This window comes from Prevotella scopos JCM 17725 (genome assembly GCF_018127785.1).
Lineage (GTDB): Bacteria > Bacteroidota > Bacteroidia > Bacteroidales > Bacteroidaceae > Prevotella > Prevotella scopos.
The window spans coordinates 173,015-230,685 of record NZ_CP072390.1 but is presented as its reverse complement, the minus strand read 5'-3'; the positions used below and the strand labels follow the sequence as shown (position 1 = coordinate 230,685).

Genomic DNA, 57,671 nt, shown 5'->3' with positions numbered 1-57,671 from the left:
CACGCTCATCATCAGTCTTAAAGCTGGTGTTAAATCCACCCGGCTTATAGCCACGAGTGAAACTTGCATAATAGAGATTGTCTTTGTTTGTAAGGTATTGAATCGTGAACTTAGGGGTAAACTGACGGAAGCTCGCTGTACTAACGAAGTTATTTACAGGTGTTATTGCCCCTGTCGTCAATGTCAACTTATGCTGTTCATAATCTATCTTTGCGTGTTCGTAATCAAAACGCAGACCAACTGTTGCGGACAGCCCTCTCCATATATTATAAGAACTCTGATGATAGATGGCAAAGCCTGCAGTAGGGTTCTTATAGGATGTAGGGGTTGAGAAGTCCTTCGTAAAATAGCTTGTTCCGATGAATGGGTTCGAATGGAGCAGCATACCAAACACACCCACAATCCATTGGTAACGTCCCTTGTCATTCGACTTCAAGGTCAGCTCTTGAGAAAACATATTTTGATGATAGTCATTATCAGTAAAGAACAAGTCCTTTGGGGTAAAGTCTTGATCTATACCTTGGTGTGACTTGATAAATTGGTAAGATGTCTGACTATTGAAACTAACGTTATTATTCTCATATCGGGCATTAAGGCCTGTTGTGAAGATAAGACGTTTGAAAACACTCAGGCGATTATAGCTGATTGGAGATAGTTCCTGTTTTTGAATATCATAAGGTGCATAAGGATAACCATTCTGCTTACTATGACTGAGCGTATTGTTAAGATGGATGAGCCAATTCGTGGTGGGTCGCCAGTAAAGTCCGATACGTCCTTCAATCTCATTCAACTTATCTGCCTTCTTATTTAAGAATTCATTCGTAAACATACCATCGTTGTGATGATAGGAAAGAGCACTTGAAACACCGAACTGATCATTTATCTTAGCATAGTTTGAAGCCTGCGCTACAAAGTCGTTGTACCTTCCATAGCCGACCTTTATCCGCATCTTTTGATAATCAAGCGGATTATGCGTGTAAACGTTTATGATACCAGCGATGGTATTACGTCCATACAACGTTCCTTGTGGCCCTCGAAGTACATCCACACCAGCTATATCACTGAGATCTATATTAAATGCTGACGACTCAAAATGAGGCACGCCATCGACATAGAAACCCACTGCAGAACCCTTACTCTTGGCTCCGATACCACGAATATAGACGGGCGTATTTGCATATGAACCATAGTCAGGCATATAGAAGTTAGGCATCACAGCCGTCAGCTCCTTCAGGTTGACAATCTGCTGGTTCTGCAGTTGTTGTAGGTTAATGGTTGATACAGCAACAGAAGTAAGGTTTCTCTTATTCTGCTTGAAGTCTGATACAACGACTTCATTCAATGGGACATTTTTACTCACTATTGAATCGGGAGCATCTTTGGCGATTCCTCCGATAGCAAGGGAGGCCAATAACAATGTGTTTAGCATAAAGACGACTTATTTAAATGTTTTTGTGCCGCAAAGGTACGGAGAATGACTTTTTTGAACAATCCTCATTTATAAGGAAATTATGCCTTACACACTGTTATACAAGCGATTCAGCTATTCTTATTGTCAAGTTTTACGAAACAATCCACTAACTTGCGGAACCTTGTTATAGAACAATAAAACCTTCATTTGATAGTAAGCAGAACCCTGCCCATGATTATCTGAAATGGTGTGGAGCCTATGTCAAAAGGTTAATAACATTAGAGCAGATTCTTGTTAGTAAAAGAACACATGACAAGACATACTGAACACATAGATTGGGAAAGGTTTATCATTTTTTTAACAACGATTTGTTATGCTATGAGGCGAAGAATAGAATCAATAAAAGATATCACTTCAAACACACGATTTGATATGCCCCTTTTGTGTTTTTTTGCAGGTTTTTATTTCCTCATGTAAAGGAAAAAGTGTATCTTTGCATACTATAAGTAGAATCAAAGAAAAATGGCAGAAAATCCAGAAAACGAGAATAATTACTCCGCCAGTAACATTCAGGTCTTAGAAGGCTTGGAGGCAGTACGTAAACGTCCTGCTATGTACATTGGTGACATCAGTGAAAAGGGACTTCACCACTTGATTAACGAGACCGTTGATAACTCTATTGACGAAGCAATGGCTGGCTACTGTCAGAACATTGAGGTCACAATCAACGAGGACAACTCCATCACCGTTGAGGATGATGGTCGTGGTATCCCTGTTGACATGCACGAGAAGCTCCACAAGAGCGCCCTTGAGGTCGTTATGACTGTACTCCACGCAGGTGGTAAGTTTGACAAGGGCTCGTATAAAGTCAGCGGTGGTCTGCATGGTGTGGGTGTAAGTTGTGTAAATGCACTTTCAACACACATGAAGTCACAGGTGTTCCGTGATGGTAAAATCTACCAGCAGGAGTATGAGAAGGGGAAGCCTCTCTACCCTGTAAAGGTTGTTGGCGAGACCGATAAAACTGGTACACGTCAGCAATTCTGGCCAGACCCAGAGATTTTTAGTACTACCGTTTTCCAATGGGCTATCGTAGCACGTCGTATGCGCGAATTGGCTTATCTGAATGCAGGTATTAAGATTACGCTTACTGACCTTCGCCCAGATTCTGAAACAGGCAAGACACGCACTGAGGTCTTCCATGCTAAGGATGGTTTGAAGGAGTTTGTTCGTTACGTTGATCGCCATCGTCAGCATCTCTTCGATGATGTTATCTATCTCAAGACTGAGAAGCAGAACATCCCTATCGAAGTGGCTGTGATGTACAATACTGATTATACAGAGAATATCCATTCATACGTTAACAATATCAACACCATCGAGGGTGGTACGCACCTGCAGGGATTCCGTGCAGCATTGACACGTACATTGAAGACATACGCTGACAATGACCCACAGATTTCTAAGCAGTTGGAGAAGGCTAAGATTGAGATTGCTGGTGAAGACTTCCGTGAAGGCTTGACAGCGGTTATCTCTATCAAGGTAGCAGAGCCACAATTTGAAGGTCAGACAAAGACGAAACTTGGTAATAGTGAGGTGTCTGGCGCTGTTCAGCAGGCTGTTGGTGAAGCACTGACCGATTACCTGGAGGAGCATCCTAACGAGGCAAAGATGATTTGTAACAAGGTTATCCTTGCCGCTACAGCTCGTGTTGCTGCACGCAAAGCACGTGAAAGTGTACAGCGTAAGAACGTGATGAGCGGTGGCGGCTTGCCTGGTAAGTTAGCTGACTGCTCTAACAAAGACCCTAAGGATTGCGAAATCTTCCTCGTCGAGGGTGATTCTGCGGGTGGTTCAGCTAAGCAGGGACGCGACCGCTACACACAGGCCATCCTTCCTCTCCGTGGTAAGATTCTGAACGTAGAGAAGGTGCAACGCCATCGTGTCTTCGAGGCTGAGTCTGTAATGAACATTATTCAGTCTATTGGTGTACGCTTCGGTGTTGAAGATGAGGGCGACTTTGAGGCAAACACAGATAAACTTCGCTATGACAAGATTATCATCATGACCGATGCCGATGTCGATGGTTCTCACATCGACACACTGATCATGACGCTCTTCTATCGCTATATGCCAAAGGTTATCGAGCAAGGACACTTGTATATTGCTACACCACCACTCTATAAGTGCACATATAAGAAGGTTAGCGAATACTGCTACACTGAACAGCAGCGTCAGGCTTTCATCGACAAGTATGCGAATGGCAATGAGGATGGTAAGACTATCCACACTCAGCGCTACAAAGGTCTTGGTGAAATGAATCCAGAGCAGCTTTGGGAAACAACTATGGACCCAAAGACACGACTCTTGAAGCAGGTAACAATTGAGAATGCTGCTGACGCAGATGAAATCTTCTCTATGCTGATGGGCGACGATGTTGAGCCACGTCGTGAGTTCATCGAGAAGAATGCTACCTACGCTAATATTGATGCATAAAGCTTATCAAAGCAAATTAAAATAGCTTCTTAAGCTAATGAGATAAAAACTCCCTTTCTCACCATTTGTGTGAAAAGGGAGTTTTCTTATACGCTAATTTTCAACTATTATAAACAATTATAAATTAGAAGCCCACTAATGTTATTCTTTTTCACACATAAGCTTTTCAAAAGAAGAAATAAATGAGTATATTTGCATCTTCTAAACAAATGGAAAATGAACAGAAAGATAAGACTTCTAGAAGTTAATGTACCTCAAGCGAAAATAGTATGTCCAGAAGGAAAATCTATAGATAATGATCTTATTCTCTTTGAGGATATCACGAAAGTACCATTACCTAACAGTCCTTCTCGCATGAAAGCACTCTTCTTAGCCCTCTGTACGAGTGGTCATGCACAATATACCGTTGACACAAAGATGCATGAAGTAAGTGCAGGAGACGTCATTATTATCAGCGAAGAACAGGTTGTTGCCGATTACAAGCTATCTGATAATTGCAAGGGTATTGCACTCATTATGTCATATAATTTCTTCCAAAATATTGTTAGCGGTATTCACGAACTATCTCCTCTCTTCCTTTTCGCAAGAACTCACCCTGTTTTCCACCTTGACGACAATCAGACCAAGGCATTAGAAAACGACATAGAACATATCAAAGAAAAAATTGCTGATGTTGGTCACCGCTTCCGTCGTGAGTTGGTGGTGACGATGCTAAAAGCATTAATCATCGACATGAGTAACATCATCTATCAATTCCAACAAGTAGGTGACGAAATGCAGACACGTGCTGAGGTTATCTTCCGCGATTTCATACAAGCAGTGGAAAAGAACTATCGCACAGAAAGACGTGTCAGCTGGTATGCTCAACAGTTGTGTATCACATCGAAATATCTCTCTGAAACCGTACGCACTGTCAGCAGACGTACACCAAGCGACTGGATTGACTCCTACGTAACACGTGAGTTGCGAGTGATGCTTAGAAACAGTACGATGAGCATTAAGCAGATTGCTGATGAGCTAAACTTCGCTAATCAGAGCTTTTTGGGTAAATACTTTAAGGAACATGTGGGCATGAGTCCCTCGAAGTTTAGGAAGAGTTGACAAGTTGACGAGTAAACGAGTAAACAAGTTAATACCGATATACAGCAAAGAGAATTATCCCTTGACCAAGCAACTGGTTAACTCCTCAACTTGTCTACTCGTCAACTTGTTCACTTGTTAACTGAAGAGCTACCTCACACAATTCATCATACCACTCCTTACCAAATCTACGCGTAAGGGGTTCCTTCAAAAACTTATAAAGGGGAAGATTTAGTTCTTCTCCTTTTTTTCTTGCATCAGCACAGATGCGCCAGTGATGGTAATTAATACCACAAGTACCATTACCAAAGTCTTTCACTCTAATGGGATACAACGAACAAGAAATGGGCTTTACAAAGCCTGTCTTACCATTACGATAAGAACGTTCCAGCGCACAAAGACAACATCCGTTCTCATAACAAGTGAAGACGCAGTCCTTACCGCCAACGATACTCGTCACCAATTCGCCTTCTTCATCGGTGTAAGCGACACCCTGTTTATCTATAACAGCTTGCCCAGAGGCTGACAAATCACCCCAAACTGTATCAAGGACATTCTCTATCTCCATTGTCTCGTCCAAGGTCACAGGTGCGCCAGCATCTCCTTCAATACAGCATTGACCATGACACTTATCGAGGTCACAGCAAAACTTCACATTGATTATATCTGGTGAAACAAGCACATCGCCCACCATAAAAATATGATCATACGTACTACCCATCTTTATTAACGCTAAATTATTTCATTTTCAACTATGTTTTGCTGTTCACCCAACAGCATCTCCTCACTAAAACGGAACTCCTTTCCAAATTATTTTCATGAAGAAAAATATTTATTATCATGAAAAGAAATATTTTTTATCGTGAAAATAATTATTTCTCTACACGTAAATAATTCCCTCCTGACATGATTTTAAAGCTTTAATTAGGCAATCAAACTATCTTAGTCCTATAAGCCTTATATGGTAATTACACCTTATACTCTTTTAAGTAAGCAACTCGAAAACTCATAAACTTATTCACTCGTCAACTTTTCACTCACGATCATCCAGTCAACACGCGCAATTTTATGCTCAATTAAATAATTGTTGCAGCACGTGAAATGTTCTTTTCCATCCCATCCTCCATAACGTCGAGCTACCGGATGCACTGCCTTTAGTACCATATGCCTGCCATTATCCGTACGTATAAAACGTTCCTTTCGTTGCGCTATGCGTCCCCATAACATAAAGACAATATGCTCACGCTCTTTATTCAATGCCCTTACAACAGCATCCGTAAAAAGCTGCCACTTGTATTTATGATGACTTTTAGCTTGCTTCTCACGCACAGTCAATACCGTATTCAACAACAACACACCTTGTTCAGCCCAGCGTGTAAGGTCTCCCGAAGGCTGATTAATCCCATTGAGATTAATCCCAAGTGCCCTATATAGAGTCTTCAATGATGGCGGAAGCTTTACACCGTCAGGCACGGAAAAACTCAGCCCCATAGCCTGACCAGGATTGAAATAAGGATCCTGCCCCATAATGACAACCTTTACCTTATCAAAAGGACAAAGATTAAAGGCATTGAAAATCTTATCTTCTGGCGGATAGCAAGTCTCATTCTCATACTTCTCATACTCCTCTTGCACCTTATCAACCAATTCCCTGTAGTAGGGTTCATCCATTTCGTCTTTCAGCTTTTCACGCCACGATTCTTCTAAAATCCATTCCATTGCTATTGATTAAAACTACCACTCAATAGGCAGAAGCCCACAAGAGGTTAAGTAGGTATTACAACGAGAGAATTGATGCTGCCCAAACCATCCGCCACGATTAGCAGAGAGTGGCGAAGGGTGTACACTTTCTATGACACAATGTCGCTGCTGGTCAATAAGACTCTTCTTACTACGCGCAAAACCGCCCCAAAGCATAAAGACTAAGTTCTCTCGTCCATCACTTAGTGCCTTAATAGCTGCATCTGTAAAGGTTCCCCACCCTAATCGCTGGTGACTATTAGCGACGTGTGCACGAACGGTAAGTGTAGCATTCAGCAGGAGAACTCCTTGCTCTGCCCATCGTGTTAAGTCGCCAGACTGATGAATCGCTGTACCCAAGTCAGCTGCAATCTCCTTATAGATATTCTGCAATGAAGGTGGAAGCTGTACCCCATCAGGCACGGAGAAGCTTAATCCCATCGCCTGTCCAGGCTCATGATAAGGGTCTTGCCCAATAATCACAACCCTCACCTTGTCAAAAGGACAAAGATTAAAGGCATTGAAAATCAACTTCCCCGGAGGATAACAAGGCTGCTGTGCATACTCTTGTCTCACCTGCTCAACCAACTGCTGGAAGTAAGGTTTCTCAAACTCTCCTCTCAGTTGTTGTTCCCACGAAGCTTCTATCTTTACGTTCATAGCTATGACTTTTATCCACAAGCGCAATAAGAAAAAGAGTGAAGATTTCCTTATCTCATCTTATCGCACGTAGTTTTGTTACTACAAAAGTACGATAAAGTTCTGATAACAACAAAAAAGTCGTGCCTTTCGACACGACTTTCTTATTTTTAAAGCTAAACTATTACTTCTTCTTTGGCTGAGCCTGCTTCTTGCAGCAGCTACCTGCCTGTGCCTTCTTGCAATCCTTCTTTGCCTTATCACAAGCCTTAGCAGACTTATCGCAAGCCTTTTCCTGCTTCTTGCAGCAGCTACCTGCCTGCTTATCACAAGCCTTTTCAGCCTTCTCATCACAAGCCTTACCTGCCTTCTCATCACAAGCCTTACCTGCCTTATCGCACTGCTTGCCCTTCTCAACCTGCTCATTTGGAGCCTTGTCACATTTCTTTGAGCACTGGCTCTGTGCCTGTGCGCTGAGTGAACATACACTAAATGCTACTACAAGTGACAATGCTATTTTCTTAAAATCCATAATCTTTTACTGTTTTTAAATTATACATTAATACCTATTAAACTCAGAAAGGATATAAATCCTTATGGGCGCAAAGGTAATGAAAAAAGAAGTTTCAACTGCAAAAAAGATTCATTCTGTTTATAAATTTTAGATTTATTAAAACCTGCTTATTTATTTAGTAAATTTATGTAAACTACAATCTTAATCGTTCTTTTTCCTTACCAACAAACAAAAAGAGGTTCTTCCATTAAATGCGTAGACGCTTTTTGTATTGCTTTAAAGGAAAAAATGAAGTTACTCATTAAACAAAAACATAACTAAGACAGTCAAGTATCTATCCTATTATCGTCCTTTGATATTAAAAACCATTTCAATTTAAGACTTCGAAAATCTACAGACAAGTGTTAAAAAAATCATTACATAATTTTGAATAATACATCAATAAATAACGGCAAAATCACATACAAAAAGCAGGTTTATAGTTAACAGGAAATCAATTAGTTATAAAGTAGTAAAATAAAAGGTGCTTAGTTGGTCTTCAAAAGGGCGTTAGTAAGAGGCTTAAAGGGCATCTTTTGCAAGGCTATTAAGCGTCTTTTAGAAGCTAAAAGAGCATGTATTGGTTTTGAACTGCATGAAAATAAATTACAAAACCCAACTAATGAGGGAGTAAGTTGTTTGTAGAAAGCAGATAGACATCGCACCTAATTATATTTGTCATGCAGTTTATCCCCCGTTCTTAAACCATCCAATAGGGGGTAATCATACCATGTATGTAGATTAATCTTACTCTATTAACGATCTACGCTTTTAACGGAAGAACACAAAAAGAGCCGTGAATGAACACGACTCTTTTATCTACAATTAAATAATTGTTTCTATTTAAGCAAATTATTTCTCCTTCTTAAAGAACGCTTTAACCTTCGCCTTGTCCTTGTTATAAGTGTTCTTGATTTTCTGTCCGTCCTTAGCAAGAACTTGCTTAACCTTTGCCTTGTCCTTACGATATGCGTTTCTTACTTTCTGCTTATCCTTAGCAATACCCTGCTTTACCTTTGCCTTGTCCTTACGATAAGTATTCTTTACTTTCTGCTCATCTTTAGCAAGACCCTGCTTTACCTTTGCCTTGTCCTTACGATAAGTATTCTTTACTTTCTGCTCATCTTTAGCAAGACCCTGCTTTACCTTTGCCTCATCCTTACGATAAGTATTCTTTACTTTCTGCTCATCTTTAGCAAGACCGTTCTCAACCTTCTTTACATCAGCATTGAACTTTGCCTTATCATCCTGATAAACCTTATTTACCTTCTCCTTGTCGTTAGCAAGGTCTGCCTTAACTCTCTGCTTGTCTGCGTTGAGTTTTGATTTCTCAGTAGTTTCAGCCTTCTTAACGGCAGCACCTACCTTCTTTGCCAACGTGTCAACACGCTGCATGATAGTCTCATGAGGCTTTTTTGTATTGTTGGTCTGTGCTTGTGCGCTAAGAGAAGAGAGTCCTGCAAGGGCTACTAATGATAATACTAACTTACGATTCTTCATTGTCTTTAATCTTAAAAATAAATACTTATACCTATATAATATTAGAGTCGAAATACGACTCACGGCAACAAAGATACTAAAAACAAATCCCAAAAGCCATAAAAGACCTTTGGGATTTTATAGATTTGTAATAATTAACAATTTACTTGTCTGAGATAAGATTCTCACCTGTCATATCTGCAGGCTGCTCTAAGCCCATAATATGAAGGATAGAAGGTGCAACGTCAGCCAAACGACCATTCTTCACTGTTGCAGAATTGTTGTTTGTAACATAGATGAATGGTACTGGGTTGAGTGAGTGAGCAGTGTTTGGACTGCCATCCTCATTGATTGCGTTGTCTGCATTACCATGGTCAGCGATGATGATTGTCTCATAATCGTTAGCCTTCGCAGCCTCAACAACCTCCTTAACACACTGGTCAACAGCCCATACAGCCTTTGCAATCGCATTGTAAACACCTGTATGACCCACCATATCACCATTAGCAAAGTTCACAACGATGAAGTCATACTCCTGTGTATTAATAGCACCAACAAGCTTATCCTTCACCTCAAAGGCACTCATCTCTGGCTTCAAGTCGTATGTCGCTACCTTTGGAGAAGGAACCAAGATACGGTCCTCACCCTCGTAAGGCTGCTCACGACCACCATTAAAGAAGAAGGTTACGTGTGCGTACTTCTCTGTCTCTGCTGTATGAAGCTGCTTCTTACCAAGCTTGCTGAGGTATTCGCCTAATGTATCCATTACGTTCTCCTTAGGGAAGAGGATATTCACGTTCTTAAAGTTTGCATCGTATGGAGTCATACAATAGAACTGCAAATCCTTAATTGTGTGCATACCTTCCTCTGGGAGGTCCTGCTGTGTGAGCACAGATGTCAACTCCTTAGCACGGTCGTTACGGAAGTTAATGAAGATAACTACGTCACCCTCCTCAATCTTACCATTCACAGAAGAGTTTGTGATAGGCTTGATGAACTCGTCTGTCACACCTTCTGCATAGCTTGCCTCAATCGCCTTAACCATGTCAGTAGCAGGGGTACCCTTACCCTCAACGAGCAAGTCGTACGCTTCTTTCACACGGTCCCAACGCTTATCACGGTCCATTGCATAGAAACGACCAACGACTGAAGCGATATGTGCGTCATTTGTATCACATACCTTCTGAATGTCAGCAACGAAACCAGCACCACTCTTTGGGTCTGTATCACGTCCGTCCATAAAACAATGAACGTAAACGTCCTTAAGGTTGTACTCCTTACCAATCTCGATGAGCTTGAAGAGGTGATCAAGTGAAGAGTGAACACCACCCGTAGAGGTCAGACCCATCAAGTGAAGTTTCTTACCATTCTTTTGTGCATAGCTATATGCAGCAATAATATCTTGGTTCTTCAAAATGTCACCGCTCTGACAAGCTTTGTTAATCTTAACGAGGTCCTGATAAACAATACGACCTGCACCTATATTCAAGTGACCAACCTCAGAGTTACCCATCTGACCATCTGGCAGACCGACATCTTCACCTGATGCCTGCAACTCAGAGTGTGCACTAACTGCGTTCAAATAATCTAAGTATGGAGTTGGTGTGTTATAGATTACATCACCCTTACCATGCTTACCGTTACCCCATCCATCAAGGATCATCAATAAAGCTTTTTTTGCCATAATTATTCCTTTATTTTTGTTATTATCTTCGTTTATTACCTATTATTATTTTTGTTACTGCAAAGGTACGATAAAAGAATAAGATGGGGGCAAAAAGCCATTGGAAATTTGAAAATGAAAGCTATAGAATTAGAAGTATAGGATTATTCAGCCCTCTGATTCACTGTTTGAAAGCATAACGCAGCAACATCAAAGAACATAGTTACATTTTTCTTCCTTCGTGCTAATACTCCGCACGGTTGGTGATCATGACTAACACCAACCATGTTAAGAGTAAACACTAATCTTAATAATGACTAAATACTTTAAGTTAAGTGGCTATATTATGAGTAACTTTGCCTTATTGCAATCTGAAAATGACTGGTACAAGCTGCCAAACTCCCTGCTTCGGTCTTCTTTCCCACTTCCATGCAGGCATAAGTTTGAGTACTCTGAGTGCCTCTCGGTCAAGGTATGGGTATACAGAACGCATAATTCTAAACAGACAACAATGACCAGAAGGGGTTACAAAGAACTTTATTATGACTTTTCCCGAGATTGAGCTTTCTGCCAATTCAGGCGGATATTGAAGATGTGCCGCTATAAATTTGAAGAGATCACCTGGGAATGAAGGTTTCAATCCCTCAACAGTTTCAAACATCTTTGCCCCTAAGGTGTCCACATTCAATGTATCATAACAAAGATCATAGGATGGTTCAGCACAACAAGGCTGCTCGGTTTGCTCCTTTTTCTTCGGTTTCATCGTTCTTTTATGCTTCTGTGCATCGATATTACCAACGACTACAAAACTTAAAAATAGAAATAAAAACAGTTTCTTTATCATAACCATATACTCTTATTGTTGAACATTTTGTTTCTTAAAAAAAACTGGCAAGACATACCAAGCACCACCTCTTTCCATAGAACTCATATTCCATTTTGGCATTAACTTCAACACTCTTAATGCCTCAGCATCAAATGATGAATTCAACGAACGAAGTACCTTAAATTGAGAACAGCTGCCGTTGCGGTCTATATAAAACTTGACAACCACCCGCCCTTCAACATTCTTGTTCTTACGACCGGCTGGCCATACAAGGTGAGCACGAAGGAATTGTTGGATATTACCTGGGAAAGATGGCATTGGAGGAAACCAACAATCAAATATTTTATGCCTTTCGTTTTTTACTTCTAAGGTATCGATTGTATCTTTCCGAACCTCATTTTCATAAGATTTCATCGACATATTCTTCTGTTGGGCAGTAACAGTTCCTTCCATACAGATACTAAGTGACATTAAAAATAATACTCGTTTCACCATATAAACCTTTTGTTTTATTCTCCTTTACAGCTACTAAACGCAGCCTTTCGAGAGATTATTATAAACAAACTCTTTGCTTTGAAGAGTCTTTCAAACATTCTTAATTTAAAACCTGCGCCAACGCTTAAACGCAATCACGCCGCCGCAGGTTTATGAAATGCAGATGACATATATTGGAACTTATTGTCGATGCAAAGGTAAAGAAGAATATAATGCAATGCAATAGCCCCATTAGAGTTGACACATGTAAAACAAGTTAACATTTGACTATCAATAATTTACGACTAACAACTTCACTTCTTTGACACAATAAAGCTTATAAAAGTTCCCTCGTTTTCGCACTTTACCAACCTTTAAGATAGCTTTTCGTCCCCTTTCCTCCCACCCTAATTTGGCAATACGCAGTAGAATGTGTATCTTTGCAAATATGAAGAGAAAGCCGATTTTACTACTGCTTAGCATCTTGGCATTGCTTTCATGCAGCCAAAGAAAACTGCCTAACTATCCCGCAACAGACGATGGTATTACTCGAATGAGGCTCGATAGTGCCGCTTTTTTCGTGGCTAAGCATGACACAAGGAATGCGATGTATCAGCTAAAATCGGCAGAGAAGCACCTTTTCAACGTAACAGAAGACTCTTTGAAGTTTGCTACATACTATCGTATTGCTCTCTTGAATGCCCAGAACGGTGCTTATAAATTAGCACTAGATTACTTCGAGCATACTGCTCGATATGCAAATGATAGCAAGAAGAGCCACAGACTGACCGACATTTACCTCGGTAAGGCCTCTGTTTTTAACCAAATGGGCCAACACGACTCTGCTCTGTGGTACGTAAAGAAGGCTGAATCCTTCAAGCCTCGTATTCGTAAAGACCAAGAGCAGAGTATTACTCAACTAAGAACCCGTATTGAAAAACACCAGATTTTATCGGTTTCACCAGAGAAAGATATTGAGATTATACAGATACAAGACCGCTATGAAGTGGCTATCGCACAGCGTAAAGCCCTGCAACTACAACTCTATATTGCTTATCTCGTTATCATCTTGATACTCCTAACAACGGGTATCGTAGTATGGTTCCGCCGTCGTATGCGCCTGCAACTACATGCCTATCGCAGGCAACAAGAGGTGACAGAACAGAATATTCAGCAGTTGATCCGACGGAAAGATGCAACTATTGATGAGATGAAGGCAGAAGTTGACAGTAAAATCAATGAGTTAGAACAGCTAAAACAGAAGATACCTACACATAACGGAGATACAAAAACAGCCGATTCCATCGAACAAATAAAGTTGGGAATAGACACCCTCTACACCATTCTAAAAGGTGGTAATATCTCACAAATGGGTAAACGTGAACAGCAGGCACTCAACGCTATTATGCCAAACTTTGATTACGACCTTGCCTATATCCTCAATAATCCCCGCTATGCGTTCACTCCTAAGGAGACATTTTACTATTTAATGGATCACAACGGAATGACTGATGAGCAAAAAGCCAACGCCTTCTGCTGTACATCACAAGCTTTAAGGTCGATTAAGAGTAGAATGAAAAAGAAGATGGAACTATCACAGGAGACACTTTCAGACTCGATATAGACATCGAGAACTTCCCTTACTTTCGCCAAGCTTTAACTCCCCTCCTCTAAAGAAAGGAAAGGCAGGAAGTCATATCTTCTTTGCCGCATATTCTCCCATCTGCTTATAGCCTGCAGGATTAGGATGCAACCAATCACCAATCTGCCATTCTTTACGCAACTGATCTGGAGCTGAAGGGTCACGCATAAGGGCATCAAAATCGATAAAACCATCGATTTCTTTATTAGCCCTAATCCATTCATTTACCTGCTTACGAGCTACATCGCGAGCAGGAGTATAATAATTCTTACAGCCCTTAAACGGAGTTATCGTACCCATATAAACTTTCAAACTTCGTTGATGTGCTTTCTTTATCATGACCTGATAGGCTTCTATCAGCTGACGTGCTGTTTCCGCAGGATTAGTTGATGTACCTATATCATTGATTGCTTCAAAGATGACAACTGCTCGTAAACCTCTTTGGCCGAGTATATCACGATCGAAACGCTCCTTTCCTGGAGCTCCTAAGCCCACTGACAGAATGCGATTATCACCAATTCCTAGGTTTAAGACTCCCGTCTTTTGCACATCAGTACTCTTCTCTCCGTTCAATACAGCAGACATAAAATCGGGCCAACGATCTTGCGCATTGGTTACACATCCTTTACCGTCAGTAATACTATTCCCTAAAATGGCAACACTGGAAATACTGGCATCAAGAACGTCTATGGCAGAAATATTAAACCAATGGTCTTCTTTAAAGGCTTTAGAGAAGTCAGTATTCGCATTCGTTACACCTCGCAATATATAAGACGTTGTACGTGATCCCATGTGAACAGTAGGTTCCTTCGGTGCTTTAAGGTAATTAATGGTAATTGACAGACGCTCCAAAGGCTGCAAATTAAACTTTAACGCATCAGAGAAAACTGCTTTTCCTGCGGGAATCGTGACGCGACGCTTATTACTAAACTGAAGGTATTTTGCAGTATTCTTCTCTATCTCTGGACCCTCCAGAGCCTTAGCAATATAGACACTTGTAATCTCAACAGGGTCGGAAGATAGTTCATTACTTAATTGAAGACGGAGCGTATTACCCCCAATACTTACCTTCACGACTTGTCGAACAGAACGATTCGTCATTTGATTGTTATAAGGCATAAATCCCTTATCAACAGTTTGTGGCGCACATGCCCATGTTCCTACCCAACGTTCCTGCTGTGCATACGCATTAAAAACGATGAAAAGCGATAAAACGAATAAAAACTTACGTATTGTCATGATCCTGAATTAAAAACTTCTTTATACTTTTTAGAAAAGAATACTTTTACAAAAGTTAGATTAATAAAATGTTCTACTTGATATTTTTATCATCTATTGAAGATTTAATGAAGCAGCAAGTCCCTTTATTTCTTCTTTCATATAGGCCTTGAAGCCATCACCCTCAATGATTTCAATATCCTTATAAAGTCCAAGAACAAAGCGGCCTAACCCCCGATAGTCACATACTTCTAAGTCTAAAAGCCATGACCCATCTTCGTTCTTCGTAATAAAATATGTTCCTTGTGGATATTCCTCTTTAAAGAGATTATGCGATAGCTGCCCTAATCGAAGCTTCACACGATGTCGCTCCTCACTACTAAACATAAAGATATCAGTAAAAACTTGTCGATGCAAATCTTCATGTAACCATGGAGTATCCAATATCTCCACACTCGTCATACGCGAAATTTTGAAGGTCTTATTTTGCTTAGAGACCAACTCATAGCAACGAATATCCTCATTATTATGCAGAAAAAGGAAAGGTTCCACCAGACGGTCCTTCATGGAGTGACTATGTGGACTTGAATAGCCAACCAAGCAAACCGTTTTCTTCTCAGCCATTGCCATCTGCAATTGCTTCATATTGTTATCCATCTGGCGACGAACAGGAGAGTCAGCTGATATTGAGAAATTATACGCATTATCTAATTTCTTCCTTAATTGGTTTACCATCTCGCTATCATTACCAGCCATGGTAAGTACACTATATATCGTCTTCACATCCTTATCAGTAAACTGAATAGCTTGGAGCAACTGAGTAAAGAAAGGAGAACGCCGATCAATATGATAACAACCTTGATTTTTGAACACAATAAAACCAGCATGCTTAATGAAATCGAGCAGGTAATAAAAATTCCTATGCGACAATCCTATCCTTTCACACAGTTCTTCAACAGTGTAGTTACGTCCATCAGACAAAATAATTAACAGCTCTAACTGCTTTTTTAGTTTATCAAACCTCATTTCTCCAACAAATCTATATGAAGATAACGCAAAGGTAACACTTTTCTTAATCATTGCAATTCTTTTTACTCCAAATATGTTGAGCAAACAATGAAATAATCGTCCTGCATGACTATAGGATGCAATGCTTACAAACTTGGAAGAGCTACTGAATTTATCACAAAATACTTTTAATTCCTTTTGCTGTCATTTTAACATTTCACAATAATACTTTGTTTTATAACCAGTTATCCTCCAGATACAAATGACAGAAATGACAGGAAACAACATAAAAGGCGGAAAGAGACCTGCTCTTTCCGCCTTGATATTTATAAAAACTTACGACTTACTCGTTCCTCACAAGATCATTATAATCGATCTCATTCTGTGGAACTACCCAAGTCCACTTATTACCGAAATCTACAGCAATTGTTTTTGCAACAGCTGGGTGTGCATTACCGCCTTCAGCAAATGAATGACGAACAACAGGAATGTTCCAACGTTTGTAATCACTCCATGCAGAACCCTCACCCCAAAGTTCAACTTCACGATAATCCTTGATTTCATTAAAGAGGTCAGTACCCGTCTTCGTACAAGTATAGCTTGCGTTACGACCTGTAGTAGCATTCAGTTTGACCAATGCAGCCTGTGCATCGGCAGTATTACCCAAGAAGTAATTAGCCTCAGCCTCTATGAGAACCATCTCACTTGAACGGATGAAAGGAACATAACTAACACCCGGCTGTGCTGTCACCCAGAACTTCATCTGACCATCCAAATAGATATATCCAGAAGCGTAAGCTGCAGAGAGTCCAGAAAGCTGATGTTTCTTAACGATAGAGTCAGCCTGTGTCAACACACTTTCATTACCCATACCCAAGATGCCAAAGGTCTGGTCAACCTGCGCATTGTCAGTAATATTAATACTGCGGAACTTATCAGCAGTGATAAAAAGTTGCTTACGAGCATCATTATTAGGAATACGAGTAATCAACTCGTGACCGATAGTACCAGCACCAGTACTCTGACCACTTGCATAGTAACCATTACAAGCACCCTGTACACCATAAGCCCAATACCAGTTCTGCTCACTTGCATCACCATAGCTACCGAGAATCCACTCATCATTTGGCTTATAGAAACCTGCTGCGTATGCTTCACCAGTCATCAACGGACGATTATTCTCTGCCAACTTAGCTTGTGCCAAAGCTGTAGCATAGTCCTGACGTGTCAATGCTGCACGTGCATAAACGGCATGAGCGGTATTTAAGTCAGGAATCCAACTCTCGGCAGTAGAACGCGTCACACCACTCTCTGTGAAGAGTGTGATCGCATCCTGACAGTCCTTATAAATCTGAGCAAAAGTCTCAGCAAGTGTTGAAGCCTTTAATTCTCCCTTAGAAGTATCGATACGCAATGGTAATCCCTGAGAAGCACCATTATTACTATCCTGCCAACGATAACAATAGTAATGTACTAACTTCTCATAAGCATATGCTCGGAAAGTCAATGCCGAAGCCTTGATAAACTTCCTATCTGCATCATTACCAGCGGCATTATCAATGTTTGCAAGGAGTGCATTTGCATTGTTAATAATCTGATAATAGTATGCCCACGCATAAGAATCATACTTAGCTGTAGACCTATAGTGAAAATCTTGGTTATGGATAGGTGCCCAACCAGAAGCATAACGGTTATAGTTATAATTCTGACTTGGAAGGTTCTCATAGATACGCATTATCGCATTTTCACCTGCGAACCCTTGACCATAGTAGTACTGCTGTACGGTCATCGACTTTGCAATACCATTCAAGGTGTTACGCGCATTGCTTGTATTAGCATATGCTGCAGAAGGCTCAGCCGACTCTGCTGGTGATACATTGAGATAATCACTGGAGCAAGATGCTGTCATTGCAGCTACAGCAAGTAAAGTCCCTGCGGTGAATTTATTTATTGAATATTTCATATTATTCCTTTTTTAAATTCTACAATATTAGAGATCGACTGTCAAACCGAAGTTGAACACACGTGCAGAAACATAAGTATCATCACTTCCACCAGCAAAACTATACTGTGGGTTCAAACCCTTACGGCTTGTGAGTGTGAAGAGGTTCTCAACACCAGCCTTTACTGAAACGCCACCAAGACCCCACTTTGTTACCAATGCCTTTGGTAAACGATAAGTGAGCATGATATTCTTCATGATGAAATAAGAAGAACTTGTCAACCAACGGTCACTAACCGCATTGTTATCAACACTTCCGTTGAAGTCAAGGATTGGTGTACCATTAGGGTCGATACGATTAGTAGATGTAGCTGTCATACCTGCAGGAACACCATTCCAAGAGTTAAGTGCATCCTTATGAAGTGCAGCTGCAGAAGAAGCTGAACCTGTAGACATCAAACCTCTGTAAGAACCGTCCATTGTCTTACCACCAAGACTGTAAGTCATCAACATAGACAAGCTCAAGTCCTTCCAACGAAGGTTAGAACCAAATGAGCCATAAACAGAAGGGAGAGCTGTACCCGCCCACTTACGGATTGCCTGAGAAGTTGATGTAGTATACTTTGTTCCATTGATCTCAACAAGGTTGCCTGCAGCAGATGCAGTAGCTTCCTGCTTTGGATCAAGATCATAGAGAGACTTACCAGTCATCTGATCAACACCTACGAAGTGATAAGTATACCACTCATAAGCAGAGTGTCCCTCAGAATAGTTCTGCTGACCATGCAAGATATCTTTACCCTTAGGCAACTTGAGTACCTTGTTCTTCAATGTGGTAGCGTCAAAAGAGAGGTTCCATGTCCAATCCTTAGAACGTACAACGTCACCATTCAACATAATTTCGAATCCACGGTTAGAGATGGTTCCAATATTTTGATATTGTGTAAGGTTCTCTATTAAATCATTACCATAGTAAGAACCTGCTGACAATGGGAAGCGAACCTCGAAGAGTAAGTCCTTAGAACGCTTATCGAAATATCCTAAGCTAAAGTTCAAGCGATCGAAGAGCGTACCCTCAACGCCAAAGTCGAAAGTCTGAGTTGTCTCCCACTTCAAATCAAGAGCAGCCAGCTTCTGACGTACCAAAGCAGGGTTACCACCATTCTTTGTGATGTAATAAAGTGCCTGATAGCCATAGAGGTTAACAGCAGCATCGTTACCAACCTCACCGTATGATGCACGAGCGCGCAAAGCATCAACCCACTTTACTTTCTCCATGAACTTCTCCTTCTTGATATTCCAGTTTACACCAGCTGAGAAGAAGTTACCCCAACGCTTATCTTTATGGAACTTAGAAGAACCATCGCGGCGGAGAGAGAAGTCTAAGAAGTACTTCTCATCATAGTTGTAGCGAAGACGACCAAGATAAGACTCAGTTCTATAATCCTCAAAATAGCCTTCTGTATCAGAGTTTAGGACGAAGTTACTCAACGCACGCAAACCTTCGATAGCTGCATTCGTGTTCATGACACGTGCATACTTACGATTCCAGCTATAATTCTCATGACCGAGAAGAACATCAACATGGTGGAGATCAAAGTTATGATCCCAGTTCAAAAGTTCCTGTCCTGTATAAGAGATATACTGGTTAGCATATTCTGACAAACGACCATTGTTAGATGCACCATCACCAATAACAGGGTTATTATATTTCTGACGGTTTGTTGTCGCATGGTTCAAGTCTACTTTTCCTGTCAAAGAGAAACCGTATGGCAAACTGATTTTTGTATAGAACAAACCATCCAATACGTTTCTGCGTACTCGGTCCATATCCATCGTCATCTCGTAAGGGAGGTTACGATTTTCAAGATACTCAGATGTAGTATCATATTGCTTGTTGCCATCTGCATCCAAAGCGTATGTACCATCAGCATTATGCAAATAAACAGGATAGACTGGAGCCATGTAACGAGTTACATAGAATGGATTAGCATAGAAAGTACCATTAGCATCTGAGTTAAAGCTTCTTACAGAAGAAGTACCAGAGAGGTTCAAACCTAATTCGAGCCACTTGTTGGCTGTATATTGTGTGTTAATACGGCCTGTAAAACGTTCATAACCTGAGTTCAAAGTATAACCCTGCTCATTCAGATAACCAGCAGAAGAGTAGATATTGTACTTATCGCCTGCTACACCAGCAGAAAGGCTATACTCTTGACGATGACCAGTACGCTCAACTGCTTTCTGCCAATCAAGATCGTCATAACCAGGACGAATAGAGGCAATCAGCTTACCATTTGCATCAAAGAGAGCATTACCAGCAGCATCATAGATATTACGCTTCACATAATCAGACACCAAGTGCTGGGTTGCATAAGTTCCAGCTGCAGCATCTGTAGAAACGATACCACCAGAGAGGGCATAATTCCTCATTGCTACCCAAGAAGTTTCCATCCATTCGTTTGGACCTAAACGGTCATACTCTGGGATACCACGTCTGTAGAAACCTTGATCCATCTTCAAAGTAATGTTTGGCTTAGTAGAGAACTTAGCCTTCTTTGTTGTAATCAAGACAACACCATTAGCCGCACGGTTACCATAAAGAGCGGCAGAAGAAGCATCCTTCAAAACAGACATAGACTCAATGTCGCCAGGATTTAACTCGGCAATATTACCTTCGAATGGCGTACCATCAACGATGTAAAGAGGCTGATCAGCGCCACTTACCAACGTACCCACACCACGGATGTGAATTTTTGGTGTTGCACCAGGCTCACCATAAGAGTTATTAACCTGTACACCAGGAGCAGAGCCTTCCAACGCACCAGTCACCGTTGTACTAATACGATCAGAAATCTTCTTTGAGTCAACTACAGCAACAGAACCAGTAATAGACTGGCGTTTTGCTGTACCATAAGCCACAACAACGACCTCATCGAGACCTTTGTCATCAGGAGAAAGCGTGACTTTCATACCATTAGATGCAGAAACAGTCTTGGTAAGCATACCTACGTAAGACACGACTAGTTTAGCACCAGATCGTACTGAAAGGCGGAAGTTACCATCCACGTCGGTTACTGTACCCGTCTGTGTCCCTGCAACAAGGATAGACGCACCAACAACGGGCTGTCCATCGTCTGAGGAAACTACAGTTCCGCTAATCTCTGTTTGCGCCAGTGCTGTTCCTAAACTTAGGAATAGACCGACTAAAAACATCATTAGTCTTTTTTCCATAAATTCTCTCTTTAATTAATATAAAAAACAAACTATTTCAGACTTAAATTATTAACACGTAAGGTATTATAAAACGATAAAGATTATTGTATAATAGATTTAACAATTCACAAAGATAGTGTACGCTTTTTAAAGTTCCAAATGGGAATGAACTTTAGCTCGAATATTTCACATTTATTAACTGCATAATATATAGAAGTATCACTTTTAAGCATAAAAACAAACAAAAAACCATTCATATCGGTAAATAAAATTACATTATTGTGATATAGACACTTCTACGTGTTATTGTATGTTAAACAAACATTTGCTACTAAAAAGAGGTTTTTCAACACACAAAACAAAAAAGTGGTGTTGATACATATCCTTATTTGTAAGGAAACCGGTAAACCTAAACCTTACAAATAGGCTTCATTTAAGCATATTCTAACCAATAAAAGCAAACCACCCATTTGAGTATTTCATTTTCTATGTGCCAGAGGATTCCAGATATCTAACTATTATCATGTTAAAAAAAAATTTCTTCTTCATTAACTGATAGATATTTCATAACACCTTATTTTCCAAGACTTTTAATGAACGATTTGAGGATAAAGCGGAAGTGATGGAATATAAATAATCTTGAGAACTCCTTACAGATAACAAACAGAACATTGCATCATGTTATATTAAACAATGTTTACTATCCGCACACTTCGTGCATACCATCCGCACACTTCGTGCTCAGCACCCGCACACATGGTGCTGGGCACCCGCACCAAAAGAGCCTAAAAAAGGGGATTAGCTGTAAAACAACTAATCCCCACATTCTCATTTATTACAATACAACTGTTTACTAATTACTATAACCCGTATTCTGCTGTTTCTTAAGATTTGCATTTGCATCTACCTCATAACCAGGAATAGCAGCATACGCCTTGTAATAATCACGACTATAACTACGAGCATCAGTCGTCAACACATCGTGCCAGCCACGGTCAGCATCATTCGTATAACGTGTTATCGTCTCATTATTACGCAGTGCATCAAAGAAGCGTTGACCCTCACCAACAAGTTCCTTACGACGCTCCAACAAGATACGCGCTAAGGTAACATCTGCTGCTGTCACTTGCTTTGAGGCATCACTTGTACGATTCTTGATAATATCGTTTAAGTACAAAGCAGCTTTTGCAGTATTACCAGATCTGAAGGCTGCTTCCGCTGCATTGAGATAAACTTCAGAAAGACGGAGCATAGGGATATTAGCATAACGAACATCCCCATTAGCTGCAGGCATCTTATTCAAATAGACCCTAGCTCCATTAAAGACTTTCTTCTTATCAGAGTAAGGAGCCAAGAACACGTTTGCACGAACATCTAATGAATCTTGTGCAAGGAGCTTAACGAAGCTCTTTGTAGCACAAACATCACCATAACCAGCGATATCAGGACGATTTTCGGCATATAAATAAGCAATCCCCTCTCTATCATTCCAGTCCTTGTTGTTAGTAACAGAGAGTTCGAAAAGCATCTCATTACTATGATTCTTATCGTCTTTCTTCCATGCATCAACATACTCGTCAGCAGCCCAAAGATTTTTACCTGAATTGTTGATTACGTCTTCAGCTGTAGAAAGTGCATTTGCCCAATCACCCTTTGTAAGGTAAACACGAGAGAGAAGAGCCTTAGCTGCATAAAGACCCATGTAACCAACTTCAGGCTTTTTTGACAAATTACCAGAGTTGATCGCCTCATTAAGGTCCTTAAGTACCTGAGCATAACACTCAGCAACAGTACTACGCGAAGGTTTTTCACTCGCAGAAATGACGTTTGTCACCAAAGGAACACCTAACGATGCACCATTATCCTCAGTATAAGGCTTTCCGTAGATACGTGTCAGATCGAACGTAGCCATAGCTCTCAACACCAATGCTTCTGCACGAACCTGTCCCATCAATGCCTTTGCATCAGCGTCATCCTTATCAGTTAACTTACCGCCATCAACAGCTTCGATGATATGATTGGCCGTTTGAATAACAATATAAGGTGACTGCCAGATAGCAGTAGAAGTGTTAAAGTTAGAAGCTGTGGTATATTCCATTTTGTAATAGAACGATGCACGATTACTTCCATACTTTGAATTATACTGCAAATCCTCGCCGTGCATCTCTCCATAAAGGAACATCTGTGCACCATAATAATCATTAAAGCTAGAAGAGCCCTTCAAAGCTGCATACATACCGATACGAGCTGTTGACAAATCTGAACTACTCTTGATAGCTTCATTTTCGAGAACACCATCACTCGGTCTCTGATCGAGAAATTCATCACCACAGGATGCCATACCGAGCATTACACCTGCGGCAAGTACGAGGCTATATATATTCTTATAAGTTCTTTTCATAAGTAAGTTCAATTAATTATTAAAAACCAAGTTCGATACCAAAGGTAAAGGTACGCAATCCAGGTGTCTGGAATGTGCAAACACCATCAACACGCATTTCTGGATCAACATACAAATCCTTTGACTTAAACGTCAGCAGGTTGCTTGCAGAGAAGAAAGCACGTGCCTTGCTCAAACCGATACGTGACACCCAATGAGATGGTGCACTAAACCCAAGTGTCAAACTCTTCAGACGCAGATAATCTGTTGGCATCAACCAGCGAGAAGAGACCTCACTTGTGTTACCATACTGGAATACTGGCTGTGAAGCATTCGTATCACCAGGTCCTGTCCACATCTTATTGATATCATAATAGGTTGGTACCTGGCCACCAAAGGTGTAGTTCCCATTATTATGTTGCCATGTAGCTGCATCGAAAGCCTTACCACCAAGTGAGAAAGTAAAGTTAAAGCCAAAGTCAATGAACTTCCAAGTAATGTTATTACTGAAACCACCCTCTAACTTTGTTTCGTGGTTACCCATAATAACCTTTTTCGCCTTATTAGGATCGACAGTTGTATTACGTGCATTACTTGTTCCGTCGTTGATATAGAAAGACTCCTTACCAGTAGCAGGGTCAACACCAGCATATTCATATCCATAGTAACTATAGTAAGGTTCGCCTACCTTATGAATACGAACACCGCTTATAATCTGATTCTCTTCACCATAAATCTTTGTCAGCTCATTATGATTGTGACCAAAGTTCAACATAGTTGTCCATGAGAAATCTTTTGTCTGGAGGTTGTTACTTTGAATAGTTACCTCAAAACCTCTGTTACGCAATGAACCAACATTAACAGCTTTACTTGGAGTTCCGCTATTACTATAATAACCAGGTACGGCTGACACTGGCAAATCAAAGATAAGGTCGGATGTTGTACGTACATAATAATCGAAGGTGAAAGAGATACGATTAAGGAAGGTCAAGTCAAGACCAACATTGACAGCACGATTCTTTTCCCATTGTAGTTCTGGATTACCAATACCGACAATAGCCATACCTGACTTTCCGTTATAATACTTTCCGTACTTATACCAGTTTGCATAGCCATAATAACTACCTGGCAACGTACCATTCACACCATAACTAAGACGCAACTTACCATCGCTAACAACCTTTATGATTGGCTGCATAAACTTCTCTGAACCAAAACGCCAAGCTGCAGAGACAGACCAGAAATTACCCCAACGATTGTCTTTAGCTAAGCGGCTGCTGCCGTCACGACGGAAACTTACACCAGCATAATACTTGTTGTTAAAGTTATAATTAACACGTCCCAACCAGCTTACGAGAGAATAACCGCTCACATCACTACTTGCACTTGTCGTACCAGCATTGCCAAACTCATAGAGGTCACCTGGATAATCACTACCATTAAGATAATTATACTTTAGGGTGTATTTCTCAGTCTCGAAACCTAAAAGCGCATCAACATTATGAAGTCCGAAAGACTTCACGTAAGACAGCTGAGTCTGACCATTCAACTGACTGATAGTACCCGTGTAACGTTGCATATTACCTGCAGGAGCTCCATCATTTGACAAACGGTCCCAAAGCACATCTTCATTATTTGAAGTGAAATCGTATGTTACCTTCTCACTTAAGTGAAGAGCATCCCATATATTCCAATCTAATTTTAAAGAGTTGAAGGCACGCTTAATGTCTGTCTTATCATAAGTATGCAAAGCCTCATAGATTGGGTTTACATTAACCAAACTATTCGTTTCAGCACCACGAGCTAAAGAACCATCAGGTAAGTAAGCTACTGATGATGGACTCTGGATAAAAGCATAATTGGAGATAGGACTTGTGTAAGAAGCACCTCCATCGTTCGTAAGCTTCTGATTAATCTTTGAGAACAAAGAAGAGTAGGTCAATGTGAAATCACCAAACTTATGTGTTAAATTCGCATTACCCGTGAAGCGTTCCATTCCCTGATTAGAGAAGATACCTGTCTGCTTCATGTAAGATAATGAAGTATAAAAACGTGTATCCTCATTACCTCCACTCAAACTAACCTGATAGTTCTGATGGTGACCTGTCTTAAATAAAAGATTTTTCCAATCAGTCCAAGCAGTTATAGGTTTACCATTTTCATCATAACCTACAGTTGGCTTCGCTGCAAAGTCGTTGATATTCTCATTGGCAAAATTCTCAGCATCAGTTGCACTCATACCTTCCTTGTAAAGTGCATAATTCTTCAAACCAAGAAGCAAGAGTTCACGACGTGCATCGCCTCCTAACACAGGACGATAGTTAATCGCTACGTTAGAGAAACCCCAATCGCTACGGAAATCAACGTGTGTTTTACCTTTCTTACCACTCTTTGTTGTGATGACAATCACACCATTTGCAGCACGTGAACCATAAAGAGAAGCTGCAGCAGCATCCTTTATGACTGTGATAGACTCAATATCATTACTGTTCAAGGTAGCAAGAACATTCGTTCCAGACTCATTATAGTTACCTTGTCCCATACCGTTGATATCTCCTGATATCATTGGCGTACCGTCAATAACATATAAAGGTTCATTACCCGCATTGATAGAACCCATACCACGGATACGGATGTTACTTACAGAACCAGGAGCACCAGATGCACTCGTAACAGTAACGCCTGGTACGGAACCAGCCAATTTGTCCTGGACAGATGCCACAGGGACATCGGCTAACTTACCAGGGTCAACATTTGCCGCAGCACCTGTAAAGCTTGACTTCTTAAAGTTACCATAACCCGTAACAATCACCTCATCAAGTGAACCAGATTCTGCTTTCATGACAACTTTCATACCATCTACTGCAGAAACAACTTGAGTTTTTAACCCGACATACTGAAAACGCAACTGATTTTTTCCTGCAGGAACATTAAGATGGAACTTACCATCAATGTCAGTCACAACGCCGACTGGTGTGCCAACAACAAGAACAGAAGCACCAACTACAGGCAATCCATCCTCCGAGGATACAACAGTTCCGCTAACCTCTGTCTGCGCCAAAGCCGTTCCTAAACTTAGGAATAGGCTGACTAAAAACATCATTAGTCTTCTTTCCATAAAATCTCTATTAAATGAATATAAAACAAATTGTTTCAAAACCAAATCTTTTACACCTAAGAAAGTTACAAACTCCTACAAAATAACAAGGATTTATCCTAATCTGATACAAAGTTATAGAGACTTTTGATAGTTCCCAAAAAGTTATAAAATAAATCAACCTTTTTTACATTTATTAATAATCAATTGTAAAAAAGCACTATGTTATTGCATAAAAATAAAGTTTTATCACATTTTACGAGATAATAGTTAGGATTTATAAGCTATAAGGACCTATTTTATTGCAAAAGAAGAAATTGAGATTAAATATAGCTAAAACTAAAAAATCACTTTCTTGTAAAAAATATGACTATTCCAAAGTGGGTGATGGGTGATGGGTGTTGGGTGTTGATGGAGAGGAAGTTTATAACAATTAGCCGATTTCGTTTTTTCAGACTATTCATAAATCTTAGTTCCTGTCATTCCTGTCATTTATAATAGGTGCTTTACTTGTTCTGTTTCAACAAGATACATAAAATGTTAAAAATGACAGCAATTTAAAATAAAACTAATCTCGTATTTTATGTGATAATTTCTTTAACTCCTCTCTGACAGGAGTTAAAGAAATTCGTCAGAGAGAATGGATTGAAAATATCACGCTAGAAATATTAATAATTAAAAGTCAAAAGAGAGTTGTCCATCACCCAGAAGGTTATAGCTTTTGCGATGGTAAGGTGTGATGCCATATTCACGAATTGCCTGACGATGCTTTTTTGTTGGGTAACCCATATTTGATTGCCAGTCATATTGCGGATATTCCTCTGCCAAGGAAAGCATATAATCATCGCGATAAGTCTTTGCAAGAATAGAGGCCGCAGCTATAGAAAGATACTTCCCATCACCTTTGATAATGGTTGTAAAAGGTAAATCTTCATAAGGATTGAAGCGATTGCCATCAACTATGATTGCTTGTGGACGAACCTTCAACTGCTCTAAAGCACGATGCATAGCAAGAAAAGAAGCATTGAGAATATTTATCTTGTCTATCTCTTTAGGCGTAACGATACCAACAGCCCACGCAATGGCATCTCTTTCAATCTCCTCACGAAGTGCATAACGCTTCTTAGCTGTAAGCTTCTTAGAATCGTTTAACAACTCATTTTGATAGTCGGGCGGCAAAATTACAGCTGCAGCATAAACACTTCCTGCAAGACATCCCCGTCCTGCCTCATCGCAACCTGCTTCAATAAGGTCTTCATAATAATGACTTTTCAGCATGAGTAATTGGATTTAAAAGTTAAAGAACCTTTCGTATTAAGTTTATATAACAAATATTTTTAAGCGAGTGAACATTAGTTGCACAACACACGGCTATTTTTGCAAACGTAAACCAATGACAGGTTTTACACCTTATTTATATAGCAAACAATTAAAAACAAAAGAATATGAAAAAGGAAATGATTCTCACAGAGCGTAACACATCGTATAACGAGCTTAGTCGTTTCTTCACAGATGTTGCAACATGGTTCCAAACTCCAAAGGAATGGCTACGTAAATATTACAGTGCTGTTCTTGAACGAGAAGTGAGTAGCAAGCAAGCTTCGTATATCACACAGGCTCAGTTGGCATTTATCCTAACAGTATTTCCTATAGTTTCCTCAATGCTTTTGCAAGGAATCTGTTTGGCTTGGTTTGTCTTCAGTCTTTATAAATGCAAGAAGGGATGAGCGACTCCATATACTTTCGTAATAACAGGTGTCCATAAACATTATAAAACATTTATGAACGCCTGTTTTCATTTACCTATTTCCCTAAAACATCATTGCAATACGCTTGATACCTGCAACTACGGCATCAACTTCCTCACGTGTATTGTAGAGTCCGAAGGAAGCTCGAACAGTACCTAAGATACCAAGACGATCCATTAAAGGTTGGGCACAATGGTGACCTGTACGGACAGCAATACCTAGCTGATCGAGCAACGTACCTAAATCCATGTGATGAATATCACCTACATTGAAGCTGATAACGGCATCTCCGCTGTCATGATAATGTCCATAGATATGCATCCCTTCAATCTCGCGTAACTGTTGGAGCGCATAATGCGTAAGATCTTGTTCGTGAGCGAGGATATTATCCATACCCAAGGAAGACACATAATCAAGGGCTGTAGCAAGTCCATGCGTAGCAACATAGTCAGGAGTTCCCGCCTCAAACTTCAAAGGAGGCCGTTCAAAGGTAGTCTTTTCAAAGCTGACACGTTCTATCATTTCGCCACCTCCTTGATATGGTGGTAGCCTGTCAAGCCACTCTTCTTTACCAAAAAGAACGCCAACTCCTGTAGGACCATACACCTTATGACCACTAAAAGCGAGGAAATCGCAATCGAGATCTTGTACATCAACGGCAAAGTGAGGAACGCTTTGCGCACCGTCCACTACTACAGGTACACCATGTTCGTGGGCAATACGAATCATCTTCTTCACCGGGTTGATTGTTCCAAGAACGTTACTTACCTGTGTTACGCTGACAAGTTTTGTGCGTTCTGTGAAAAGATTTTCGTAAGCATCAAGCTCGAGTTCGCCCTCATCGGTCATTGGAATAACTTTCAGAACAATCCCTTTGCGTTGTTCTTGCAACTGCCAAGGAACAATGTTTGAGTGATGCTCCATCGCTGAGATAATGACCTCATCACCTTCCTTCATACAGCCTTCAACAAAACTTGATGCAACGAGATTCAAACTTTCTGTTGTACCACGAGTGAAGACTATCTCACTTATTGAAGGTGCATTGATGAACTTACGTACAGTCTCACGAGCAGCCTCGTGCAGATCAGTAGCTTGCTGAGACATCCAGTGCACACCTCGATGTACATTGGCATTTACATTGAGGTATTCCTCCCGCATAGCATCCAGCACACAGAGTGGTTTCTGTGTGGTAGCACCATTGTCAAGGTAAACCAGCGGTTTGCCATAAATAGTGCGAGAGAGAATTGGGAAATCTTCCCTTACTTTGTTTATATCGTACATCTTTTTATTGGGCTAATAAGGCTAATTGAGCCAATAAGGCTAATTGGGCTAATAAAGCCCAATACCAAATTATTTACACAAATTGCATCCTTCGCACTTATCGAGCTCACCACGGAAACGCTTCTCTACCAAATGGTGGAGACGATCGCGCAATGGTTCAAGTTCCATCTTGTCGATTACCTCATTGATAAAAGCAAACTCAAGGAGGAGCTTTGCTTCTTTCTTATCAATACCACGCTGCTGCATATAGAAGAGTGCCGCATCATTTAACTGACCAACAGTTGACCCGTGATTACACTGAACATCATCCGCATAAATCTCAAGCATTGGCTGGGTAAACATACGAGCTGTCTTGCTGGCGCAAAGATTGCGGTTGTTCTCCTGTGAGAGCGTCTTCTGTGCACCCTTACGAACAAGTACACGACCAGCAAAAGCACCGACAGCATTTTCGTCAAGTACATACTTATAAAGTTCGTTACTCGTACAATGAGGTACTTGGTGGTCGATAAGCGTATTGTTATCAACATGCTGGTTCTTATCAGCTATCACACAACCATTACAGAAGCACTCGCTACCCTCTCCCTTAAACACAAGGTCGAGCATATTACGAGTTACACCATTATGCAATGTTATGACATTGTGGCTTGCACGTGAATTACGTTGCTGTTCTATATAGACATTTGATACACGTACATTCTTTGCATGCGTCTCTTCCATACAGTTCAACTCGAGACATGCATTTTCACCAACAAAGGCTTCTATCACCTGTGTAGCAAGGAAGTTCTTATTATCAGCAGCGTGATCACAGAAAAGAAACTGTGCCTTAGCACCTTCTTCCAACACTATTATCACTCTACGATTAACCATCAGATCGACATCAGAACGGAGAATGTTTATAATCTGAACTGTACGGTCAAGCTCCACATTCTTTGGAACATAAATAAAGAGACCATCCTGTGCTAGCATCGTATTAAGTGCCGTAACAGCATCTTTCTCCGTATTAGCCAGCTTACCATAGTACTTCTTTACCAATTCTGGCTGTTCCATAGCCACATGATTAAGGCTATCAACGACAACTCCATCATTGAGTTTTACGTTTGGAAGAGCCTTCGTATAGAACTGATCATTGACTATGAAATATAAAGAAGTACTCAGATTGGGCACATCACATCTGAATGTCTCATAAGGATTCACAGGAATCTCAAGGCGGTTGAGGTTCAAGCCATAATCTGGTTCAAAGAGCTTTTGCATATCCGTATATTTATAGCGTTCCACCTTCTTGGTTGGAAAGCCCTGACGACGGAAGTCTTCAAAAGCCTTATCACGCACCTCATTAAGCACAGGTGCAGCATGTTGCTTAATAAGTTGCTGCGCCTCTGTGTAGAGGTCTATATATTGTTTTTCGCTTTGCATTGTAATTTCTTTTTGGAGGTTTTATCTAAAGGGTTCAAGCAAGGGATACTAACATTTTTTTAGAACTAGGTGGCCTAGGGTTACTAGGGTCCCTAGGATTGCTAGGTTTCCTAGGACTCCTAGGATCATAATTGCTAACTTAGCTTAATAACAATTTCCCTCAAGCTGACCATTATCCCTCTGCCTCAACTTCTTCCTTAATCCAATCGTAACCGCGTTGCTCAATCTCCTTAGCAAGTTCAGGACCTGCAGTCTTCACAATGCGACCCTTATAAAGAACATGAATCACATCAGGCTTTATCATATCCAGTAGTCGTTCATAGTGCGTAATTACTATTGCTGATGTTGTTTCATTGTGCATCTTGTTTACACCCTCAGCTACAATACGCATAGCATCAACATCAAGACCAGAGTCTGTCTCATCAAGAATACTGAGCTTTGGCTCTAACATTGCCATTTGGAAAATCTCATTGCGTTTCTTCTCACCACCAGAAAAGCCCTCGTTTACACTACGACGAGAGAGTGTAGAGTCCATACCTACCAACTGACGCTTCTCACGCATAAGTGCCATAAACTCTGCAGCCTTCATTGGTTCTAATCCTTCATAGGCACGCTTTGCATTGATAGCGGCCTTCATGAAGTTAGTCATACTTACACCTGGTATCTCTACTGGATACTGGAAAGATAAGAAGAGTCCCTCATGTGAACGGTCCTCAGGCTTCATCTCCAAGAGATTCTTGCCATTAAACAATGCCATACCATCAGTTACCTCATAAAGAGGATTACCTGTGAGTACTGCACTCAGTGTTGACTTACCAGAGCCATTAGGACCCATAATAGCATGAATCTCACCATCTTTAATTGTGAGGTTGATGCCTCTTAATATTTCTTTACCTGCAATGGTTGCGTGCAGGTTTCTTACTTCTAACATACTATTTATTATTTATTCTTTACTTTAAGATTGTTACCTATTATATCAGCAACAGTTGCCAGAATGGCTGAGAAGATACCAAATCCAGAATCATAATCTCCCTCTACCATACGAGCACGCTCTGTAGCAGCATCTTGTTCAGCAAATACTGATTGAGATTGATCTGTATCGCCGAAGATTAGCTTAGCTTTCTTCTTATAAGGACGAATATCCTTTATGATATCAGACCCAATTACTGTGCGAAAGAGACGAGGGTCATAAGGCGTTGGTACAACAACGCTACCCATTACTGAATGACAACTGCTTAATGACTCCCTTTTTACTTGTTCACCAATAAGATACTTCTGCCATGACCTTGGCTGCCATGATTGGGCTTGAAGCATTGTTGTAAGCAGCAAGCCAAATGTTATCAGTATGCCCCTTCGCATATCCATAGTTTAATCATTCTATCCTACTGTTCCTTCCAATGTCACCGAGAGAAGCTTCTGTGCTTCTACAGCAAACTCCATCGGGAGCTTGTTGAGGACATCTTTAGCATAACCATTGACAATCAATCCAACAGCATCCTCTGTAGGAATACCACGTTGATTACAATAGAAGAGCTGATCTTCGCTAATCTTGGATGTCGTAGCCTCATGCTCAACAATGGCTGTATCATTATGAATATCCATATAAGGGAAAGTGTGAGCACCGCAGTCAGAACCCAAGAGAAGAGAGTCACAACTTGAATAGTTACGAGCATTTTCTGCATTCGCTGTAGCACGAACAAGACCACGATAAGAGTTCTGACTATGGCCAGCAGAGATACCCTTAGAGATGATCGTACTCTTAGTATTCTTACCCATGTGAATCATCTTCGTACCCGTATCCGCTTCCTGATAGTTATTTGTCACAGCAACAGAATAGAACTCTGCCTGTGAGTTATCACCCTTCAGCACGCAAGAAGGATACTTCCAAGTAATAGCAGAACCTGTCTCTACCTGTGTCCATGACAACTTTGAGTTTACCCCACGAAGTTCACCACGCTTTGTAACTAGGTTCAAGACACCACCCTTGCCGTTCTCGTCACCAGGATACCAGTTCTGAACAGTAGAGTATTTTACCTCTGCATTGTCCAATACAACAATTTCAACTACAGCTGCATGCAACTGATTCTCGTCACGCATAGGAGCGGTACAGCCCTCAAGATAACTAACGTATGAATCATCGTCAGCTACAATCAGCGTACGTTCAAACTGACCCGTGTTAATTGCATTGATACGGAAGTATGAACTAAGTTCCATTGGACAACGAACTCCCTTAGGGATATATACAAAGGAACCATCACTAAACACCGCAGAGTTGAGTGCTGCAGAATAGTTATCACGATAAGGGACCACACTTCCAAGATACTTACGTATCAAATCAGGGTGCTCCTGAACTGCCTCACCAATAGAGCAGAAGATGATACCCTTCTCAGCCAATTGCTTCTTAAAGGTAGTCTTCACTGACACTGAATCCATAATGGCATCAACTGCCGTACCACTCAAAGCCAGACGCTCTTCCAAAGGAATACCTAACTTATCAAAAGTTTTTGCTAACTCTGGATCAATCTCTTTGTTCTTAGGCTTCTTCGCTAACGGATCAGCATAATAAGAGATATCCTGCAGATGTAACTCAGGCAAACGCAAGTGTCCCCAAGTTGGTATGGGGAGTGTCTGCCAGTAACGGAAGGCCTTCAAACGAAAATCGAGGAGCCAATCTGGTTCCCCTTTTTTCTGCGAAATAAGTCGAACGACATCCTCGTTCAAACCTTTCGGAATGACCTCTGTATGTACATCAGTCGTAAAGCCGAACTCATACTTCTGCTCTGCGACTTTCTTTACAAATTCATTATTTTTGTTCTCAGACATTTGTTTTTTGGGATTAAAGAGAAGGAAGTCGCTTAATAATTAGAAGAGGTAGTAGATTAAGACATAATACTTTCATTACTATATATCTTTTATCTATAACCTTTAGCGCATTCTGATATGCTATCCACCTTTTCAATACCTATTGTTTGACTCACTTAAACCTATCGTTCTTATGGATCCAACAATAAGTTTTTCGTTCCCGCCATCTCTATTCTCAACACTTATATACAACATTGTAAGCATACAAGAAGTATGCCACATAGTTCAATGGAAACATTTGTTACCATGAAGAAAAAACCGTCTTTGCTCCTTTATTGGAGAAAAGACGGTTTTTTATATTATTACAATTTCTGTTCAACCTCAATCTCCGTGAAGGTTTCAATGATATCACCTACTTGCAAATCATTATAATTGACAAGTGAGATACCACACTCAAGTCCTGCCGCAACTTCCTTCACATCGTCCTTATAACGCTTCAGTGCATCAATAGGAGCAGTATGAACAACGATGCCATCACGGACTACGCGACCCTTATCCTTGCTGTGAACCTTACCTTCAGTGACGATACCACCGGCAACTGTTCCAACTTTAGAGATCTTAAATACCTGCTTAACCTCAAACTGACCAGTAATGATTTCTTTCTTCACCTTGTCAAGCATACCTACCATTGTAGATTTCACGTCATCAATAGCGTCATAAATGACAGAGTAAGTATTGATTTCAACACCTTCGCGATCGGCCAAGCGACGTGCATCAGCAGAAGGACGAACCTGGAAGCCAACGATGACAGCATCAGAAGCAGATGCCAACATAACATCATTCTCTGAAATCTGACCTACAGCCTTACTGATAACGTTTACGTTAACCTTTTCAGTTGACAGTTTGATGAATGAGTCAGACAATGCCTCGATAGAACCATCAGTATCACCCTTCACAATGATATTCATCTCATGGAACTCGCCACGTGCAATACGATGAGAGATATCAGACAATGTAAGACGAGTCTGTGTACGCAAGCCCTGCTCACGTTGCAATTGCTCACGCTTGTTAGCAATCTCACGTGCCTCCTGCTCTGTTTCCATAACGTGGAAGGTATCACCAGCTGTAGGTGCACCATTCAGACCGAGGATGATTGCAGGCTCTGCTGGTCCAGCACTCTCGATACGCTGGTTACGTTCGTTGAACATTGCCTTGATACGACCCCATGAAGTACCAGCAATAACGTTGTCACCAATCTTCAGCGTACCGTTAGATACGAGAACCGTACTAACATAACCACGACCTTTATCAAGAGATGACTCAATGATAGTACCTGTAGCCTTACGGTTAGGGTTAGCTTTAAGATCCATCATATCAGCCTCAAGAAGAACTTTATCAAGAAGTTCGTTCACTCCGATTCCCTTCTTAGCACTGATTTCCTGACACTGATACTTACCACCCCACTCTTCAACGAGCAGATTCATCTGTGACAAATCCTCACGAATCTTATCAGGATTAGCTCCTGGCTTATCTATCTTATTAATTGCAAATACCATTGGTACACCTGCAGCCTGTGCATGTGCAATAGCCTCCTTGGTAGTAGGCATCACAGAGTCGTCTGCAGCAATAATGATAATCACAATATCGGTTACCTGCGCACCACGAGCACGCATAGCAGTAAATGCTTCATGACCTGGAGTATCCAGTAAGGTTACCTTACGACCATTCTCCAATGTCACACCATAAGCACCAATGTGCTGGGTAATACCACCAGCCTCACCAGCAATCACATTCGTGTTACGGATGTGGTCAAGCAAAGAAGTCTTACCATGGTCAACGTGACCCATGACTGTAACGATTGGAGCGCGTGAGATGAGGTCATTCTCATCATCCTCCTCTTCACTAACAGCTTCCTGCACTTCAGCACTTACATACTCTGTCTTGAAGCCAAACTCATCAGCCACAAGATTAATGGTCTCAGCATCCAAGCGCTGGTTGATAGATACCATAATACCGACAGACATCAAAGTGGAGATGACATTTGTTACTGGTACATTCATCATTGTTGCCAATTCAGAAACAGTAACAAACTCTGTCAGCTTCAATATCTTACTTTCCTTGCGTTCTGCCTTAGCCTCTGCATTCAAACGCTCTTGAACGGCATCACGCTTTTCCTTACGATACTTAGCACCTTTCTTATTCTGACTCTTGCTTGTCAAACGAGCAAGTGTCTCCTTTACCTGGCGTGCTACAGCCTCATCATCAACCTCTAAAGGTTTTTGATTACGGTTACGGTTCTTCTTGCCCGCATTCTTGTTGCCACCGCCGTTATTGTTATTGCCTTTCTTACCGTTCTGATTCTGCTGCTGGTTAGCGGCAGCATTGATATCAACACGTTCCTTGTTTATACGAACGCGTTTTTTCTTGCCCTGACCATTACCCTGACCAGCCTTCTCTTCACGCTCTTTTCGGCGTTCCTCCTTACTCTTCTTTTTAGGACGAGTGCTCTGGTTCAAAGTACTGAGGTCAATCTTACCCAAGACATTCACCTTAGGTGTATTCAAGATTTTCTTTTCATTCTTGGTCATGAACAAACCATTATCTTTCTTTTCGTCTGCAGCCGTAGTTTCAGCTTGCTGTGTTTTAGAGGCAACAACTTCGACCTTAGCATCTTCCTTTGCCTCAGATTTCACTTCAGCCGTAGCAGGAGCTTCTTTCTTTACAGACTCAGCTTTTGGAGCAGCAGGCTTCTCGGCCTTTGGTGCTTCAATCTTTGCTTCTTCTTTATTAGCTACATGCTTCTTATGTGCATCATGCTTCTCTACCTTTTTCTTCTCCTCTGCAGGTTTAACGGCAGCTACAGCAGGAGCAACATCTTTTTTCTTCGCAGTAGATTTATTCAGCTGATCAAGATCAATCTTTCCAACTGGCTTAAACTGCTGACGCTCAGTCTTAACGACAGCCTCTCCCTTATGATCAGCCGAACTTTTCTTCTCTTTCGTCTTCTTCTGTAAAAGCTTAGCTGCGTCCTTCTTTACCTCCTTATCATTATTGAAGGCATCTACAAGAGCCTTATACTGACCCTCGCTTAGCTTGAAGTTAAGCTCATTTTTCACTTCGCCTAACTCTGGCTTCTTCTCTAAGAACTCCACTGCCGTTTGGAGTCCTATATTCAATTCTCGAATTGCTTTATTTAATCTAATGCTCATTAACTTTATTTTTCGGTGTTGGGTGTTGGTTGTTGATATTCCTTTTTTTGGTAGAGAGGGGTTCCGAACATGGAGTTGCTGAATAGTCACACCCGTTAGCTTTCAGTCAACAGCCATCACCCACCAACCAATCACCTTTTACTGTTCAAACTCTGATCTCAATACGTTCAACACGCTATCAACAGTCTCTTCCTCCAAGTCTGCCTTTTCAATCAACATCTCACGTGGAGCGTTCAGTACCTGACGTGCTGTGTCGAGTCCGATACCCTTAATGGCATCGATAACCCACTGATCAATTTCATCAGAGAACTCATCCAAGTAGATATCCTCCTCGGCATTCTGCTCATCAAGTTCACGGAACACGTCGATAGTATAACCTGTCAGCATACTTGCCAACTTGATATTCATACCGCCACGACCAATAGCAAGGCTAACCTCCTCTGGCTGCAAGTAAACTTCAGCCTTCTTATTCTCTTCATCAACAGTAAGGCTACTCACCTTTGCTGGAGCCAGTGCACGCTGAATAAAGAGTTTTGTGTTTGCTGTCCAGTTGACAACATCGAGATTCTCATTGCAAAGTTCACGTACGATACCATGTACACGACTACCACGTACACCAACGCAGGCGCCAACAGGGTCGATACGCTCATCAAAGCTCTCAACTGCAATCTTTGCACGCTCACCAGGCATACGAGCAATCTTACGAATAGCGATCAAACCATCGTTAATTTCAGGCACCTCAGCCTCAAGCAGACGCTCTAGGAACTCTGGAGCAGTACGTGAAAGAATAATCTTAGGATTGTTATTCTCGTTATCAACACGATGAATCACAGCACGAACAGTCTCGCCTTTACGATACTGATCACGTGGAATCTGCTCGCCCTTAGGAAGAATCAACTCGTTGTTCTCATCGTCAACAAGCAGCACCTCGCGCTTCCAAGTCTGATAAACCTCACCAGAGATAATCTGACCAACACGGTCCTTATACTTGTTATACAAAGAGTCATGCTCCAGCTCAAGAATCTTAGAAGCCAAAGTCTGACGAAGGTTTAAGATAGCGCGACGACCAAACTTATTGAAATCTACTTCCTCGCTCACATCCTCACCGACCTCATAGTCTGACTCAATCTTACGTGCATCTGTAAGGCTAATTTCTTTATTCTCATCCTCAACCTCGCCATCAGCCACAACCACACGGTTACGGTGAATCTCGAAGTCACCCTTATCAGGGTTTACAATCACGTCGAAGTTTTCGTCACTACCGAAAATCTTAGCGAGTACATTACGGAAGCTCTCCTCCAAAACGCTCACCAAAGTAGTACGATCGATGCTCTTGGTGTCTTTAAACTCCTTGAAGGTCTCGATCATATTCGGACGTTCTTCTTCTATTTTTCTTGCTGCCATAGCTTTACTTGAAACTTATTATGTATTTTGTATATTTTACTTCATCCATCTTGTACGCATGGTCCACATCCATCTTCACTGGACGTTTCTTACCTTCCACTTGTACCTTCTCATTGACTGCAACAACAAAGTCGTTACCATCAACACTCTTTAATACGCCTTTGACTTTCTTTCCGTCCTTACCGAGTACCTCAACTTCCTTACCAATGAAGTTCTGATACTGCTGAGGAACTTTGAAAGGCTGACCCAATCCTGCAGAACCTACCTCAAGTTCGTAATCCTCTTCATCACGTGAGAGACGATCTTCGATATACTTGCTCAACTCTACACAATCTTCAATCCACACGCCATCGGCATGATCAATCTCAACGACAATCTTATCGTCAGAACTGATTTGAATGTCAACCAGGAAGTACTCCTTACCTTCCAGCCACTCGTCAACGAGACTTTTTACAACGTTTTTATCTATCATAAGTGTTTTAATATGAAAAATGAGGGACTAGTGAAAGCCCCTCATTCCTCTGAACGTTTGCAAAGTTACGAATATTTTCGCACATACCAAATGTTTTAAGGCTTTTTTATCTGCTTATAAGCGATTTAGATGAAATATATCCAAGGTCTTTCTTCCCCTAAGAAACCTTCGAATTCTAAATTCTTTCATGAAAGAAAATATTTCTTTTCGTGAAGAAAAATATTTTTTCATGAAAATAAATTCTTCCTTTCATGAAAATAATTCTATGCGAACCTTTTTTTAGATAACTAAAAGATAGGAACTACCCATATAAAATCCACTAAACCAACTGTATATAAGCACATATCCCCACTTATCAATTCTAAATAAACTGCGAATTCTGTATTTATTGTTTGATAAAACGAGTGATATCTTCCAAGACTTCTGGCGAGATCGTTTCTTCGATCATCCTATACTCCAAAACATTTCCAGTCTTACAGTGTTGGAAAAGATGGTTAAGAGAAGGATATTCTTTGATAACGTTTTTGGGATTATTCTTTAGACGAGCCTTAATTCCTGTAAGATTCAGCGATGAGATTACTTGAATATCACGATTACCATTTATAGCCATAACAGGACAAAGCGTCTTTGAAATATCCGCAGATGGGTCATAATCAATAAAGAAGTTCAACCAAGGTGACCTCTTTATAATGGCATTCATACGATACTGATACGTAGAGAAACGCATTGATTGCCCTGTTAGTTCGAGTATCTTATTTGTTTGTGCTGTCAAAGCAGTGTCTCCTTTCACGCCAACCCCAGCCATGCTAATAACAAAATCGACTTTTCCTTTCGCTCCCAACATGAAAGCTATAGACCCTCCTTCACTATGTCCGAGTACGCCAACCTTACCAAAGAGCTTTGACCTACGCAGAAATTCAACACCACTCATTGCATCTCTCATAAAATCAAGCGTCGTTGCATGTTCCACATCTCCGCCTGTTGATTTACCAAAGCCACGGTCATCATAACGCAAAGTGGCTATACCATGTCGTGCCAGATAGTCTGCTATAACAAGGAAAGGCTTATGATCGAAGATTTCTTCATCTCTGTTCTCCTGCCCACTCCCAGTAACCATCAATACTACAGGGGTCTGTCCTTTCTTATAACCAATAGGGTATGAGAGTGTTCCGACAAGTGTTGCATTATCTGTCACATTATTAAACGTCACCTCTTCCGTCTTATATGGATAGGGAGCTACAGGGTTCTGCGGACGATTTAGTTTCTCCTCTCCACGTTTCAAGGTTAATGGAAAGGGTTGCCCTTGGGTAAAAGTACCGACTATCTCGTCTCCTTTCAATTTTCCTTGATAACTGAGAGCCAAACTTGCGAGACTTACACTGATAGAATCAGACGAGCAGTAGTCTGTCTCTACCGCTATCCCCTTCGCACCTTGATCAGGACTATCGAGCGTACACTCAACCTTTCCTTGTGCATCACTATTCACATGCAACACAATAGTCAACGATTGTGGACCAAGATTCAACTTACCCATCCACACTCCTTCCATAGGTTTCTGTGCAAAAACTCCAACCCACGAAAACAACAAACATAAGAATAGAATCTTCTTTTTCATATTCATCAAATTTATAGTACAAACCTGTTATAAGCGAAACAAGCACTTAAAAACAACTCTTTCAAGTCTCGTTCTCACACCCATCCTCCACTTGCCTTGGTACTGAATAACAAACAAGTAAAGTTCCCACAGGGCAAAGATAAAGAAAAAACATATAAGTCAACCCCTATAAAAAAAAACATTTCATATAAAAAGAGAATTGTCTATCAAAAAGCAGTTCACCAACATGACAAGTAACCCATAATCAAACACACATAATGACTATATAAGAATAAGGCTTATAAGTTCCACTTGAACTCATAAGCCTTATTCCTTATTATTAAAAAGTTCCCTTTATTTCGCCTTTGACTTCTGCTTTTTATCAACAGCTACATTGCTTGCTGGTTCGAGTTTAACCAAAGGCTGACCAACAACAGGCTGCAAGAGTTTCTTATACTCTGCAGGATTCTTCAAGATTTCCACTGCCTTTTTCCACTGCTTATCAAACTGCAGACTATTCTCTAAGGAGCCTTTCTGATAGTAATAAACTGAAACAAGATCACTCGTCAACAACTTTTTTAATGTCTGCTTATTATAATCAAGATCTTTAGCAATATTATGATTTAACTTCTTCTCTAAGGCATCGAACTCACCTTTCGCATCATCATAATAGCCTTCGAACTTAGCCAGTTTCACAAGGTTCTCCAAGTATTTCTTACTCTCACGGTCATACTTGAAACCACTCTTCAATACAGCTTGCTTGAAGTCTTCAAAATCAGCATCTGAAATAACAAATGTCTTTGCTGGTCCGATTGTTGGATGCTTCTTTAGATACTGTAGTTCCCAATTCCACATTACCTCTGTTGAATCACGACCAGAGGAAGCAAGATAGAAAGCTATGTTTGGTAGAGAGTCTGGACGCACCTCAACATCTGGCTTGATACCACCACCATCACGCACCTCACGTCCGTTTGCCGTGTGGAACACATGTGTTAGCGAGTCTGGCACATGCTCGGTATATCCGCCATTTGCATGCTTATAGTTGATTGCTTGTATACAGCGTCCGCTTGGGATATAATACTTACTCGATGTGAGTTTTAAGTTTCCATTATAAGGAAGATCCATTGACACCTGTACAAGACCCTTGCCATAGGTTCGTGTACCGAGGACTACCGCACGATCAAGGTCTTGCAGACTACCACTGGTAATCTCACTGGCACTCGCCGTCTCATCATTCACCAATACAACAATCGGCATAACGGTATCAATGGGTTCCACTGTCGTTTTATACTCTTTGTTTGCACGCTCCATCTTACCGACCGTCTTCACGAGAGTAATACCTTTCGGTACAAACATATTTACAATATCAATTGCTTCCTGCAAGCTACCACCACCATTGTTACGAAGGTCGAATACAAGCGAAGTCATCCCACGTTTCTTCATATCAAGGAAAGCACGGCGCACTTCCTTTGCACAGCCTGTAGTGAAAGAGTTGAGATTCAAATACCCTACTCCACCATCCTGCACACCATAATAAGGTACAGCAGGGAGCTGAATAGCTCGACGAGTAATCTTAAACTTCATCTTCTTATTCGTAGAAGGACGCTGAATGGTCAAGACAAAGGTTGTACCAGCATCACCACGAAGATGATTGCTGACATAGGAAACATCCTTCCCTACCATTGACGAGTCACCAATAGCAAGAATGACATCCCCCTTCTTCAATCCAACTTCTGCAGCAGGCATATTCTCGTAAGGTTCATCAATCACTGTATTGTTCAATAAGAAGTTATAGCGAATCAATGCTCCCACACCAGCATACTTACCTGAAATCATCATATCGAGATCTTTCACCTTCTCCTCTGGGTAATAAATTGTATAAGGGTCGAGCGAACGAAGCATGTAATTGATACCCGTCCCGATTACCTCGTCGGCGTTGAGGCTATCAACATACATCAAGTCAAGATACTTGTAAATAGCCGAAAAAGTCTCAAGATTCTTTGCTACCTTGAAGTTATGTTCTTTTTCTGCAGTGCTTTGTGCCATAACAGACCCACTGAAAGCAAGCAGCCAGAGTCCGAAAGCCAAAAACAATTTTCTCATTATATATTTTATCTGTTTATTATTTATTGCTGTTATAACAGGACAAAAGTACATTATTATAATGGAAAACATGCCTTTATGACAATGAAAATAAAGAAAATTACGATTTTATTAAAATTTTCTTCAAAAACATTTGGTAGTTTCAAAGAAACATACTACCTTTGCAACCGCTTACAAGAAATAAGTAATATAACTGCTTCAGTAGCTCAGTTGGTTAGAGCACCTGACTGTTAATCAGGGGGTCGTTGGTTCAAGCCCATCCTGGAGCGCATCAAAAGGAATTACGAAAGTAATTCCTTTTTTTTGTTTTTAGGAATTTTAGAAAAGGGGCAGAATAATGATATTGGGCCAATTAGGCTAATAAGAAAAAAAAGGGTGCATGTTCTCCTGCTTAAGGAGTTACACACACCCATTATTATATGTCAGTTTGAAAAGTAACTTTTACTTTGAACGCCAAAGACCATGGAGATTGCAGTACTCACGTGCGTAAACCTCAGTTGCATCAGTCTTAAACTCAGCTACAGGGCGGTCTGTGGGCTCAAGATACTTGCGGAGAACCTCGTTGTTATTAGTTACCAACTCAATCCAAAGGATAGAGTGCGCCTCTGTCATTGGGTGCTCAACCTCACCAATTGTTACGCGGTAGCCACCTTCAATCTTCTCAACAACTGGTACGTGCTTCTCTGTTGCAGCATCAGTAGTATTCTCAACTACATGCTCCATACCAGCAACACCACACTCACCGTCTACCAATACTTCAACGATCTGACCACTCTCTGAACACTTATATAATTCGTTTCTTTTTGCCATAATAAATTATTTCTTAATGTTTTATGTCTGCAAAGATATATCTATTTTCCGAAAGAAACAAACTTTCCACTTGTAAATATTTCAATCTTTACATTATTTAAGATTTTCATAAACCTAGAAGCGGTTAGACACAAATGTATCTAACCGCCGCGTTATCAATTAATAAGAGCTTTGTAATACGATTACTTTGGCTATGATTTAACTTGCCATCAGTCCCTCATTACTCTTTCACAACTATCTTTTTACCATCATGAATATAGACTCCACGTTGCGTTGGTTTACCCGTGAGTCGTTGACCAGAGAGTGTATAGTAATACTCACCGCCTTTCTGCTGCTGAACTGCAGCTTTGACATCCTCAATACCCATAACTATCTCCGTTACATTGTTGATGGCGAACTTACCATTCTCCTTCGTTGATGAGACTTCAAAGAATGACGTTTTCTTCACACGTTCAATATCGACTGACTGGTTGACACTAGCAGTAGAAGCTGTACCAATATTGAAGACGAAATTTACGTAGTCATCAGCTTTATGGAGTGTATAGTCCTTATAGAACCAAGTCTTGCCATTTATCGTTGCAGTTGTAGTAACCTTATCACCTGGCCATGCTGTACCAGTATGCGTACCACCCCATGAATGATAGTTCACGTATGAGTTCCAACCCACCTGATCAGTATTCACATAGACACGAATCGTCTCTGGTGTGAAGGGGACAGGAGCCGTAATCTTATAGCTACGAGTAATAACCTTACCCACAACACCACCTGCCAACAAGGCTACCTTCAAGGTTGTTTCGCCCTCAGGAAGCGTTATCTCCGTTCCAGAAGCCACCTGCGTGCTACTTGCCGTTGGTGTTGTACCATTCGTTGTATAAACAAGTTTTACTCCCGCATTGGCAGAAACGGCAGTTAGCTTAACCTTTAAGTTCTCACCTTCATACGCTCCACTCGCCTTGTCAGCCCAAGCAGTCTCAGCATCATTAGTCAAATAATAAGCATAGTGATAACCACTCAAGAGCTTTGTATAACGTGAAGTAGGAACTATCAGTTGGTTAGCATTGCTACCCACAACGACCAAAAGCTTTCCGTTCGTACCCGTAACAACATTCGCATAATAGCCAGTAGAAGCGCGGTAGTTCTGATAACTGCTCGTATTCGTTACACCAGCCAACTTACGAGCATCAATCATTGCCTTTATTTCCTTTGGATAAGCGAGGTAATGGGTATAGAAAACACAAGGTGTTCCAGGCATAGCCAACAAGTAAGCATTAGCAGCAAGCGTATCTTTCCGAATAGGGTCTGGAGTGTAACCGCTCGTCGTTCCTCTGTCTTGAACATCATGATTTTCAACGAAGGTAACGGCATACTGCTTATAAGTTCCATTATCAACATTGATGCCAGTAGGTCTTGAATCACTAAGTACACTCCAGTTATTCTGATTGATAGCATCACGAACAGCATAGCGGAAAGCAAAGTCGAAGGCTGCACTACGTTTTCCTGTACCATCAATCCACGCCTTTACCGTATTCACATTGCCGTCCCAATACTCACCTACGGAATAAGTAACGTTAGCCGCTGTATTATAATTACCAACATGAGAAGCGGCAAATCCCTTCACCATATCATAACGGAATCCAGCATAACCAAGGTCGTTAAGCAAGTAGTTTTCGTATGCTTTCACTATCTTCTGAACGTTCGCACTCTTATGATCAAGGTCTCGCATACCGCCCCAACCTTCTCCATCGTCATTGTTCTGACTGAGCTGAGTGCCTGTTCTTCTTGCTTCTGTGGCAGCTGCTCCACCGTCATCATCAGCACAAACATCCGTAGAAAGGTTCTGATAAGTTACTCCCTTATATACTTCTGCAGGGAATCCAAACCATCCATTATTCGTTCCGTGATGATTAATCACTACATCTGCAATCGTCCCAATCTGCTTGTTCTTAAAGGTAGTAATCATACTCCTCAACTCCGCCTCCGTACCGAACGACGAGTTCTGATTGAAGTAATAGAGCGGATCATAGCCCATTGACTTCGTTGCGGCAGCCTTACCACTCTGTGGAACCCATACAAGATCGAAGTAACCAGAGAAGTCATTAGCTTTCTTCTCCAATACAGTCCACTGCGAATCGTAGAACGAATCCCAATAAAAGCCTTGTAACATTACGCCACCATAACCAGCAGGCCAACCTTGTGATATGGCACTCAAGCACACAAAAAGTGTACATAAACTTGTCAAAATACGTTTCATATAGATTTCGATTTTAGTTATCTCTTGTTGATAAGTACAAAGTTAGTGATTTTCAATACATAATATTGCTACCCACCACACGTCTTTCATTATTTTTCATGCAAACGTTTGCACTTTGAACATAGGTTTATTAAGTGAAGAACTAACATCAGATTCTCACCCTCACCATCAACCATTTCTGCATAGAACATGCTAAACTTTGATTAAAAGATAACATTCCGATTCATTACAAAAGGCTTGTAACACCCTTACAAAAGGCTTGTAACACCCTTACAGGAGGCTTGTAATATAGATAACAACGGCTATGCCTTAAACAAACAATGAATACCAATAACGAAAAAGATAGCCATTGAAGAGAGAAGATAAGTCGTAATGATATACAAACAGCATACTTTAACGTTTTTCTTGATAGTAAACAGCTTATTAAAGTATAATCGTTACCTTTGTAATCTAATACAATAAAAATCATTGTTAAGCTTTACATTTCCACCTTCTGAGCTGTAAGAATAGTGTATGATACATGAAAATACTGACATAGAAAGGCTTTTCAAGCGTTATTACCAACCGATGTATCGGGTGGCAAAAGGGATTCTCTACGATCAAGATGAATGTAAAGACGTGGTGAGTGATGTATTTGCCAAGGTCTTTGAAGAGGGTATAATACTGCTTCCAGAGACGGAGGAAGGCTATTTGATAAGGGCTGTCCGCAATCGTTGTCTGAATATTATTGCACATAAAGACATACGAGAAAGGACCTCAAAACTACTTTTGAATGATGCAAAGACTATTCTCTCCGAACATGACGAAACACTACTTGACCGCCTAATGCTACTCATTGAACATTTAGAGCCGCCTATTCGTCGTCAGATTCTACGCCTACGCCATGTGCAAGGACTACCCTTTCAGCGCATTGCCGATGACTTAGGAGTGAGCAGAGTAACTGTGTATCACCATCTTTCAGAGGCTATTAACATCATTAAAAGGCAACTTAACCAAGCAAAACAATGAACAACAAGCAATCAGAAGAGAAACAAAGGATATTCCTCAACATGCTGGACCATCCTGAGAAATACACCACGAAAGAGATAGAAACACTGCTTGCGGATGAGGAGATAAGCTCGTTTGCATCCAATCTGGCTATGACTAAACGTGCAATGAAACTTCATGAAGATGAGGACATAGACGTGAATACCGAGTGGGAACGCTTTGCGATAGAACATTCTATACCACAAAGACGTAACTGGAAGCGGATTGCGGCATCTACTATCGGTATCATCTTTATATCAGGCTTGGCGTTTGCTGCTACAGTTCAGTTGGGTATTCTGCCTTTCTTTAATAGTAAAGAGGAGGTTGAAACACACCCAAAAACTCCTCATCTAACGGCTACAGACTCTATAAAGAAGGTGCAGGCAGAACGCCAAGCAGTTTCAGACAGCCTTAGCCGAGTACTCCTTCACAAGACAGATAGTATTCCTCCGCAACCTATTGTGTTTGAGGATACATCTTTGAAGACCATCGTTGATGCTATGGCAGCATATTATCATGTCGACGTGAAAGCACTAAATCCTGTATCAACACACATCCGCCTCTACTTCAAATGGGATAGGCAGTGTAGTCTTCAACAGAATATAGAACTGCTGAATGCCTTTGACCGCGTAAAAGTTAGCTATTCTGATAACACATTAACAATAGAGTAAAGCTATGGAAAGGTATCTTATTATTCTGCTACTCCTCATCGGCTCGCATGGAGTATCAGCCCAACGTATCAGTCGACAATATAATAATGTATCCATGGCACAGGCGTTGAAGGAGTTAAACCAACTGCAAAACCGATACACCGTAAACTTCATTTACAACGACTTAGAGGACTTCCGCATCACTACTAACATCAGGAATAAAAGTGTTCCAGATGCTATTGGACAACTCATAGGCTTCTATCCCATTCGGATGACATGTCGCGGAGACGTTATCATGGTGGAATGTACACACAAAACAAGGCGACATTTGACAGGAAAGGTCATTGATGAGACTGGACAGCCAGTACCTTACGCTAATGTTCTACTATTGTCTGTTGTCGACTCCAGTGCTATATCAGGTGGAGTTAGTAATGAGAGTGGTGTCTTCGTAGTACCATTTGAGCCATCAAAGGTCATCGCCCGCATTAGTTACGTGGGTTATAAACCAGTTTATCGTACCTTTTCAACAGAACAAGCAGGTATCATTCAGCTTCAACCCGATGCCTTAAAACTGAAGGAAGTGACCATTAAAACGTCCCATCCACTATACAAACAGACCAATGGAGGGATGAGTATCAACGTTGAAAATTCCCTTTTATCGAAATTAGGAACAGCTATGGATGTCTTAGGACAGCTCCCTCGTGTCACAACCAATGGTGATAATGTGCAGGTGTTTGCCAAGGGTACACCGCTTATATACGTCAATAATCGCAGAATAAGCGATATGAAAGAACTTACGGAACTAAAGTCTGACAACATAAAGAGTGTAGAAGTCATTACAAGTCCCGGTGCGCAATACGATGCACAAGTACAGTCTGTCATCCGAATCAAAACTATTCGTAGGCAAGCTGATGGTCTTAGCTTTCACAATGATACTCGGATAGAATACAATGGACAGTGGACAGGTTCGGAGGCAACCAAGTTTACCTATAGAACTAAGCACTGGGAGCTTTTCAATAACATCACTTGGATGAACTATAAAGACCAAGAGAAGAATTATCTCTGCTCTCAAATACATACCAGTAGAGAGGATATTGAGACGCAACAACATATCAGATACGAGAGTAACCATAATATCCTTTCTGAAAATATTGGTGCTTCTTATTTGATAAATGATAGCAATACCATCGGTGGAGCTTATCGTTATTACACCGACTATCACATGGATGGGTCTATAGATAACAACCAAAACATCTATAAGAATGGTACTTTAGAAGGAACAATAGCACAGAAAGGAGACGTGGAAGTGCGTGTTCCTGCTCGACATCAGGCAGACTTGTATTATGTGGGACAGCTTGGAAAACTTAGCATAGACTTCAATGCTTCTTACATGAGTATAGGCACAAAAGAAAGGCACGTCCAATCGGAACACTCCAACGAGTTCCCTAATCGTGAAGTACACTCCACGGGTAACCAACACAGCAACCTCTGGGCAGGGAAACTGGTTCTTAGTCACCCATTATGGGGCGGAAATATATACTGGGGAACGGAACTTTCCAGCACAAACTCACGTGGGGATTTCAATAACAAAGAGCAGATTGTAGCGGCATCAGAGACCAATATCAAGGAAAGGTATCATGCGCTATTCACTGAATATACCCATTCTTTCGGCAATTTCATACTTAACACAGGACTACGATATGAGCATGTAACCTCCAACTATTACTCTTTTGGAGTGAAACAAGACGATGCCAGTAAACATTACAGCAATCTCTTCCCTTCCTTTTCCCTATCATGGAATCATGAGAAATGTAGCTTTCAACTCAATTATAACAGTAAAATCCATCGTCCAAGCTACCGTACTCTGCGCAACTTCATACAGTATAACAATCGTTATGCCTATGAAGGGGGTAATCCGGAACTGCATCCTGAACAGATACACAACGTAGAAATAAACGGGATATATCGTTGGTTGAGTCTCTCGATAGGCTATAAGTACTACAAAGACGTGATGTTCTGGACCCATAAACTATACAAGAATCAGGCTATCTCATTCTCTTCAACCTACAACTACGACCATTCTGAGAACCTTTATGCAAGTATCTCGGCTTCTCCTAAGTTCGGAATCTACCAGCCAACAGCAGAAATCAATTATATCCAACAGCGTTTCCATGCACCATTAGATAATGGTACATTAGTAAAAAACAATCCCTGCTTTGTAATCTCACTACGTAATCAGTTTTCTTTCTCTAAGACTTTCATAGCAAGAGTTGACTTCAGAGCACGCACAAAGATATATGATGGTTTCCAAACATCCAATGGTTGGGCAAGGATGAATCTCGCCTTACGCAAAACATTCTACAATAATCGTCTAATATTCATACTCTCTGCGGACGATATCTTCAAGTCCGAACGAGAACAATGGACACTTCGTGGCTATGGAACAACATTAGACAAAGATTGCTACAACTACTCCCGCGCTGTCTCACTGACCATCACTTACAACTTTAATGCTAAGCGAAGTAAATACAAAGGTACGGGTGCTGGCAATGCAGAGAAGTCCAGATTGTAAACGAATTGTCCTGACTAAGAAGAAAAAGCTATCAGAGTTGGGACAAAATACAGTAAACGGCACTTCATAGTAATTAAATTAGCAAAGGCAAGTAACTTCTGTCCCAAGCTTATGGAACTAAAACAATGCATTGTTCTTACTGATTCTCAGACACGTATAGGAAGCACGAAAAAAGGTGCGTTGAGCAAGACTAAGCCAACGCACCCTAAATATGTATTTTGATGTTTAAAGTCTAAGGAACAAGTTCCATTGTACAGTGTGACTTCGTATCACACAAGAGATAGAGCTTAATATTATACTTACCAGCTGTAACATTAATGTTACCACCCTTGAGAGTAATATCAGCTAATGAGCCACCCCAATCTAACACCCAATCGCTATTCGCACGGAACTTCATCTCACCAGCAGTCAGTGTGATGCCCTTAATCTCCCAACACTTCTCAGTAGCGTTGTAAGTCATTGCCTGATCGCTGTTCCATCCGTTTGGAGTTGCAGAACCAATAATACCAATGCGATTGATAGCTGTGTAGGTAAGAGCCTGTGATGTGAGGTCAATATCCACCTTATAGAAACCTGCTGGTTCAGTCATCACGATATTACTACCCTTCTCAACGAGATCAGTACCATAATCAGTACCATTCCAATCCTGCTGAGTAGCAAACTTAAAGCCATTCTGATTGAGATACATAAAGCCAGTGTACTTACCATCAGCAGCTGCGCTATAAAGCGGATTGCTAAATGACCAGCCATTAGCATCACCTGACATATAAAGATACTGAGTGAAAGCTGGTGCAACACAAGTAACGTTTGCAGTCACACTCTGAGAAAGTCTGAAGCCTTCACCACGGAGCAACTTCACTTTATCTGTTACGGTCAAAGCAACCTGATGGAGGTCGCCATTCTTACCATAGAGGCTTTCTACGGCAGAAACGAGTTCTGTACTCTTCACCTTACCCCTTTGCTTGCGTTAAGTGTAGCCGTCTTGTTGTTATAAGAAAGTACAGCTGTTAAGGTTTGAGAAGCGACAGAGTCTGTTGACACCACCTTTGGAACAAACAACTGAACAGAGTCTGCTGTCTCTGTATTGAAGTCGATGGCTGCTGCTTGGCTTACAGTGAATGTAACCGTACTGGCAGTCTCTGCGCTGTTACTCTGTGGTGCAGTCCATGCTTCATATTCATCGCTACCGCAAGAAGCAAGTAACAATGCGGCACTTGCCATGATTAATAATTTCTTCATTTCGATTCTTCTTGTTATGTGAAAAGGGTGTGTCATACTAATTGTGCCTGCTGACACACCCTCTATTATCATCTTTAATAAATTACTGCTTTACGAAAGAATACTGACCTGTGATGTCGTTGAAGTAAACAGTGTAAGTACCCTTACCATTGCGAACATTCTTACCGCCCTTCGTTGCAACACCATATGGGAATGCTTCAGAACCCCAGTTTACGTCCCAAGTACCGTTAGCAGCGAACTTACAGCCCTCACCATCAGCACCAGTAGACTTCTCATTGAAGGTCACAGTAGCCTTCCAATCATGATTCTCTACAACAGTTGTCTGTGCAGTCATTGGTGTTCCTGCAGCATTCCAGCTGTCATGCTTACCAGGAAGACCCATAGAGTTGTAAACAGTAGGTGTAGCACCAGTGTACTCTGCGATTGTCAGTTTCACATTCTTAGTATCAAAAGTAATGGTATAGTAACCAGCTGTTGGAACCTTGATATCAGAAGAACCGCCATCATTATAAAGGAACTCGCCATAGCTTGCGCCCTGACCAACCTGACCAGCATCCCAATTCTCTGGGTTCTTCTTCAGTTTGAAGCCTGCTGTTGACAGATAACCAGTCCAAGAAATTACGCCCTTACCTGTCTTCTTATCATACTCCTGGCCTTCCATTGGCAACAATGGAACCACCTGACTATTACCCCATGAGCCATCACCGAAGTTACCACCGACGAGATACCAAGTCTCAACAGGAGCGTCAGAAAGCTCAATATAATAAGGAGCAACACTCATCTTTACAGGGTTAGAGTAGATTGTATCACCATTTACTAATGAGTAAACACGTGCGTAGAGTTCCTGTGTTGCAGGGACAGTAGTCTCCTCATAGCGTTCCATCTTCTGAATAGCCGTTGCAAGATCAGCTGCAGGAACAGAGGTAGAAGCTGTACCTGTTGGCGAACCAACAGCAGCATAGTTACCACGTTCAGCATCCATATCAACAACAGCGTCCACAGACTTTGTCCAAGTGTTGGTAGTTGAGAACTGCATACCATATTCAGCAGCTACAGGGAAACCATATTCAGGCTGCGACCATGTGAACTTCAGGCTCTCAGCAACCTTTAAATCTATTGTTTGTGCAGCGTAAGCTGGTGTGTTCAGAACAAATGTCTTTGGTGACTGAAGAACTGGATTATTGTCCAGGTCCTTGTCACAGGCAGAGAACAGTGCCACACCTGCACACAACAGCAACGATGACTTAATTATTGATTTCATATTGATTATTCTTTAATCGTTTACTTTCTATTATTCAATAGTACGTCTTTTCAATGCCTTTTAAGTCCCAAGAACGTCTTTATTAACCACGAAGTAGGTCATATTAGAGTCTTGTTGGCGAATTCTTTTCATGAAAAGAAATAATTATTTTCACGAGTGGAAATATTTATTTTCATGAAGAAAAATATTTGTTTTCATGAAAAGAATTTGCCGTAGATGATTATCAAGAAGTTAATTCTCAGCTTTCATCAGACCTTCCAGCCATTGATTACACCTTAATTAATAGCCCGGATTCTGAATCAAGTTGGCTTTATTAGCAACCATATCACTTGTCGGAATTGGGAAGAGGTTAAGATGAGAGTCGAAGTTACGGCCGTTCTTCACACCACCCTTCCAGCTCCAGTTGTAATTAACATTACCACCGAAGTAGCCGAAACGGATAAGTGTTGTACGACGCAAGCCTTCGAAGTAGAACTCACGACTCCACTCGTCACAGATCTGGCGGAGTGAATAAGCGGTCTGAGTAGTAGCATTAGCACGTGTACGGAGCGCATTGATATAAGCAGTTCCCTGTGCAGTTGTCGTTCCATTGTTCTGACGTGCATCTGCTTCAGCATACATCAAGTAAGCCTCAGCAGCACGCATGAGGAAGAAGTCGGCGTCTGGGAAGAGCGAGTTATGACCTGCACTGCCGTCCGTCTTAAAGTTATTAAACTTACAAACAGAGAATCCGTTGGTAAATACCTTTACACCCTTCTCATCGTCACCATTGCTTACATTACGACCTTCACCATCAAAGAGGGCACGATCGTCATCTGCAGCTGCTGGCATAGCGTATGCAGCAACATTAGGAGCATCGTTATTTGGGAAGAACTTCAATACGAGGTCTGTACGCATACGGTTACCAGCCCAACCACCAGTTGTATTGTTACCTGCAACGGTAGCACTCTTGATATGCTCGCTGTTGTCGTTAGAACCAGCCATGAGATAGAGGGTTGTACCATATGAAGTAGTCTTCAAACCATCCTGAAGGATAGGGAAGATAGCCTCAACAGAAGCACCATTCTCACCATTATCGCCCATAAAGAGTTGCTGATAAGCACTCCACTGACCCTTCTTGGTGGTATAGAGCTTATAAGGAGAGTCGATAACCTTCTTTGCATATAACTTAGCATTAGTCCAATCAGCAGTACCTGTATAAACCTCAGCATTCATATAAAGACGAGCCAAGAGCATCCAAGCAGCAGCTTTGTCGACACGACCATAACCAGTAGTGGCTGAAGTCTTAGGACTTGCATCGTTCAAATTAGGCTCAACCTCATTCTTCAATTCATCAATAAGCCACTTATAAAGGTCTGCACGCTGGATGCGAGCTGGCTTAGCAGAAGATATTGCTGTTGTGAAAGGAACATTACCCCATCCGTCCAAGAGATAGTAATAATTCAAAGCACGGATGAAACGAACCTCTGCTGACATCGTTGCGTTGTAGTCACCGAAGTCTGCAAGATACTGATTGCAATAGGTGATACCCGCATAAAGACGATAGTAAAAACCCTTCAACATTGGATGTGAAGCGTCATAACTATCGAAGTTCATGTTAGAAATACCCTCATCACCCCATGCGCAGATAGCCTCATCAGTGGTCAACTCCTGTGAATTGAATAGCTGACGTACGTAACCACTGGTTCCACCATCGATACCATCAACATCGCTATCACCATTAGCTCCACCGTTACCAGCCATAGCAATATGAGCATAGCACTTATTGAATGCGCTTTCTGGCGACGTATTTTCCTTTGTATTAAGGTTTGGATCAATTGGTTTTACATCCAAATCGCCTATACAAGAGGTGAACCCTACTGACAGCAAAAGTGCTGCTGTAGAGAATATATATTTGAATTTAGTATTCATTGTCTTTACTCTTTTATAGATTTAGAAATTCAGGTTCAAACCCAAGATGAATGAGATTGGACGTGGATAGAGGTTGTTGTCAATACCATTGAACACCTCTGGGTCGAGACCTTTATACTTAGTAAGGCAGAACACGTTATTCACAGTTCCATAAATACGACCAGTGATTCCATTCCATGAACCCTGCTTGAGAAGATTAGCGAAGCTATAACCCAAGGTTACATTATCCAACTTCAAGAAAGAAGCATTCTGTACCCAGTAGTCTGTCTGAGTAGATGTAGTCTCGGTTGACAACCAGTTGTCTGCTACTACATCTGTAGGACGGTTCACGAGGAACTTGCTCTTTACAAATATTTCTGAGTTAGACATATTAGAAGTACTTGCAAAAGCATCATTGTAAACATAGTTACCAAGACTTGCACGGAGTGCGAAACCAAGGTCCCAGTTACGATACTCGAAACGAGAAGCAAAGCCCATCGTTACAGGTGCTGCAGGTGCCTTGTAGTAGTACTTATCTGCATCGGTAATCTTACCATCGCTGTTGCGGTCGACAACTACGCCCTCCAACGGCTTGCCATTCTTATCATATGCCTGCTGGAATACGTGGAAAGAGTTAACTGCATTACCTACATGCTGTGCCTGGATGTTACCACCTGTACCAGCAGAGATACCTCCTGTTGGTACGAAATAGTTTGGATCGCTACCACCATTGAGGTTCGTAATCTTATTATAGTTATAGGTGAAGTTGTAATCCATTGTCCAGTTGAAGTCCTTAGCGTTCACTGCCAACCAGTGGAGACTTGTTTCAACACCCATATTATACATAGAACCAATGTTGCTCATTACCTGATTACGGAAGTTAGCACCTGCTGGTACGGTTGCATTGTTGAGCAAGTCGTTGGTCTTGCGATAGTACCAATCAATGCTACCAGTGAGGCGCTGCTTGAGAATACCCCAATCAAGTCCTACGTTATAAGAGGTAGTAGTCTCCCACTTCAAGTTTGGATCATATGCCTTTGGACGAGCCAAAGAACCATCACCAGCGATTGGATAGTAAGATTCATTACCTTTATTCATTTCGTATATAGCAAAGTAATTATAGTCGCCGATACCTTCCTGCTGACCAGTCATACCCCAGCTAAGGCGAAGTTTCAAGTCTGACAACCAGTCAATCTGCTTGAAAAGATTCTCTTCATTGATACGCCATGCGAAAGCGAATGATGGGAACGTTGCCCAATGCTCCTTGAAGCGTGAAGAACCATCATTACGTACGGTTGCTGTTACCATATAACGACCATCCATCAAAGACCAGTTTGCACGGCCGAAGAAGGATACAAGATAGTTCTCTGTTGCATAGTAATAAGGTGCATAGTTGCGTTGTTTGCCAGCAAGAGTTGCATCACCGTTTGTTGATGGATAGTAACTCCAATAAGCGTTTTTAGTGTTATGCCAGAAGTGTGCCCACTCATAACCAGCCATGATATCGAAGTGATTCTTTGCTTTATCATTGAAATCGTGGTAGTACTGAGCGTATGCAGAGAGCTGCATGTTACGTTTCAACTGTGATTCCCATCCATAAGAACCATAATAGATAGCCTGTGGAGAGGCTGGATCAACATCTGTTACCTGACGTCCCTTAGCAACATCAACACCTGCAGTAACGTGGAAACGGAGGTCTTCAAAGCCATGAACTTTATAATCAACATCGGCACTACCAAGGAAGTCGCGGCTGATAGCACGGTCGTTCTTTAGGTTAAGAATAGACACAGGATTCTTTGTTGCCAATGAATAATAGGTCTTTGGCCAACTGCTATCATTGAGCGCTGTACCATCATCAAGCCACTGGTAGTAGCCACCGAAGTTGTCATAACCAGACGCATAGACTGGCTGTGTTGGGTCAAACTGACGTGCTGCCTTGATAGCCTCACCATCAGCATAGCGATTCTTTGTCCACATTCCCTTAGCATTCAACGTAACCTTCAAGTGGTCATTCAAGAAAGAAGGGCTCAATGTCAACGCTCCAGTGAAACGCTCAAAGTTAGAAGTCTTGATGATACCCTGCTGATTTGTGTAGCCTGCACTAACACGATAAGGCAACCAGTTAGCAACTTGACCAGAAACGGCTACGTTATGGTCGTGGCTAAAAGCAGTGCGGAAGATTTCATTCTGCCAATTAGTATTTGCCTTACCAAGGCGTGAGTAAGCTGTTGGAACTTGATTACCATTAGCATCGAGGGTATAAAGATCAGTACCAAACTTGTTTGCTATGAGGCTACGATACTCATCGGCAGACAAGACGTCAAGGTTCTTTGAATTCTTACTAACGGTGAAGCTACCATTATAAGACACCTGCAAGCCACGACGTCCTTTCTTGGTTGTAATGATGATAACACCATTTGAACCACGAGAACCATAGATTGCAGTAGCAGAAGCATCCTTCAAAACGTTGAAAGACTCAATATCCTGTGGGTTTACAAGTGACAAAGGATTGCTAACACCCTTAATACCAGTCTGGTCCATAGCCACACCATCAATCACAATCAATGGATTGTTAGATGCGTTCAAAGAAGAACCACCACGAATACGAATGTTAGCACCGCCACCAGGAGTACCACCATCGCTCGTTACACTCACACCGGCAACCTTACCAGCAAGCATGTCCTGTGCATTAACAACAAGACCCTTATTCTTGCCATCTGGCTTTAAGGCTGTCACCGAACCTGTAAGGTCGCTCTTCTTAACAGCACCATAACCAATGACAACAACCTCATTCATCTGCTGTGCTTGGTCTTCCTGAAGTGTAATTACCATACCATTGGTTGCAGCCACCTGTTGTTTCTGGAATCCAATGTAAGAGATTGTCAAAGTAGCACCTGGCTGTACATTGACAGAGAAGTTACCATCAAGGTCGGTCACTGTACCATTACTTGTCCCATTGATAAGGACAGAAGCACCAATGACTGGCTCGCCAGTAGCATCCTTCACCTGTCCTGTAATCATAGACTGTGCAAAGGCACTAACTGAAAGGAATAGACCCAACAATAGAGTCAATATCCTTACA

At 41.2% G+C, this 57,671-nt stretch carries 38 protein-coding genes, 1 tRNA gene and 1 pseudogene (2 of these 40 running past the window's edge); 8 read left to right on the top strand and 32 right to left on the bottom strand.

Translation table 11 applies throughout. The features are described from left to right. Positions 1-1,429, bottom strand: the 5' portion of a protein-coding gene (locus tag J4856_RS06275; RefSeq protein WP_065367630.1) for a TonB-dependent receptor. 629 nt of this gene lie to the left of the window's left edge; only the first 1,429 of its 2,058 coding nucleotides appear in the window; the start codon lies at positions 1,427-1,429; the stop codon falls past the left edge of the window. A 504-nt stretch (positions 1,430-1,933) separates the two neighbouring features. Here J4856_RS06275 and gyrB point away from each other — a divergent pair. Then, on the top strand, positions 1,934-3,907 hold the full coding sequence (gyrB, locus tag J4856_RS06270; protein WP_025836786.1) for a DNA topoisomerase (ATP-hydrolyzing) subunit B: 1,974 nt from the start codon (positions 1,934-1,936) through the stop codon (positions 3,905-3,907). 216 nt (positions 3,908-4,123) lie between these two features. After that, a complete protein-coding gene (locus J4856_RS06265; RefSeq protein WP_025836784.1) occupies positions 4,124-5,008 on the top strand; it encodes an AraC family transcriptional regulator in 885 nt (294 codons plus the stop codon). A gap of 94 nt (positions 5,009-5,102) precedes the next feature. Here J4856_RS06265 and J4856_RS06260 read toward each other — a convergent pair whose 3' ends face one another. The 8 genes from J4856_RS06260 to J4856_RS06225 all read right to left on the bottom strand — a co-directional run bounded on the left by J4856_RS06260 (position 5,103) and on the right by J4856_RS06225 (position 12,358). Further along, complete coding sequence (locus J4856_RS06260; protein ID WP_025836782.1) at positions 5,103-5,708, bottom strand: DUF3109 family protein; 606 nt, start codon at positions 5,706-5,708, stop codon at positions 5,103-5,105. Between the two features lie 293 nt (positions 5,709-6,001). Continuing rightward, positions 6,002-6,706 carry a uracil-DNA glycosylase gene (gene ung / locus J4856_RS06255; protein ID WP_065367631.1) on the bottom strand — a complete coding sequence of 235 codons (705 nt, stop codon included), beginning with the start codon at positions 6,704-6,706 and terminating at the stop codon, positions 6,002-6,004. Positions 6,707-6,721: 15 nt separating this feature from the next. Further along, a complete protein-coding gene (locus tag J4856_RS06250; RefSeq protein ID WP_025836780.1) occupies positions 6,722-7,387 on the bottom strand; it encodes a uracil-DNA glycosylase in 666 nt (221 codons plus the stop codon). Between the two features lie 163 nt (positions 7,388-7,550). Further along, entirely contained in the window at positions 7,551-7,898 is a 348-nt protein-coding gene (locus tag J4856_RS06245; protein ID WP_025836778.1) for a hypothetical protein, read from the bottom strand. An 873-nt stretch (positions 7,899-8,771) separates the two neighbouring features. Continuing rightward, positions 8,772-9,419: a hypothetical protein gene (locus tag J4856_RS06240; protein WP_025836776.1), complete on the bottom strand. Its 648-nt coding sequence runs from the start codon at positions 9,417-9,419 to the stop codon at positions 8,772-8,774. 142 nt (positions 9,420-9,561) lie between these two features. Further along, positions 9,562-11,082 carry a 2,3-bisphosphoglycerate-independent phosphoglycerate mutase gene (gene gpmI / locus J4856_RS06235; protein ID WP_025836774.1) on the bottom strand — a complete coding sequence of 507 codons (1,521 nt, stop codon included), beginning with the start codon at positions 11,080-11,082 and terminating at the stop codon, positions 9,562-9,564. A 340-nt stretch (positions 11,083-11,422) separates the two neighbouring features. Beyond that, positions 11,423-11,824, bottom strand: a complete 402-nt coding sequence (locus J4856_RS06230; protein WP_306302185.1) for an energy transducer TonB — start codon at positions 11,822-11,824, stop codon at positions 11,423-11,425. Positions 11,825-11,917: 93 nt separating this feature from the next. After that, the gene (locus J4856_RS06225; RefSeq protein ID WP_234967177.1) at positions 11,918-12,358 is read right to left on the bottom strand and encodes an energy transducer TonB; all 441 of its coding nucleotides are present in this window, start codon (positions 12,356-12,358) and stop codon (positions 11,918-11,920) included. Between the two features lie 451 nt (positions 12,359-12,809). Between J4856_RS06225 and J4856_RS06220 the strand changes: the two genes are divergently transcribed. Next, positions 12,810-13,985, top strand: a complete 1,176-nt coding sequence (locus tag J4856_RS06220; RefSeq protein ID WP_234967175.1) for a hypothetical protein — start codon at positions 12,810-12,812, stop codon at positions 13,983-13,985. 69 nt (positions 13,986-14,054) lie between these two features. Here the strand turns inward: J4856_RS06220 and J4856_RS06215 are convergent, their stop codons facing one another. The 7 genes from J4856_RS06215 to J4856_RS06185 all read right to left on the bottom strand — a co-directional run bounded on the left by J4856_RS06215 (position 14,055) and on the right by J4856_RS06185 (position 28,142). After that, positions 14,055-15,242: an SGNH/GDSL hydrolase family protein gene (locus tag J4856_RS06215; protein WP_065367632.1), complete on the bottom strand. Its 1,188-nt coding sequence runs from the start codon at positions 15,240-15,242 to the stop codon at positions 14,055-14,057. A 93-nt stretch (positions 15,243-15,335) separates the two neighbouring features. After that, complete coding sequence (locus J4856_RS06210) at positions 15,336-16,247, bottom strand: helix-turn-helix transcriptional regulator (protein WP_025836764.1); 912 nt, start codon at positions 16,245-16,247, stop codon at positions 15,336-15,338. Between the two features lie 325 nt (positions 16,248-16,572). Then, a complete protein-coding gene (locus tag J4856_RS06205; RefSeq protein WP_025836762.1) occupies positions 16,573-18,192 on the bottom strand; it encodes a RagB/SusD family nutrient uptake outer membrane protein in 1,620 nt (539 codons plus the stop codon). 27 nt (positions 18,193-18,219) lie between these two features. Then, positions 18,220-21,405 carry a SusC/RagA family TonB-linked outer membrane protein gene (locus tag J4856_RS06200; protein ID WP_025836760.1) on the bottom strand — a complete coding sequence of 1,062 codons (3,186 nt, stop codon included), beginning with the start codon at positions 21,403-21,405 and terminating at the stop codon, positions 18,220-18,222. Positions 21,406-22,240: 835 nt separating this feature from the next. Further along, positions 22,241-23,788, bottom strand: coding sequence for a RagB/SusD family nutrient uptake outer membrane protein (locus J4856_RS06195; protein WP_025836758.1), 1,548 nt, complete (start codon positions 23,786-23,788; stop codon positions 22,241-22,243). A gap of 19 nt (positions 23,789-23,807) precedes the next feature. After that, positions 23,808-26,885: a SusC/RagA family TonB-linked outer membrane protein gene (locus tag J4856_RS06190; protein ID WP_025836756.1), complete on the bottom strand. Its 3,078-nt coding sequence runs from the start codon at positions 26,883-26,885 to the stop codon at positions 23,808-23,810. A gap of 654 nt (positions 26,886-27,539) precedes the next feature. Next, positions 27,540-28,142, bottom strand: a complete 603-nt coding sequence (locus J4856_RS06185) for a ribonuclease HII (protein WP_025836754.1) — start codon at positions 28,140-28,142, stop codon at positions 27,540-27,542. A gap of 167 nt (positions 28,143-28,309) precedes the next feature. Between J4856_RS06185 and J4856_RS06180 the strand changes: the two genes are divergently transcribed. Next, entirely contained in the window at positions 28,310-28,591 is a 282-nt protein-coding gene (locus tag J4856_RS06180; RefSeq protein ID WP_025836752.1) for a hypothetical protein, read from the top strand. An 84-nt stretch (positions 28,592-28,675) separates the two neighbouring features. Here J4856_RS06180 and J4856_RS06175 read toward each other — a convergent pair whose 3' ends face one another. The 10 genes from J4856_RS06175 to J4856_RS06130 all read right to left on the bottom strand — a co-directional run bounded on the left by J4856_RS06175 (position 28,676) and on the right by J4856_RS06130 (position 42,890). Further along, entirely contained in the window at positions 28,676-29,893 is a 1,218-nt protein-coding gene (locus tag J4856_RS06175) for an aminotransferase class V-fold PLP-dependent enzyme (RefSeq protein WP_025836750.1), read from the bottom strand. Between the two features lie 69 nt (positions 29,894-29,962). After that, positions 29,963-31,306, bottom strand: coding sequence for a Fe-S cluster assembly protein SufD (sufD, locus tag J4856_RS06170; RefSeq protein ID WP_025836749.1), 1,344 nt, complete (start codon positions 31,304-31,306; stop codon positions 29,963-29,965). Between the two features lie 172 nt (positions 31,307-31,478). Next, on the bottom strand, positions 31,479-32,237 hold the full coding sequence (sufC, locus tag J4856_RS06165) for a Fe-S cluster assembly ATPase SufC (RefSeq protein WP_025836747.1): 759 nt from the start codon (positions 32,235-32,237) through the stop codon (positions 31,479-31,481). An 8-nt stretch (positions 32,238-32,245) separates the two neighbouring features. Further along, positions 32,246-32,671 carry a hypothetical protein gene (locus J4856_RS06160; protein WP_234967173.1) on the bottom strand — a complete coding sequence of 142 codons (426 nt, stop codon included), beginning with the start codon at positions 32,669-32,671 and terminating at the stop codon, positions 32,246-32,248. A 12-nt stretch (positions 32,672-32,683) separates the two neighbouring features. After that, positions 32,684-34,129, bottom strand: coding sequence for a Fe-S cluster assembly protein SufB (gene sufB / locus J4856_RS06155; RefSeq protein ID WP_025836743.1), 1,446 nt, complete (start codon positions 34,127-34,129; stop codon positions 32,684-32,686). 341 nt (positions 34,130-34,470) lie between these two features. Next, on the bottom strand, positions 34,471-37,317 hold the full coding sequence (gene infB / locus J4856_RS06150; RefSeq protein ID WP_025836740.1) for a translation initiation factor IF-2: 2,847 nt from the start codon (positions 37,315-37,317) through the stop codon (positions 34,471-34,473). 138 nt (positions 37,318-37,455) lie between these two features. After that, entirely contained in the window at positions 37,456-38,721 is a 1,266-nt protein-coding gene (gene nusA, locus J4856_RS06145) for a transcription termination factor NusA (RefSeq protein WP_025836738.1), read from the bottom strand. A 4-nt stretch (positions 38,722-38,725) separates the two neighbouring features. Continuing rightward, on the bottom strand, positions 38,726-39,193 hold the full coding sequence (gene rimP, locus J4856_RS06140; protein ID WP_025836736.1) for a ribosome assembly cofactor RimP: 468 nt from the start codon (positions 39,191-39,193) through the stop codon (positions 38,726-38,728). A 385-nt stretch (positions 39,194-39,578) separates the two neighbouring features. Then, on the bottom strand, positions 39,579-40,808 hold the full coding sequence (locus J4856_RS06135) for an alpha/beta hydrolase family protein (protein WP_025836734.1): 1,230 nt from the start codon (positions 40,806-40,808) through the stop codon (positions 39,579-39,581). A gap of 333 nt (positions 40,809-41,141) precedes the next feature. Then, the gene (locus J4856_RS06130; RefSeq protein WP_025836732.1) at positions 41,142-42,890 is read right to left on the bottom strand and encodes a S41 family peptidase; all 1,749 of its coding nucleotides are present in this window, start codon (positions 42,888-42,890) and stop codon (positions 41,142-41,144) included. Between the two features lie 195 nt (positions 42,891-43,085). Between J4856_RS06130 and J4856_RS06125 the strand changes: the two genes are divergently transcribed. After that, positions 43,086-43,159: transfer RNA gene (locus tag J4856_RS06125), tRNA-Asn, on the top strand. 172 nt (positions 43,160-43,331) lie between these two features. Here the strand turns inward: J4856_RS06125 and J4856_RS06120 are convergent. Next, positions 43,332-43,700 carry a desulfoferrodoxin family protein gene (locus J4856_RS06120; RefSeq protein ID WP_025836729.1) on the bottom strand — a complete coding sequence of 123 codons (369 nt, stop codon included), beginning with the start codon at positions 43,698-43,700 and terminating at the stop codon, positions 43,332-43,334. 220 nt (positions 43,701-43,920) lie between these two features. Next, positions 43,921-45,951 (bottom strand): alpha-amylase family glycosyl hydrolase, encoded by a 2,031-nt coding sequence (locus tag J4856_RS06115; protein WP_025836727.1) that lies wholly within the window; start codon positions 45,949-45,951, stop codon positions 43,921-43,923. Positions 45,952-46,464: 513 nt separating this feature from the next. Here J4856_RS06115 and J4856_RS06110 point away from each other — a divergent pair. From J4856_RS06110 to J4856_RS06100, 3 genes are read left to right on the top strand one after another with little or no spacing between them, the layout of a single operon-like run. After that, positions 46,465-46,959 carry a sigma-70 family RNA polymerase sigma factor gene (locus J4856_RS06110; protein WP_025836725.1) on the top strand — a complete coding sequence of 165 codons (495 nt, stop codon included), beginning with the start codon at positions 46,465-46,467 and terminating at the stop codon, positions 46,957-46,959. Further along, complete coding sequence (locus J4856_RS06105; protein ID WP_025836723.1) at positions 46,956-47,648, top strand: DUF4974 domain-containing protein; 693 nt, start codon at positions 46,956-46,958, stop codon at positions 47,646-47,648. Before J4856_RS06110 ends, J4856_RS06105 begins: the two co-directional genes overlap by 4 nt. Before the next feature lie 4 nt (positions 47,649-47,652). Further along, the gene (locus J4856_RS06100; protein WP_065367634.1) at positions 47,653-50,199 is read left to right on the top strand and encodes an outer membrane beta-barrel family protein; all 2,547 of its coding nucleotides are present in this window, start codon (positions 47,653-47,655) and stop codon (positions 50,197-50,199) included. 232 nt (positions 50,200-50,431) lie between these two features. Here J4856_RS06100 and J4856_RS06095 read toward each other — a convergent pair. From J4856_RS06095 to J4856_RS06080, 4 genes and pseudogenes are all read right to left on the bottom strand, one after another. Continuing rightward, positions 50,432-51,438: pseudogene (locus J4856_RS06095) on the bottom strand (Outer membrane protein SusF domain-containing protein). Between the two features lie 82 nt (positions 51,439-51,520). Further along, positions 51,521-52,699 (bottom strand): SusE domain-containing protein, encoded by a 1,179-nt coding sequence (locus J4856_RS06090; protein WP_025836719.1) that lies wholly within the window; start codon positions 52,697-52,699, stop codon positions 51,521-51,523. 279 nt (positions 52,700-52,978) lie between these two features. Then, positions 52,979-54,610, bottom strand: a complete 1,632-nt coding sequence (locus tag J4856_RS06085; RefSeq protein ID WP_025836717.1) for a RagB/SusD family nutrient uptake outer membrane protein — start codon at positions 54,608-54,610, stop codon at positions 52,979-52,981. Between the two features lie 21 nt (positions 54,611-54,631). Further along, positions 54,632-57,671: the 3' portion of a SusC/RagA family TonB-linked outer membrane protein gene (locus J4856_RS06080; RefSeq protein WP_025836716.1), read on the bottom strand. It continues 26 nt past the right edge of the window; the window shows 3,040 of its 3,066 coding nt (coding positions 27-3,066); its start codon lies off the right edge, out of view; the stop codon is at positions 54,632-54,634.

What these genes read in the sequence shown, in the direction of transcription:
- gyrB (WP_025836786.1), top strand. Translation starts at nt 1,934, where the DNA reads ATGGCAGAAAATCCAGAAAACGAGAATAATTACTCCGCCAGTAACATT.
- J4856_RS06265 (WP_025836784.1), top strand. Translation starts at nt 4,124, where the DNA reads ATGAACAGAAAGATAAGACTTCTAGAAGTTAATGTACCTCAAGCGAAA.
- J4856_RS06260 (WP_025836782.1), bottom strand. Translation starts at nt 5,708, where the DNA reads ATGGGTAGTACGTATGATCATATTTTTATGGTGGGCGATGTGCTTGTT.
- ung (WP_065367631.1), bottom strand. Translation starts at nt 6,706, where the DNA reads ATGGAATGGATTTTAGAAGAATCGTGGCGTGAAAAGCTGAAAGACGAA.
- J4856_RS06250 (WP_025836780.1), bottom strand. Translation starts at nt 7,387, where the DNA reads ATGAACGTAAAGATAGAAGCTTCGTGGGAACAACAACTGAGAGGAGAG.
- J4856_RS06245 (WP_025836778.1), bottom strand. Translation starts at nt 7,898, where the DNA reads ATGGATTTTAAGAAAATAGCATTGTCACTTGTAGTAGCATTTAGTGTA.
- J4856_RS06240 (WP_025836776.1), bottom strand. Translation starts at nt 9,419, where the DNA reads ATGAAGAATCGTAAGTTAGTATTATCATTAGTAGCCCTTGCAGGACTC.
- gpmI (WP_025836774.1), bottom strand. Translation starts at nt 11,082, where the DNA reads ATGGCAAAAAAAGCTTTATTGATGATCCTTGATGGATGGGGTAACGGT.
- J4856_RS06230 (WP_306302185.1), bottom strand. Translation starts at nt 11,824, where the DNA reads ATGAAACCGAAGAAAAAGGAGCAAACCGAGCAGCCTTGTTGTGCTGAA.
- J4856_RS06225 (WP_234967177.1), bottom strand. Translation starts at nt 12,358, where the DNA reads ATGTCACTTAGTATCTGTATGGAAGGAACTGTTACTGCCCAACAGAAG.
- J4856_RS06220 (WP_234967175.1), top strand. Translation starts at nt 12,810, where the DNA reads ATGAAGAGAAAGCCGATTTTACTACTGCTTAGCATCTTGGCATTGCTT.
- J4856_RS06215 (WP_065367632.1), bottom strand. Translation starts at nt 15,242, where the DNA reads ATGACAATACGTAAGTTTTTATTCGTTTTATCGCTTTTCATCGTTTTT.
- J4856_RS06210 (WP_025836764.1), bottom strand. Translation starts at nt 16,247, where the DNA reads ATGAGGTTTGATAAACTAAAAAAGCAGTTAGAGCTGTTAATTATTTTG.
- J4856_RS06205 (WP_025836762.1), bottom strand. Translation starts at nt 18,192, where the DNA reads ATGAAATATTCAATAAATAAATTCACCGCAGGGACTTTACTTGCTGTA.
- J4856_RS06200 (WP_025836760.1), bottom strand. Translation starts at nt 21,405, where the DNA reads ATGGAAAAAAGACTAATGATGTTTTTAGTCGGTCTATTCCTAAGTTTA.
- J4856_RS06195 (WP_025836758.1), bottom strand. Translation starts at nt 23,788, where the DNA reads ATGAAAAGAACTTATAAGAATATATATAGCCTCGTACTTGCCGCAGGT.
- J4856_RS06190 (WP_025836756.1), bottom strand. Translation starts at nt 26,885, where the DNA reads ATGGAAAGAAGACTAATGATGTTTTTAGTCAGCCTATTCCTAAGTTTA.
- J4856_RS06185 (WP_025836754.1), bottom strand. Translation starts at nt 28,142, where the DNA reads ATGCTGAAAAGTCATTATTATGAAGACCTTATTGAAGCAGGTTGCGAT.
- J4856_RS06180 (WP_025836752.1), top strand. Translation starts at nt 28,310, where the DNA reads ATGAAAAAGGAAATGATTCTCACAGAGCGTAACACATCGTATAACGAG.
- J4856_RS06175 (WP_025836750.1), bottom strand. Translation starts at nt 29,893, where the DNA reads ATGTACGATATAAACAAAGTAAGGGAAGATTTCCCAATTCTCTCTCGC.
- sufD (WP_025836749.1), bottom strand. Translation starts at nt 31,306, where the DNA reads ATGCAAAGCGAAAAACAATATATAGACCTCTACACAGAGGCGCAGCAA.
- sufC (WP_025836747.1), bottom strand. Translation starts at nt 32,237, where the DNA reads ATGTTAGAAGTAAGAAACCTGCACGCAACCATTGCAGGTAAAGAAATA.
- J4856_RS06160 (WP_234967173.1), bottom strand. Translation starts at nt 32,671, where the DNA reads ATGGATATGCGAAGGGGCATACTGATAACATTTGGCTTGCTGCTTACA.
- sufB (WP_025836743.1), bottom strand. Translation starts at nt 34,129, where the DNA reads ATGTCTGAGAACAAAAATAATGAATTTGTAAAGAAAGTCGCAGAGCAG.
- infB (WP_025836740.1), bottom strand. Translation starts at nt 37,317, where the DNA reads ATGAGCATTAGATTAAATAAAGCAATTCGAGAATTGAATATAGGACTC.
- nusA (WP_025836738.1), bottom strand. Translation starts at nt 38,721, where the DNA reads ATGGCAGCAAGAAAAATAGAAGAAGAACGTCCGAATATGATCGAGACC.
- rimP (WP_025836736.1), bottom strand. Translation starts at nt 39,193, where the DNA reads ATGATAGATAAAAACGTTGTAAAAAGTCTCGTTGACGAGTGGCTGGAA.
- J4856_RS06135 (WP_025836734.1), bottom strand. Translation starts at nt 40,808, where the DNA reads ATGAAAAAGAAGATTCTATTCTTATGTTTGTTGTTTTCGTGGGTTGGA.
- J4856_RS06130 (WP_025836732.1), bottom strand. Translation starts at nt 42,890, where the DNA reads ATGAGAAAATTGTTTTTGGCTTTCGGACTCTGGCTGCTTGCTTTCAGT.
- J4856_RS06120 (WP_025836729.1), bottom strand. Translation starts at nt 43,700, where the DNA reads ATGGCAAAAAGAAACGAATTATATAAGTGTTCAGAGAGTGGTCAGATC.
- J4856_RS06115 (WP_025836727.1), bottom strand. Translation starts at nt 45,951, where the DNA reads ATGAAACGTATTTTGACAAGTTTATGTACACTTTTTGTGTGCTTGAGT.
- J4856_RS06110 (WP_025836725.1), top strand. Translation starts at nt 46,465, where the DNA reads ATGATACATGAAAATACTGACATAGAAAGGCTTTTCAAGCGTTATTAC.
- J4856_RS06105 (WP_025836723.1), top strand. Translation starts at nt 46,956, where the DNA reads ATGAACAACAAGCAATCAGAAGAGAAACAAAGGATATTCCTCAACATG.
- J4856_RS06100 (WP_065367634.1), top strand. Translation starts at nt 47,653, where the DNA reads ATGGAAAGGTATCTTATTATTCTGCTACTCCTCATCGGCTCGCATGGA.
- J4856_RS06090 (WP_025836719.1), bottom strand. Translation starts at nt 52,699, where the DNA reads ATGAAATCAATAATTAAGTCATCGTTGCTGTTGTGTGCAGGTGTGGCA.
- J4856_RS06085 (WP_025836717.1), bottom strand. Translation starts at nt 54,610, where the DNA reads ATGAATACTAAATTCAAATATATATTCTCTACAGCAGCACTTTTGCTG.